Here is a 55,829-nt window from a genome sequence, read left to right on the forward strand (position 1 = left end):
CACCACCGGGAGCCCCGTCGCAGGGGCGTCGCTAGACTCCCGCCGCCGCGCGGCGCCGCAGTTTCGTCGGCGGTCTGACGGCGTAGGCCTCCGACGAGAGGTACGCGGTCACCCGGGGCGGATGGCCCTGCTGGTGGGCGAGCGCGAGGTAGGCGATGAGGCCCACTCCGTCCTTGGGCCGCCTCGTGGTGAGGGCCGGTACCGAACGGACCAAGGGGAGGGGGTCCATGCCGTGGCTCCGCAGGACGTCCACTGCCCGCTCCAGGACCTCTCTGTCGTCGCGGGCATAGTCGCGGACCGGGATGTGGAGGGTGAAGCCGCTGGGGCGGCCGGTCTCCGTCTCGGTGAAGGAGTGGCAGGACAGGCCGGGCCGCCGGTCGAGGTCGTCGGTGGCGGCGGCGGCCCGAAAGAACTCCTGGATCTCCGCCGGCCCCGGGCCGGAGCCCGTACGGGACAGGCCGCCCGCCTCGGAAGCCGACAGGTCGAGGTGCCGGGCGTAGACCTTCACCCGCGGCGTCTCCCAGTGGCCCAGGTCCAGGGCGAGGAAGGGGTGGCCGTCGGCCTTCGGCAGCGCCCTGTGCGCCTTCTTGTGCCCGAGCCTGCGCAGGGCCTTCCGCAGGGTCTTGGCGGAACGTTTCACCCCTGACGCGGCCGGGTTCAGGTACACCTTGACCTTGGGCACGCCGCCGGGCAGCAGTTCCAGTGCGATCCACAGCGCCAGCGGGCCCTTCGGCCGGGCCGGGAAGAAGAGGTCCTCGATCTCGTCGAGGGCCTCGGTGGAGAAGTCCCAGCGCCGGGCCATGGCGCGGACGACGTCCAGACCTATCCGGCCGTTCTCCGCCCGGGTGTCCGCGCCACAGCCCGGCTCCACCAGCACACGCAGCGCCGGGGGCCGGCCGGGGCTGAAGGAGAGCGAGTACTCGACGGGGGTGTGGTCGTCCGAGAGGAAGGTCCGCGTCAGGGGCGGCAGGGCCAACGACCGCTCGGCGGCCGGGCCCAACGCCTCGACCAGAAGATGCGCGTACGTCTCCGTGTCGGCGGGAGAAAGTCCCACGACGTCGCAGAGGCGTACCAACTGGGCCCGGGTGAAGGCGCCGAGAGTACCGGACCGCGGATCCGGGAGGATGTCGAGCGGCAAGCCGGTCACCGGCACCCCACCAGGAATTCGGGTACGCATGAAGATACCCGCCGACGAGGGCGGGTATCCCGGTGCGCACCGCCACGGGGCGGTGACTGTGCCATAGCGGTGTCGGTGGATATGCGGTCCACGACATCTCCTCTACCTCATACGCAACATTGGTGCCGCGTGGATCACTACCCTCGCGATCGAATGGTCATGCAGAGATAGGGAGCCTATGGAGAACGTGTGGATCAGCTGGTGAGCCAGGACAGGAACTGGCTCCAGCGGCCCTTCCGTTCCCCGTTGCCCTCCCCGCCGGACTGCGCACCGGACGCGGTGACGTCCGTGTCGGGCCGCGTGTCGCCGTGTCCTGAGGTCGGGAGGGGGGTGAACTTGGCGGGCAGCGTGGCCAGGGCCCGGTTGAAGGGGCCGGGACGCCAGATCAGGCTGTCCTCCGGTACGGCGAGTTCGACGTCCGGCAGCCGGTTGAGCAGGTGCTCGATGGCCGTGACGGTGATGTGCCGGGCCGGCTCCTTGGACGGGCAACCGTGCAGGCCCGCGCTCCACGCCAGGTGGGACCGGTTGCTGCCGGTCGTACGGGCGGCTTTCAGGGCCGGGCTCGAGTTGGCGGCGGCGAAGCTCACCAGCATCAGGTCCCCTGCCTGCACCTTCTCGCCCGCGAACTCCATGTCCCTGGCCGGGTAGTGGGGCGCGTAGTTCGACATGGGCGGGTTGTCCCACAGCGTGTCGTCGAGCGCCTCGTCGATCAGGCCGCCGCCATCGGCGTAGCGGTCGTCGCTGAGCAGCCGGTGCAGGGTGTTGCCGAGGAGGTTGCGCAGCGGTTCGGCGCCCGCGCCGAGGAGGAGGGCGAGCTGGTGGACCATCTCCTCGTCGCTCAGCTTGGCGTGGTGCTGCATCAGCCAGGACGTGACGTCGTCGCCCGGCCGGCTCCGCTTGAGCGTGACCAGTTCCTGCACGGCCCCGAACAGCACCGCGGTCGCCTTCTCGGCGTTCACCCCGTCGAACATCCCCGTGATGCCGAAGAGCACCCGGTCGCCGATGCCGGCCGGGCAGCCGAAGAGTTCGTTGAAGACGAACAGCGGGAGCTGCTTGGCGTAGTCGCCGAGCAGGTCGGCCGACCCGCGGGAGCCGAACTGGGAGATCAGGTAGTCCGAGATCCGCTCGGTGTTCCGGGCCAGCCGCTGCGTGTCGATCCGGGCCATGCTGTCCGTGATCGCCTGGCGCAGCCGCAGGTGCTCGCCGCCGTCACTGAACATGCAGTTCTGCCGGTAGGCGAGGAGGGGTACGACGGGGCTGTCGTGCGGGACCCGGCCCTCGTTGAAGTCCCGCCACAGACGCGCGTCCTTGCGGAAGGACGCGGAGTCCTGGAGCAGCTGGAGCGCGGTGGCGTAGTCGGTGACGAGGGTGGCGTCCACCCCGGGGGCGAGCTCCACGGGCGCGGTGGGCCCGTAGTGGCGCATGTACGCGTAGTACGCCTGCGGGTCCGCGGCGAACTCCGGTCCGTGCAGCGGGATCCGGGCGCCCGAGGCGTGGGCGGGGCAGCCGGGCGGGGGCACCGGGGCGGGGGTGTGGGTGTCCATGTCGGCTACTGCTCCTGTCGGGCGCGGTCCAGCAAGAAGCGGACCAGGGTGGTGAGTGCGCCGGCGGACGACTTCTCGTCGCGCGCGTCGCAGGTGACGACGGGGGTGTCGTCGAGCAGGTCCAAGGCCTCGCGCAGCGCCGCTTCGTCCCGCAGGGGCGTGCCGTCGAAGTGGTTGACGGCGATGGCGTATTCCAGCCCGTACTGCTCGATCAGGTCGATGACTCCGAAGGAGTCCGCGAGCCGCTCGGGGTCGACGAGGACCAGCGCGCCGAGGGCCCCGCGCGCGAGGTCCTCCCACATCTGCACGAACCGCTGCTGGCCGGGGGTGCCGAACAGGTACAGCACGATGCGGTCGCTGATGGTCAGTCGGCCGAAGTCCATGGCCACCGTGGTGGTGGTCTTGCTCCGGACGCCCTTGAGGTCGTCGACGTGCTCGGCGGCCTGAGTCATCCGCTCCTCGGTGGTCAACGGCTCGATCTCCGAGATCGCGCCGATGAACGTGGTCTTGCCCACCGCGAAGTGCCCGACGACGAGGATCTTCACCGGGATCTGCGAAGCGCCGTCGCGTACGTAGTCCTGCTCACCCAAACTTGGCGCGGAGACCATGCAGCACCTCCTCCAGGATCTCCCGGTCGGCGAGGGCGGCTCGGCGTACCGGGGAGCGGGTGATGAGGTAGCCGCCCTCGGCCAGGGCGGCGAGGAGGATCTTCACCACGCCGAGCGGCAGCCGGGTGTGGCCGGCGATCTCGGCGACCGACAGGTAGCCGGCGGAGCACATGTCGATCAGCCGCTGCTCCTCGGGGGAGATCCGGGTGGGCCGCTGGCCCTCCTCCGGCGCCACCGTCACCAGCGTGATCAGGGAGAGCTGCTCCTCGTCGGGCAGACCGCGTCCCTTGGTGATGACGTACGGTCGGACCAGCTCGGCGGGCTCCGGCTCCCACTCCTCGTGCCCCGTCATGAGTGCGTGCCGAGGTTCTCGCGCGGCGGCGTCATGAGCACCTTGCCGAGCTGGCCCACGAGCTGCTGCATGCGGAAGGTGATGTCTGCCATGTCGACGTCCAGGGACGCGGAGAGGCCGAGGTAGGCACCCTCACCGGCGGAGATCAGGAAGACCCAGCCGCCGTCGAACTCGACCAGGGTCTGCCGCCACCGCGCGCTCGGGTCCTCGCAGAAGAAGGCGAGCGAGCGGCTCAGCGACTGCACACCGCTCATCGCGGCCGCGACACGGTCGGCGTTGTCCTTGCCGTAGCCGTTCGACCTGGCCATCAGCAGGCCGTCGGCGGATATCAGGACCGCGTGCAGGGCACCGGGAATCTCCAGGGCGCTGTCGAGCATCCATGACAGATCGTCGTTCACGAGACCTCATGTCCTTCGCTGCTTGCACGAGATGTGCCGCTCGTGCGGTCCGGGATCTCCGGGAAGGAGGCCCGGCCGGACTCCGTGCCTCGTTGGAAGGCACCCATGATCGCCGCCGCTTCGGCGTCGGAGCGGCTCGGAGCCTGCGCGGGTGTACTGCTGGGCACGATGGTCATGGGCCGCTTGCGGCGCCGCTTCGGCAGGCCGTCGGCGGTCGAGGAGGCCGAGGAGGCCGCGAGCACGGTTTCGGGCCCGCCCGGGTTCGGCGCGCTGGGAGCGATCACGGGCGGCGCCGCGGGCTTCTGCACCGGCACGCTGGTGAGCAGCTCGTGCGGCAGCAGGACGACCGCGCGGACCCCACCGTAGGGCGAGGACGAATCCACGGACACCTCGAAGCCGAAGCGCTCGGAGAGAACGCCGATCACGGCGAAGCCGAACTGCGGCGGGTTGCCGAGTCCGGAGACGCCGGTGACGCGGTTGCTGGAGAGCAGTCGCTCGGCGCGAACCCGTTCCTCGTCGCTCATGCCGACACCCGCGTCGTCGACGACGATGCACACGCCCTTGGGCACGGTGCGGGTGTTGATCTCGACGACGGTGTCCGGGCTGGAGTAGCTGGTGGCGTTGTCGAGGAGCTCGGCGAGCGCCAGCGCCACCGGTTCGACGACTCGGCTGGTGAGGCCGAAGTCGACGCGCGAGAGGATCTCCACGCGACGGAAGTGCCGGATCCGGCCCTGGGCGCTGCGGATCACGTCGTACACGGACGCCACGTCGCGGTGGCGGCCGAGCCAGCCGTCGCACAGCACGGCGATGGACTGCGCTCGCCGGCCGAACTGCGAGTTGGTGTGGTCGATCTCGAGCAGGTCCTGGAGCATGGAGGACTCGCCGTACTTGCTCTGCAGCCGTGAGACGACCAGCTGCTGTTCGGCGGCGAGGCCCTGGAGCGTCCGCATCGCGGACTTCAGGACCGTCTTCGTCGCTTCCTCGGCCTGTTCCTGAGCCGCCTCGACGGACTGCGTGTAGTGGTTCTCCAGGTCGGAGTAATGGTTCCGAAGCCCGTCGATCTGCTGCTTCAAAGCCTTGGCCGCCTTGCGCTGGCGGACGATAACGGCGATGGCGGCAAGAACTAGGACCAACAGAGCCCACAGCATCGGGTTCTGCATGTATTCCGTCATAAGACTCTCTTCAGGCGGCCAATGGCCAGTGACTGAATTCCCGTCATTGGGGTGCCCCGGCGAACCGTCCGCGTCGGGACGCCTGCGCGGACACCCCTGAAGTAGGAGGTGTCGTTCTGCGCTCGTCCGCCCGCCCCGCTTGCGCCGAGATCGTACCACTGTGCGATTAAGTGACTGTCCGTCAATAGACAGGCTGACCAGACGAGTCGGATGGTATGGGATGGGCTCCCCGCCCATGGAACCGGGCCGGTCGGCCGGAAATCCACCAGCGGAGGCGCGTCGCCGCAGGTCACGGGCGCAGGCGGACCCTTCCGACAGCATCCCGCCATTCTCGAACGATCTGGAGGGGACCCACGGTGAACCGCGCCACTCGGCCCATGCGCACGCCGACCGGTCCGGACGTCCCGCTGAAGAGCCGGGAGAGGTGGCGAAGCCTTTCCACGAAGGATTCGGCGACCGCTCCCGACGGCCCACCGGCGCGGCTCCGGGCCGACCCAGGTGGTGGCGTAGGTGCAGTGGCAGGTGGCGTTCGAGAGCAGCAACTCGGCCGGGTCCTTGTCGGCCTTGGACCGGTGGGAGGCGGCGGTGGCGGCGATCAGGGTGTCGGGGCCGCCCGGGTCGTTCGCGTACGCCTCACGCCGGGCCGCGCTCCACGGCGTCCGCTCCCCCGGCAGGAAGCGTCATTCGAGGCGAGCGGTATTCCTGTCTGCGGGGCCGGGGCGTCGAAGGCGGTTCACATGGTCAGGTGGCCGAAGATTCCGGCGACCACGACTCCGGCGGCGAGGACGAGGAAGCTGACCGCGGTCATGAGGGCGAGCGGTCCGCGGCCGACCTTCGGTTCCATGGAGTGGTGGTCGTGGCCGCCGGCGGGGGCGGGCTGCTCGGCTGCGGTGTGCGTCTTGTGCGTCATGTGCGTCACAGGCTCCGCGACGGGACCGGCGTGAGCCGCGTGGCCGGTGGCCGGGGCGGGGTGGCCATCAGGATGCGGTGCTGTAGGCGGGCCGTCGGAGAGGGCGGCGCCGGCGAGGGCGATTCCGGCCGCGAGAGGGACGGGCTTGTCGTGGCGGACGGTGAGCATGCCGTGCTTGAGGCCTCGGTCGACCAGCCACCAGTTCATCGGGAGAGCGACGAGGAAGCCGGCGCACAGGGAGATGGACATGATGAACCAGAAGGTGGGGCCGATGGGGCTGGGGTGGGGCATGGTGTTGGTCATCCAGGGGATCATGACCGCCGTCATGCCGCCCATGACCGCGTTCATGGACAGCAGCTCGGCGAGGAACGTCTTCTTCAGCGACGTGCGGTAGCTGCCGAACATGCTCTTCATGAACAGGGCCTGGAAGACCGTCCAGCCGAAGAGGAAGCCGAGGACGTACTCGACGGTCAGCTCCGCCCACGGCTGGACGCCGAGCGTATAGGTGATCACCGCGGCGGCGAGGATGCCGATGCCGTCACCGGCCACGCAGTGCATGGTCGAGCCGACGACCTGGCGCCATTTCGCGGCCACGTACTGCTCGTGCGTACCGGGCAGCGGCTCGCGGCAGCTGAGGACGTACAGCAGGGCGCCGAAGAGTCCGCTGAAGGCGGTGACGACGACGAAGCCCCACTTCATCACCGTCGCTTCGGGGGTGCGCTGGATGTCGATGGCGACGAAGACCACCGCGATGGCGACCTGCAGGAACCACAGCAGCATCACGCCGTCGAGAAGCATGAAAACCTCCTGGTGACCGTTCTTTCACCCTGGCAGAACCACAGAAAACGGACCACTCGGCAGCGTGGATGCGCGAGGCCGTCCCGTGGCCGCGGCGTCCGGCCTGGGGGCCGGTCAGGCGACCGGGAGCAGGTGCCCGCGCCCTGTGACGAGGAAGACGGCCACGAGGGCGAGGACCATGAGGATCGCGCTGTCGAGGGTGAGCGGCGACCACACGCCGCCACTCTGTGGTGTCACGGCTTCGTCCACGCCTCCGGCCGCCAGGAAGCTCGTCGGGTCCGTCAGCGCGTGCAGGGCGATCGCGGCCCCGTTCCGCCTGTGCCCGGCGGCGTACGCGGGGGTCGTCCGGACGGAGAGAAAGCCCGTGATGCCGATCGCCCATGCCATGAATGTCCGGTTGGGTAGATTGTTCGATCAAGGGGCGAAAGGCCCTTCTTGTCTCATGGCGTCGCCGGAAGGGGGCGCCGGCCGTACCGCCTGTCCGACGAGAGAGCGAAGATGCCCCTCGACACCACCGCCCCCCGCGGTTCCGCGGGCTCCGGCGACTACACCGCCCAGACCCCGTGCGGCGGCGACTCGCCCTTGCGCGCCTTCCTGCGGACCGAGACCGGGAGTACGGCCGTCCTACTGGCCGCGGCGGTCGCCGCGCTCGTCTGGGCGAACACGGCACCAGGGTCCTACACCTCGTTCTGGGAGACGCCCTTCTCCCTCCGGGCCGGCTCGTACGGGATCTCGCTCGACCTGCGGACGTGGGTGAACAGCGGCCTGATGACGCTGTTCTTCTTCGTGGTCGGGCTGGAGGCGCGCCGGGAGTTCGACCGGGGCGAGCTGCGCGAGCGCAGACGGCTGGCGCTGCCGCTGGCCGCCGGGATCGGGGGCATGGCCGTGCCCGTCGCCCTGTTCCTGGCGCTCAACGCGGGAAACGGGACGGGCGGCGGCTGGGGGGTGGCGATGTCCACCGACACGGCCTTCGCGCTGGGGCTGCTGGCCGTGCTTGGCTCCCGCATGCCGCCCGCGCTGCGGGTGTTCCTTCTGATGATCGCGGTGGTCGACGACTTCCTCTCCCTCGCGGTCATCGCCTTCGCCTACAGTGACGACGTCTCCGCGCCCGCGCTGCTCGTCGCGGCAGGCGCCCTGCTTGTGCCGGTCCTGGTGCGCGGGGCCGGGGTGCGGCGCGGCGTCGTGGACGCGCTCCTGGGCGCTGTCGCCTGGGTGGCGATGCTCGAATCGGGGGTGGAGCCGGTCGTGGTCGGCCTCGTGCTCGGCCTGCTGACCTCCGCCGCGCCGGCCACGCGCGCCGAGCTGGAGCACGCCAGCGGGGTCTTCCACCGCTTCCGGGAGCAGCCCACCCCCGAGCTGGAGCGGACCGCCCGGGCCGGTCTCTCCTCCGCGGTCTCGCCGAACGAGCGTCTTCAGCGTGTGTACCACCCGTGGACGAGCTATGCCGTCGTCCCGCTGTTCGCGCTGGCCAACGCCGGTATCGAGCTCAGCGGCGACCGACTGACCGACGCCTTCGCCTCGCCCGTCACCCTGGGCATCCTGCTGGCCTACGCCGTCGGCAAGCCGCTCGGCATCACCGGCGGTGCCACGCTGATCACCCTCGCCTCCCGAGGCCGGATCCGTCTCCCTGTCGGCTGGGGCGCCGCGGTCGCGGGCGGCACGCTGTCCGGAGTCGCCTTCACCGTGTCCCTGCTCATCGCGTCGCTCACGTTCACCGGCGCACGGCTGGAGGAGGCCAAGATCGGCGTCCTCGCCACGCTACTCGTCTCGCTGCCGGCCTCCCTGGCCGTCACCGCCGTGATCGGCCTGCTGCCCCCGCCGCTGCGGGCGCGGGCGCTGTACGGGAAGGCCGAGACGCTCGTCGACCTCGCCGTGCCCGTCGACCCCGACCGCGACCACGTCCGGGGGCCCCGGCACGCGCCGGTGACGGTCGTCGAGTACGGCGACTACCAGTGCCCCCACTGCGGAAAGGCCGAAGACGTCGTCCGCGAACTGCTCGCCGGTGCCGGGGACGTACGGTACGTGTGGCGCCACCTTCCGCTGACCGACGTCCACGTCCACGCCCGGCTCGCCGCCGAAGCCGCAGAGGCAGCCGCCCTGCAGGGTCGTTACTGGCAGATGCACGACCTGCTCATCAGCCACCAGAACGCGCTGGACATCGAGGACCTGCGCGCCTACGCCACCCGCATCGGGCTGGACGCGGACCGCTTCGAACGTGACCTGGAGGACCGGCGCGGGGCCGCCCGGGTCGCCGGGGACGTGGAGTCCGCCGACCTCAGTGGCGTGGCCGGCACACCGACGTTCTTCGTCAACGGCCGCAGGCACCACGGCGCCTACGACATCGACGCGCTGACCGCCGCCGTCCGGGCCGCCCGCGCACGCGCGACGCCACCCACCTGAGCCAGGTCCCGGCCGAACGCCGTGCGATCGGTCGACCCGTCGCGGGCCCCGACCATGGCCTACGGGGCCGGTTCGCCGGCGGGGACTTCCTGCCGGCGGGTGCGTGCCGCCGAGTGCAACTGGCCGGTGTGGTCGCGGTCTCCGCGCGGAAGGCGCGGCTGAAGGCGGAGACCGAGCGATAGGCGACCGCTCCAGCCACCGTCCGAGCGGTAGCCGACCGCTCCGGCCGTCGTGCCGACCGGGGCGTCGCCGCGGGTGAGCAGGGCCGCGGCGATCATCATCCGCAGCCGGGTCAGGAACGTGCCCACCGGCATTCGGGTCGCCTGCCCGAAGCGGCGGATGAGGGTGGTCCACGACACTGCGGCACGATCGGCGAGCCGGGCGGTGCTCCAGCCCTCGCCGGGCTCGCGCAGCACGGCGCCCGGACGTCGGCGGGGCCGTCACGGCCGACGGCGTCGCTGCGACCGCCGGGGCGGTCAGGGCACCGGAGGTCGCCGCCAGGGCGACGGCCACGGCCTCGGTGAGGAGACGGGGCGCGGAGCGTCTGCGGTGGAGCGGGAGAGCGCCTCTCGGACGAGGAGGGGCGACTGAAGGAAGCCTTTCCCGGGAGAGTTACGGGCGTGGCGCGAAAGGGTGACACGCCACGCCCGCATGACTCACGAGGTGCCCGAGAGGTGTACGCCGGACCGGGGAACCCGGAAGTCCGTCAGGTCCGGCGGGCTCCCCCGCTCTTCCCCCGGACTCCCCCGCTCTTCCTCCTGGTCAGAAGACCAGGCCGTTCTCGTCGGTGAAGGTGTTCTCGGTCCACAGCTTCTTCCGGGACGCGAACGGGGCGCGGGCGTCGCCGGTGCCCTTGTAGAAGGAGAGGGACCAGCCCCGGTACAGCGCCTTCCCGTCGACGAGCAGGTCGGGGCGGCCGTCCCGGTCGGCGTCGCCGATGCCGACGATCTCGTCGTACTCCTGCCAGCCGCCGCCGATGCGGGTGCGGGCGGTGAAGGTGCCGTCGCCCTTGCCGAGGTAGAGCCACAGAACGCCGTCCCGGTCGCGGGCGACGAGGTCGCCGCCCCGGCCGCCGGCGACGTTCCCGGTCGCGGTGATCCGGTCGTACGTCTGCCAGCCGCCGCCGATCTTCCTGCGGGGGGCGAAGGGCTTGGTGGCACTGCCGGTGGAGGCGTACAGCCACAGCACGCCGGACCTGTCGGCGGCGACGAGGTCGGCCCGGCCGTCGCCGGTCAGGTCGCTGCCGGCGGTGAGCTTGTCGTACGTCTGCCAGCCGCCGCCGACCTGGACGCGGCGGGCGAGGCCCGTGCCGGTGCCCTGGTAGAACCAGAGGACGCCGGAGCGGTCGCGGCCGACCACGTCGGCGAAGCGGGAGCCGGCGATGTCGCCGGTGGCGACGACGCGGTCGTAGATGTTCCAGCCAGCGCCGTGGTCGGTCCGCTCCGTCGGGGAGAGGTACTGGGTGAGGATCTGCCGGAAGTCGAAGGACAGCAGCCGGCCCGCCTCGTTGCGGACCAGCAGGTCCGGGGCACCGCTGTCCGAGTAGTCGTGGGGGGCCGTGCCGCTCGCGACGGTGAGGGAGCCGGTGCGCACCAGGTCGGGGCCGATGCCGTTGCGGGGTTTGGCGGTCAGCTTCCAGGTGTAGGCGCCGTTGCGGGCGGCCGTGTAGTCGTCGAAGGCGCCGTCCCAGGACGTGGTGTAGCGGGCCTCGTCCCCGTAGGCGTAGTCCGGGCCGGACGTCCACCGCTTGCCGCTCGCCTTGTGGGTGAGCTCGACCTGCACCAGCGCGTTGCCCCGGTTGAGGTACCAGGTCATGGTCGGCCACGGCACCTCCTTGCGGAAGTCGAGGACGGCGGGGACCTCCTGGCCCGTCAGATCCAGGACGGTGGCCTGACCGTTGCTCGCGCGGAGCGTCGCGACCGGCTTGCCGTCGGCGCCGGGGGCGATCCGGTAGACGCCCTCGCCGTGCGCGACCGTGCCGCCCTGGACCTGCCCGGCGCCGAACAGGGCCTCAGTACTCTCCAGGACCGTGACGGGGGTGCCGCCCGCGACCGGGCGGGCCTTGAGCGGGAAGAAGGGGTTCGGCTCGGTCGCCGCGGCTCCGCCCGTGCGGGTGTACGTGACCCAGTCGCCCATCAGGTCGACCTGGACCCAGTCGCCCGCGCCGATCGGCGTCCGGACCGTGGCGGTCTCACCGTGGCGGGCCGACACGACGGTCAGCTGCCCGTCGGCGCTCCGCTCCGCCCAGGCCAGGTGGGTGGCCGAGGCGGCGACGTTGGCGGAGACGGCGGGGAGGGTGCGTCGGCTCGTGATCGTGCCGGTGGCCAGGTCGACGGCGGCGAGCCACTTCCCGGCCGCCCCGTCCACCGTGCCGGTGTACGCGAGCGCGAAGACACCGGGCTCGTTCAGGTCGTAGCTCACGAACCTGGCGTCGGCGGGCAGACCGGCGACCTCGCGGACGACGGCCTTGCCGTCCTGGAGGGAGAGCAGGTGCAGGGAGGCGTTGCCCGAGGCGTCCAGGGCCTGCATGACGAGGGTCTTCCCGGCGGACCTGAGCAGCTTCGTCGAGGAGCCGGGGAGCGTGACGCCGAGGAGGGTGGGCTCGGGGACGGCGGCGTCCTTGGTGCTCGTCGCCATGTCGTACAGCGAGAGGGCGCGGGGCGCGTCCTCGCGCACGACGATGTCGCTGTCGACAGCGCCCCGGTACTGGCCTTCGGGCAACTCGACGGTGACCCCGTCCGCGTACCGGGTCCAGGAGAAGCGGTCCTGCCCGGCGTCGAAGGTCAGGAAGCCGGAGGGGCCGCCGCCGCGCAGGACACCGCCGGTCGGCATGCCGACCGGCTCCTGCTGCGGCAGGTCGGCGGTCACCGCCCCCGTGACGGCGGGAGCCGCCAGGGCGGGCATGGCGAAGACGCCGCCGGCCGTCACGGCGAGGACGAGGGCCACGGTGGTGGCGAGCGGACGCGTACGGGTGGTGGGGGTCGGACGGGTGGTGCGAGGCAAGGGAAACGTTCCTTCCCAGGAGTGCGGGCGTGGCGCGACACGCCACGCACGCATGACTCACGAAACGCCCCGAGGGTTGCACGCCGGACCGAAGAATTCCGTAGTCCGTCTCGGGGGCCGGGGGTTTCCTGTACCGCCCGGTAGGTGTCTTTGAAGGCCCAGGGCCCTGCTGTCGGGTGAAGGGCTCCGTCCGCGTTTTCCACCTGCTTGGATGCGAGAGCGATCGAACCAACGAGGGGTGTGGTCGCCGCAGCCCTCGTCGGATGGCTGATGCGCCGGAAGCGGCAGCAGGGGTCGACCGCGATGGCCGCCGGGGAGCCGGCCGGGGAGCCTCGCATGCTCAAGTGGTCTGCTCAGGGCTCTCGCTGGAGGGCGGGACGCCTGCTGATGAGGCTGTCGACTGAGGAGTAACCAGCCGACGGGCCGGTTCTTCTCCGTCGAGCTGTCGGCGCGGGGGCCTTTCCGGGCCAGGCGTCGGGTCACGAGGGTGATGAAGGCCCCGTTCAGGTGGGCTTCGGAGCGCTCGGGCAGACGCTCGCAGTCCCGGCAGTCGCGGCGGGCGTTCATGATCCAGTCGATCGACCGTTCGACCGTTCGGCCTTCCAGCGGCGGGGCAGCACGACGAACCCCTCGATGCTTTGGGGGGCGGAGGACGGGCCGCAGGGTCAACCACAGGTGATCCTGCGTCCAGGCGGGCAGCAGGTCACGGACGTAGGCGACGCAGCAGGGGGCGGCGGCTCGTGCCGGTGGCGGGGTAGACCGTCAGGAGGACGGCACCGAGTGCGGTGGTGTCCGGCGAGAGCGTCCGCGCGTACCGAAGGCCCTCGCTCGCCGTCGGCTCTGTTTCCAGGCAGGCGGCCCGCACCTGTGCGACGGTCGGCCCGTCGGTCCGCACGAAGGTCCAGGCGCGTGCGGATGTGGACCACTCGGCCCCGACAGCGCCATGCCGGTGAGCGCCGAGGCCGAACCGGTCGGTGAGCGTACGAGCGAGTCGGCGAAGGCGCGTCGCGCGGTCGGAGGTCGGAGGTCAGAGGTCGTCGAACGCCGGTATGCACCGGACCCGGCGAAAGAGGGCTTCGTCGCCCATGTTCTCGTCCCAGCCGACGTGATCGCGCCCCAGCTGCTCCTCCTGCGGTTCGACGTAGCGCATCCGGCCAAGCGCGATGTGGATCATGAACCTACTCCCCATAGACGAATACTCAGGGCCCCTTGCCCTGGCGTCTGTCGGCACCTGCCAGGCGACGGGGATACCTTCAACCCCTTGGGTGCTCGTTCTCGCATGGGAGTGGCTGTTGTCGTTCCGGACTTGAGGAGTGCTGGTCGAACGGGAGTCACCTGAACTCCCGACCCGACCGGTCCTCCCCCGCCCTCGTGACCTCCACGTCCATCACATCGAGCGGCAGCATGACCGCGCGCACCGGGTGGACGTCACGTCGCCGAGGTGCCCGGCCGCACGGCGAGGCCAGAGCGCCCACAGGCACGACGCCTGGCGTACCGCCACCACCAGCGTCCTCGCAGCAGTGCGCAGCTTGCCACCTGGGCGGTGGGAGGCGAGGACGTCCGCAAGGGCCAACCGGCGGCGACTGTGAAAATCGCTGTCCGATCACCGGAGCACGGTGATAGACACCCGGCGTGGAAAAGAATCTTGAGTTCCCTGACCTGTTGCGACTCATCGATGAACGGTCGGCCGCCTTCCGCGCCGTGGTCGCCGCCGCGCCCGGTCTCGACGCGCAGGTGCCGACCTGCCCCGGGTGGACGCTGTTCGATCTGGTGAAGCATCTGGGTGGGGGAGACCGTTTCTGGGCCGCCATCGTCGGCGCGGGGTCTGCCGACGCTCCCCCGGCCGAGGCCGTCGCCGCGCGCGCCGCGCTGGAAGTGCCGCAGGAGCGTGAGGCCCTGCTGGCCTGGCTGGACGCGTCGACACAGCTTCTGCTGGGCGCCCTGCGCGCGGCGGGACCGGAGAGCGGTTGCTGGACGTGGTGGCCCGCGTCGCAGTCGCCGCAGACCGCCGGCGGCACCGCCCGGCACCGGGTCCAGGAGACCGCGGTGCACACCTACGACGCCCAGCTCGCCGGGGGCTCCCCGCAGCCGCTGCCGGTCGAACTGGCACTCGACGGTGTGGAGGAGTTCCTGTTCACCGTCTGCGCAACGCCGAGTGCCTGGCCGCACACGCCCACGGCCTTCGACTTCCACGCCGCCGAGGGCCGCTCCTGGCGCCTCGCCGTCGACGGCGACGGCGCACGCATCACCCGCATCCCCGCGCCCACCACCGCGACCGGCGAAGACTCGGACGCAGCCGGCGCCTCCGTCCACGGCACGGCCAGTGAGCTGGTCCTCTACCTGTACGACCGGATCCAGGCCGACTCCTTGCACGTTGACGGAGACGCAGGGCTGCTCGACCTGCTCCGCGCCTGGGAGCCGGAGGAGAAGTAGGACGTAGCGGGGGTGGTTGGCCGCGCCTCGATCCGGTAGGACACGACTCCTCGCCAGGTTCGTCAGTCGCGGCACCGGGCCCAAACCCGCGAGGCGGCCTCGGGGCGTCACCAAGCCGACCGTCCACCTGGATGGCAGGGCGAATTCGTCCGTCCCCGCGATCACGAGAAGCGACGCGACTGCCGTCGTCCCGGTCTCGTCGAGAAGTCGGTCGATCGGGTGACTGCGACGGCTGTCGTGCATGAGAGCAGGGCCTCTTGGCAGCTCGAAGGGTACCGAAGCCAACGTGCGCTCCAGGAGGCCCTGTTGTCGCATTTCTACGGAAACGCGGGAAGGGGTCCACTTCAGCCACTCCCGCGTGTGACTGTCTGGCTCACAGGTTCGGGAACGCCAGGGACCACGGGGCGCGCGAGCGTCGGCATCCCACCGGCAAGTCGGACGCCGAGTGGGCGGCGGTCCGGCCACTGCTGCCGGTGCCGGCTGACTGGCTGGCTGGCTGGCTGGCTGCGGGGGCGGGGGCGGGAGCGGGCAACCGGAGGCTTAGACGTCATCTCAATTGGCTCGGTAGGCTGCGGTCTGTGGTGGGGATTGTTGAGCGGCTGGTGCGGACGAGTTGTGGGAGCTGTTCCAGCGGGTGGTGCCGGAGGCTCCTTCGCGGCCTCAGGGTGGTGGCCGGCGTCGGCATGGTGACCGAGAGGCACTGGCCGCGATCGTGTTCGTGGCCACGTCGGGCTGCACGTGGCAGCAGTTGCGGTCTGCGCCGTTCGGGCCGTCGGGAGCGACGGCTCACCGGCGCTTCTCCGAGTGGACGAAGGCCCGGGTGTGGGCCAAGCTCTACCGCCTGGTCCTCGACGAACTCGGGTCCCGAGGCGAGCTGGACTGGTCCCGCTGCGCGATCGACTCGGTGAACATGCGGGCTTTGAAAAGGGGGACCTGACAGGTCCGAATCCTGTGGACCGGGGCAAGTACGGCTCGAAGATTCACTTGATCACTGAGCGGACCGGTTTGCCCATCCCTGCAGGAGTCTCGGCGGCGAACCTTCACGACAGCCAGGCTCTGATCCCGCTGGTGAAGGGCATACCCCCGATCCGGTCCCGCCGCGGGCCCCGGCGGCGCAAGCCGGGCAAGCTTCACGGCGACAAGGGCTACGACTACTCCCACCTGCGGCGATGGTTACGCCAGCGTGGCATCACCCACCGCATCGCCCGCAAAGGTGTCGAGTCCTCGCAGAGGCTGGGCTGTCATCGCTGGACCATCGAACGCACCATGGCCTGGCTCGCCGGCTGCCGACGACTCCACCGACGCCACGAACGCAAAGCCGACCACTTCCTCGCCTTCACCAGCATCGCCTGCACCCTCATCTGCTACCGCAGGCTCAAGACGACTCCAGGCGTTGTGAGAGCTGCGCCATGATGGTCCGCGTGAGCGAAGAGACTGCGCTTGAGGCCGTATCACGCCTGTACCAAGAGTTCATGGAATGGCCGTTTCCTTCCGGATTGGCCGGCGCGGACCGGGCCGGCTTCGACGTGGTGATGCTGGACTCGGACACCGCAGGCTGCGTTTTCACGTGGATCAAGAACGGCGGCGAGCTCGAAGCGCGGGGGCGAAGCATTCTGCTTCGCTGCATCGCCCGCCTAGACCAGGTCATACCTGTACTCGGCGAAGCGGACGCCCCTGAGTACTGGCACCACCTGTACGAGATGGCTCAACTTGTCGCGGGCTCCCCGCACGTAGTCACCAAATGAGATGACCTCTTATTGCCACCGCTTGCCACCGCTCGATGCCGGACGCGATCCGCTACCTGGTCGGCAACGGCACGAAGTGGCGGGCGGGACTCGGAGCTGGGCGCGGGCGTGATCGACTCGCAGTCGGTCAAAGCGGACGGGGGCGTCGGCTCTGGCAGCTGCGGCTTCGACGGCGGCAAGCTGATCAACGAGCGCAAGCGGCACGTCGTGGTCGACACCCTTGGCCTGCTGCTCGCGGTGATGGTCGCCGCAGCGGATGTGGGCGACCGCGCCGCGGCCCAGGTCCTGCTCACCCATGTCGCTGTCGCGCACCACCCGTTGTCCCTGGTCTGGGCCGACGGCGGATACCCCGGCAGCCTCGTCGGGTACTGCCTCGCGGCCCTCACCCCCGTCCTCGCCATCGTCAAACGCAGCGACGACATGCGCGGCTTCGTCGTGCTGCCCAAGCGGTGGATCGTCGAGCGGTTCTTCGCCCACCTGATGCGAAGTCGCCGTCTCGCGCGCGACTTCGAGCTTTCCCGGTACGGGGTCCAGGCCGAAGCAGGCGGCCATCTCCTGGCACGTCAAAGCTCCTTGACCGAGTCGGTTACGGTCGCTGAGGCCTGCAGGATGCGCTGGTAGTCCACCGACAGCGCCGACCAGGCCGGTCCCGCGCGCCACACCGGCACCACTGTTTCTGGAGGTGGTCGGCCTCCTCCCACAGATCGTCGACACGACGGCGAGCGGCGAGCGGCGAGCTCACGCTGTTCCAGCAGTCCCACGACCGACTGCATCCTCGACCCCCACCCAAGCGACGACACGACACGACATCGCTGCCACGAGACCGCCGCCCCTATGCCTGACCAGCGAGAACGCAGTCCTCAAGCCCGGAAACCGTCCATGACGAGACGGATATCCGCTCCCTCAGACCACCTCGGGAATCTCGATGCCCCGGATGCTCAAGTACTGCTCCATGCGTGCCCTGAGCCCCTGCCGGCGCTTGCCCTTCACCGCCATGACGTACGCCGACTTCCCGAAGGCGCCGGTCATCAGCAGGTCAAGATCACCTCGTGTGAACAGCACGTCGTAGAACGGCGCGAGCGCCTCGTCGGTGTACACGAACTGGCTCATGAGCAGCTGCAACGGCGTGCCGTAGTCCTTCGCCACGGCGTTGACATCCGCGCCGCCGTCGAGCAACCGCCGCAGCAGCGGCGCCTCAAGCTCCGGAGCGAGCCGAGCGCTGCCGAGCAGTGCGTGCAACACGTTCACGCCATCATGGGTCGTCGTCGCGTCGGCGCCGTCGTCGAGCAGGCGAGTCGCGATCGCACCGCGCGCACTCGGATCCACGTTCGTCAACGCGCCCATCAGAACGCTGCGACCCTTGACCTCGGCATTCGCCTGCGAAGGGTCGTACGCGTCGAGGAACCCGCCGAGGGAACCCGTCTGCGCGGCATACACGATGTCCATCTCACTCTCTCCATCATCAGTCCAGCAGTGCCATGTCCGTTCCACGTACCACTCCAACAGACCCCCGTATGGATGCGGTCGAGCGCACCTGCCGCTTCGTACTCCCGGGCTTGCTGCGGTGCACGAGGGCCTGTGGAACATTGTCGGCAGCAATCAACAGGACGGCGACAAGGCCGAAGGTGCCGTCGCCGTCGCCCTCGACGCCTTCCTCAGGGTGGGCAAGACCACCGCGGCGCTCGCCTTCGCCCGGGAGTTCCACCCCCGCGAGATCGCCGAGCACGGCGCGTTCACCGCGCAGGGCACGAGCGGTGGCCGGTGTGCCGGGTTGGGCCGCCCGCAACGAACGGATGCTGCCCGGTGAACGGCGTACAGCGGAGCGGACCCTGCCCCGCCGGGCCGTTCTGGTCACGGGTGAGGAGAGCGCCGCCTTCGCGGCCGGCACGGGTGTGGCCGAGGACGTGCGCGCGGCGATGACGTTGCGGCGCTTCGACGGGCACGCGGTGGTCGTCGAGCCGTAGTCGAGGAAGACGCGGCGCGCTCGTCGAGCTCGGAGCTCGGCCGCGGCCCGTACAGGTTCGTGACACGGGTCCGTCTCACCGCTTCACCGAAACCTCGGCGGTCGTGGTTCAGAACCCGGGCGAGGCCGTGTGGTGGCTCCGCTCGGACCCGGGTGGGTTCCCGTTCGCGCCGTCGGCGGGCGGCGCGAACGGGACACGGCTCAGTTGATCGGGCCGAAGATCTCGGTGCGGTCGAAGTCGGCGTCCATGCCGTCCAGCACCGCTCCCAGCTGCTTCTCCTCGTACTTGAAGTGCGTCTCCATGACCGCCTCGATCCCGTCCAGGTGGTGGTGTGCCACCTCCGGGTCGGTCGAGCCGGCCACCGCCTTCTGCAATCCGCCGATGAGGTACTCGATCATGTTGTGGTCCTGGGTCAGCTTCGCGATCACCGGCGCCAGGTCGGGTCGGGCCCGTACCAGTTCCGGGAACAGCGAACCGTCCTCGGCGCGATGGTGACCGGACAGGGCAGCGCAGAACCCGTGGCAGAACAACAGCAGGTCGGTGGCGGCGCCGGCGGGGTCGCCGCCGTCCAGTCCCGCCCGCGCCAACGCCAGCGCATTGCGCAGCTTGCCGTGCACCCGCTGTAGTTCCCTGCCCCAGGCGGTGACGCGGTCAGTCGGCAAGAACGCCCTCCCGTCGCAGCCAGGCCGCGCACGCGGTCGTCCAGGACGCGGTGTGCGGCTCGCGCGCAATACACCTATGCGGCTCGCCGCCGTATTCCACGCCGTCGGCGAGGCCGATTCCGTGGCTGCCGCCCGGGTAGACGTGCAACTCCACCGGTACCGCGGCTGCCGCCAGCGCCCGGGTCCACTCCAGGGCGTTGGGCAGGCCCGGCGGGTCCTGAGCGGTGGCCCATACGAAAGTCGGGCACACCGACGCGTCCACATGCCGGGCCGGGGACAGCTCGTCCTTGATGGGCAGCAGGTCACCGAGCAGGTTCTCGACCACCGGCGGCGGCAGCAGGTCGAGGTCGGCCAGCGCGTAGGCCAGGATCGCGAAGTCCGGTCGGGGCGGGTCGGTGACGCCTTCCTCGATGGACAGGACCTGGCCGGTCATGAGCAGGCCGGCGAGTTGGCCGCCCGCGCTTGATCCGATGACACCGACCCGGCCGACGTCGAGGCCGTGGTCGCCGTTGCGGATGTGGTCCAACCCGGCCCGGGCGTCTTCGAGCGGGGCCGGGAACCGGTCCGGCAGCAGCCGGTAGGACAGGACGAAAGCGTGGATTCCGAGACCGGACAGCCAGCGCGCGTAGCCTTCGCCCTCGTGCGGTGGAAGTTCCCGAAAGCCGCCACCGGGCAGGACGAGGACAGCGGGTCGGGGGCCGGAGAACCGGTCCTCAGCGGGGTAGAGCGTGATCTTCTGTGAAATTGAGGTGGGAATGGCCGAAGCCACCTTTCGATACGACGCCTCCATGCCTGACGATCATCCGCCACCGGCACGCGACGCTGCCTGGAACTATAACCGCGAAGGCCGGACGGGCGGTTGCGTTGCGCTGCTGCCCGGCGCGACGACCGGGGGACGCTCTGGCCGACGGGGCGGATGCGGGCCCGGCGAGTCCGGGCGAGGGGGCCGGTGTGGGTGGGCAGCTGCTCGCAGCGGATCTCGACGAGCTCGCCCTCGGCGCCGGAGTCCATGAGCGCACCGCGATGGTCATCTGGCCGGCCGCCGACGTCGGCCCCGACGTCCCGACGTCCCCGGAGTGAACCGTTCCGGCTCGGTGGGGATGATCATGCCCAGACTTGCCTCCGCCCCAAGGCCGCCCGCCCGGCCGGTGCACCGAGACCCTGCCACCCCGGACTACGTCCCGGACCAAGAGGTCCGCCGCCCCGCAGCCCCGCCGCACAGGTCAAAGACCGAGTGAGGCCGCTGAGGGCGGTCAGGGCTGGGGCCCTCTGGAGGGCCGGCCGGGGAGCACCGACACCCTCGCGGGGATCAGAAGGACGCAGTGGCAGAAGGGGTGCTCCCGTTCTGCGCTTGCTGCGCCCGGTCCGCCATCATCCGTCCGAGCGCGGTGAGCGACGGCTCCAGGTCGCCTACCGCGGTGGTGTAGCGGACGAAGACGACGACCGTTCCGACAAGAGCCCCTGCTTCGGCCTCCTCGATGGATTCGTCGTCCTCGTTGAGCATGATCTTGCCGGGGGTGAACCGGTAGGCGGTACTGGTGTCGCCCATGGGCGGGAACGACATGAGGGTCTTCTCTGATGACTCCGTCAAATCCCTACGAATCTGCTCGAACTCCCGGGCGGCGTGCGGGGCGCTGTCGTAGGTCGCAACGTAGAGCACGGCCGTCTTCTGCGGTCCCTCGCGCCCCATGGTCGTCTTGGCGGTGAACAGAAGCCCCTCGCATTCGGACTGACAGCCCCGTTCCCCTGTGGTCACCACCGGATCGCCCTGGCTCCTGAACTCGGCCGGCAGGCCGTCGCTGTCGGGAAGGACGCTCTTGACGGTGGCCAACTCGGAGAGGGGAGCCACCTTGCGCTCACCTCCGTCGTCGCCCAGCAGCCGCACCACACTGCGGAGGCCCAGGGCGACCAGCAGGGCCAGCACCACGCCGATGACAGCGAGGGTGACCACCACTCCCGTGGTCTTCTTCAGGTGCAGCGGCCCCACGTTGATGGTGGCGTGGTTGGCATTGCCACCGACGTGGACACGCTGGGTGATCGTCGGCGGGTGCGTCGCAACCGGTGGAGGCCCGGGCAGCAGCGCGGCCCGCACCTGCTCGGCGAGACCGGGATCCCCCTCCAGCTCCACGGTCAGGCGCGCCCGTACCGCCTCCGCCGCCCGCTCCGATCCGGGTTCCGCGTCCCACAGGCCGAGCGCCCCGCGCCCCTCATCGGAGCGACCGAGGCGACTGCGCACGAGCTCTGCGAGGCGGGTGAGGGCAGCGGTGCCGGCACCGGATGCCGCGCCCGAGGCGAGGGCGGCGACGATGGCACTCGCCACATCCGTAGGTGGCATGAACACGCAATCTCGGAACTGGAGCCGTTTCCGAAGGAGACGGAGTCAAGCGAGAGAGCGACGTCCGCACAGCCCCCCACCGAATTCCACGACGCTTTTCGCTTCTTCTGGTGTGCGCGGAACGCCTTCCACCAACTCTGGACCTTGCGCTCCTCGGGCCAGGCGACTGATGGCCACCGGGGGCGGGAGACGTGCCGGGCCGGCGGAGGAAGCGGGGCGACCGCAGGCGGTATCCGCAGACGGATGGCTCCTTTGATCGGAAACACGTTCACCGGACACTTCACCCTGTCGCCGGCCTGGCTGCCACGCTCCCAAGCAAGGCCGGAAAAGGCTCGACGAGTTCTTTGGACCGTTCGGCCGCTCACACTCTGCGCTTTTTGATCACGGTCGTGTCAGGAGACCGGCGTGTACGGGTCGCGTGAGCGGATCTCTGAAACGTCCCGGATGGTCAGTCCTGGCGGGAGAGAGGAGTCCGAAGCTCCACCCGGAGCCGAATCGAGGTGTCGACAGGCAGCCCCGTACCGGAGTGGCGGAGGTCCTTTGAGTAGTCCGCGATGAGGTCGAGGTCCCGCTGCTGACGCTGAAGCTCGGCGACGAGTGCCGCGTCGGGTTCGGGCAGGTCCCCGTCCTGCTCGGCGAGATGCTCCAGGTGCTGGTCGATCGCATCCACGGCCCGTCGGCTGGCCCAGACCGCGAAGTCGTCGCAGCCGAACAGATACGCATGCGCGGCATACAGCGTTGCTGCCGCAGCGTGCTCGTCCGCGTCGTCGGGACCGTCCTGGCCGTCGTTGTGGCAGTAGTCGCTGAGCATGTACTCGGCGACACCACGTTTCACCGCCGTGAAGGCGGCGGTGTCACCAAGTACGCCTTCCCACACGGAGTTCAGCAGGGGTCGCAGGCTCAACGTGAACGGCACCTGCTCCTCGGCCGGCAATGCTTCATGCCGGCCCATGAGCCGTTCCGCGACGCCGGCAGCGAACACCCTGCGTTCACCGGATGACACGACCGCCAGACGCTTCTCGACCGACGCCGAAACTTCTTGCCACGTGTCCATCCGAGCCATCCCCGAGTCGAGATTCCGGCGTGTTCACGCCCGCTTGGGAGATCATCACATCCACGGCCGACACCGCTTAAGACCGTGTCCTATGTGCCGTCCGTCTCCCAGCGGGCGAACCGCTCGTAGACGGTCCGCCCCGGCCCGTACCGCTCGGGCAAGTCGCGCCAAGGAGCCCCGGGCCGCAGCCGCCACAGCACGCCCTTGACCATCTGCCGATGATCACTCCATGGACGGCCACGCCCGTCCGCCTGCGGCAACAGGGGCTCCATCCGCTCCCCCACCACGTCCGCCACCTCACCTCGCCCTGCCACAAGACCAATGATCAGACCGGCTATAGAGTCCTGCCCGTGGCACACCATCAGGACGAGACCAGAGCGGCCTACGACGGAGTCGTCGAGCTGTACGCATCCCTGTTCGCAAACCGGCTGGAGACACAGCCGTTCGCCCGGGCCATGATCGGCACCTTCGCCGAACTCGTCCGCGCCACGGGCAACCCGCGGGCTGCGGACGTCGGGTGCGGGCCCGGACATCTGACGGCCATGCTGCACGAACTGGGCCTGGACGCCTTCGGACTCGACCTTTCCCCCGGCATGGTCGACCACGCCCGGCGGGCCCATCCGGCGCTGTGCTTCCAGGAGGCGCGGATGGAGTCCCTGCCGATCGAGGACGGCGCGCTCGGCGGCGTACTGGCCCACTACTCGATGATCCACACTCCTCCGGGGGAACTGCCGGGGCTGCTCGCCGAGCAGGTACGCGTCCTGGCGCCGGGTGGCCTGCTCCTGGTCTCCTTCTTCGGGACCGACGGACCGGAGCCGGTCCGGTTCGACCACAAGGTGGCACCTGCCTACAGCTGGCCGGCGGACCACCTCGCCGAACTGCTGGCCGATGCCGGGCTCGTTCCCTTCGCCCGGCTGCTCCACGATCCGGCCTCCGAACGGGGCTTCCTCGACGCCCATCTCTTGGCCCGCCGCTCGTAGGTCCTGCCCGACGATTACCCGCCAGGTGGTCGGCGCGCCTCCGGATTGCCGGCTCGGCCAGCGCTCGCCGATCCGACGGGAACTGTCAGACAGGCCCTACTGAGCCGACGATCCGGAGGTCTGGGCCGCAGCCGACCGGAGCATCTCGTCCCTGGCCGAACGCGCGACCTCCGCCGCCCGGTAACGAGTGACGAAGGATCAGGAGGTCGGGATACGAGGACTCTTGGGCTCCCCGCTCCCGAACAGACGTGCCACCAAAGGAATCGATGTGTGTCGTACTCGATACATGCTCCACTGGAGGCATGACCGCAATCCGGCTGACGAAGCCGACCCTCGCGGTGCTCGACATCCTGATCGCCTCGACTGACGACAACCCCCCGTGGGGGCTGAGCATCTGTCACGAGGCCGACCTTGGCCCGGGCACTGTCTACCCGATCCTCGACCGACTCAAGACCCTCGGCTGGGTCACCACCCGCGTCGAGGAAGAGCCCCACCCGGGCCGCCCCCCGCGCATGTACTACACCCTCACCGGCGCGGGCCGCGCCGAAGCCGGCGCGTCCATCGCGGCCCGCAGTGCCCGCCGACGTGGCGCCCTCCGGTTCACTGGAGGGATGGCGTGACGTTCTGGAATCGGGTCCTGGTAAAGCTTCGTCCGTTCATCGTCGGCGGGAGGAAGGAGGAACGGTTCTCGATCCCCGCGGTCACGGCGCTCCTGGCCACGATAGTCACGGCATTCGTCGCCCTCCTGCACAGGGAGCTCCTGGCAGGCCTCGCCCTCACGGTGAGCGGGATGATTCTCACCCTTGCCATGGGTGCGTCGATCTCCACGGGTCCCGTTCCGACGGAGGAGCATCAGCTTCTGATGCGCCGAGTCGCGGCCCTGTCGGCGATGAGGCGTGTCCTGGCGGCCCAGATCGCGGCACTGGCCGACGCGGCCCCCGGCACCAGCCGGTCCGCAGTGCTGAACCGCGCGGACCTCGGTTCGGAAGTACGAGCCGAGCTGCAAGAGCTGTACGAGCGGGATGCCGAGGTCCACCAGCAGCTGCGTGCCGCGTTGGACGCCCTGACGGCCTACAGGATCACCCACTCCACGTCCACGCCACCGCCCCCCACGCTCAGGGCCCGCACGCGGAAGTGGGGGAGGGTTCTGGCCCCGCTCAAGCTGAGCTCCGGTCTCACTTCGCTGGCTGTCTCCCTCGCGGGTCGGCGCCGTGAAGAGTCGCGACTCCAGTGGCGTGACCAGCTCGAAGGGGCACCCGAGGACGGCATCGTCGTCTCGCCGGCTCTGCGCGTGCGCTACTCGATCGGCTTCGTCATCGCGGCGCTCCACTACCGCCTCAGCGACGTGGCGGCGCCCGGATGGCGGGTGATCGACTGGCTCCTGGCCAGACACTCCCGCACGAACTCCCTCGTCGCGTCGGCTGTCGGGGCCCAGGCGATCTACATCACCTGGGCACACGACCTCGACACCCTGCTCACCGAAGGTTCCGCCTGGCTGCTCGCCACTGGCGGGGGCATCGTGGGTGTGGCCGTGTGGCTGCGGAAGAACCGTGGCATCGAGCCCACGGACGCTCGAGAGCCCGCCAAGTAGCCGACAGGCGCTTCTCGCACCTCACCGTGTGGGAAGCGCCTCCGTCTTCCGAGAGGACGGTACGTGAGCTGATGTCCGTTTCGGTGTCGCCTGTTCGTGTGGCTGTTCGTCTGGCTGTCGGAGCTCGTGGCAGGCCAACGGGTCTGTCCGTGTTGCAGTGGCAGGGCGAGCGAACGCAGGCTCCAGAACAGCGACTTGCCCGCTGAGCACGGGGAACTGATCGAGCCGCTCCTGCCGAGGGGGAGCGACGGGCTCGTCGTCCGGGGCGGAAGCGGCATCCGGACCGGCTGGTGTTCCAGGGCATCCTGTTCGTGCTGCACACCGGGATCGCCCGGGAACACCTCCCGCGGGAACTGGGCTTCGGATCGGACACGACCTGCCGGCACCGGCTGACGAAGTGAACCGAAGCCGGCGACGTCTGGCTGCGACTGCGCGAGACTCTCCTTGCGCGTCTCCGCGAAGCAGACGCTCCGGACTTCTCCCCCGCCGTCTCACACCCGGGATCTCAACACGTCGACCTCGCAACCTGGCGCGAACGGGTCGAAGCCGTGCTCGATCAGCCAGCGAACTGCCAGCAGGCTCCGCAGCGACCACCACGCGTGGATCACGTCGAGGTCGACGTCGGCGCCATAGCCCGCGAGGACGTCGCCGAGGTGCTCCTCGTGTCCGAGCGTGAAGGTGGCGAGGTCGTACAGAGCATCGCCCTGGCCCGCCTCGGACCAGTCGATGATGCCCGTCACCTCGTCGCCGTCGACGAAGACGTGCGCGATCTGCAGGTCGCCGTGCGTGAACGCAGGAGTCCACGGCCGGAGCGCGGCCTCGGCGACTCGGCGGTTACGGGTGACCAGGTCAGCGGGCAGGAGGCCGTTCGCCACGAGCAACGCGCACTCGTCGTCGAGTTCCGCCGCCAGAGCGGTGATGCTCCGGCCGGCCCGGCCCGGCCGGGGCGGCAGCGGCGCGTCGTGCAGCTTCCGGATGGCGGCGCCCGCCGCGGCCCACGCCGCCGACGAACCGGTCGACGGCCCGCCGAGGCGCCCAAGCGTCGTCCCCCGGAGCGCGGCGAGCGCGAGCACGGGCGGCTTGCGCCACAGGACCTCCGGGGTCGGGACCGGTGCGAGGGACATCGCCTCGACCTCGGCGTCGATGCGCGCCTGGTCGGCGTCCACCTTCAGGAACACGTCGCCGACGCGCAGGGTCGCGCGCTCGGAATGGGCGGCGACGACTTCGACCTCATCCATGGGCGACCAGTATCCCGAAGGTGATCGCCGACGTCACCCGACTTGTCGCATGCGCTGACACAGTCGACCGCGCCCCGCTACCCGCTACCCGCTACCCGGCAGCCTCGTGCACGACACTGACCCTCCCAGGACCTGCTGTTGATGCCGACGAGTTCGATCCTGCCGTCCTTCTCGCGCAGCAGCGGGCCGGCGGGGCGATGTCCGGCAGGCGTCCGTCGGGTTCGTCGGCGGCAAGGTGCGCGGGCCGGGGGCCGCGGTGATGGCTTGGCGGGGGCAGCCGTCGCGGGCTGGTGTGGTCATTCCTCCGGGGGAACGCAGAGTACGGGGACGGTGGACATGTGCAGGAGTTTGTGGGGGGTCGAGCCGAGGAGGGCGCCGCGTATCGGGCTCTCGCCCCAACTGCCGACCACGATGACGCGTGCGGTGTGGCGGTGGGCCGCTTCGATCAGAGCCTGGGCGGGCTTCTCGTCGATCACCTCCACGACGGTCGGTACGCCTGCCCGGTCGGCCTCGGCGACCGCGTGCTCCAGGCCGGCGCGGCCGGCCTGGCGGATGGCCTCCTGGTGGGACCGGTACTCCTCGCCCGTCGGGCCGGGTACCGCGGCTCCGTAGACCAGGACGAGTCGCTCGCCGAAGGCGGCGGCCACCTCCACCGCGATGCGCAGCGCCCGGGCGGCTCCGGGGGATTCGTCGTAGCCCAGGACGACCGACATCTCAGGACTCCTTGCCGCGGCCGCGGCCGTGGACGAGGTCGGGGTCGACCACGCTCGGGCGCTCGCGCCAGAACGTGGGGGACCGCAGGCGCCATACGAGCATGATGAGCACGCCGGCGAGGGCGATGCCCATGCCGATGACGAGCGGTGGGCCGAGCCCGAACCACGACGTGCCGCTGTAGGAATTCTCCGGGTCGGCCATGTCGGAGACCGACCGCACCAGGAGCCAGGCCAGCAGTCCGGCACCGATCAGGGGTCCGAGCCCGATCAGCAGGAAGTTGTGGGCGCTCTCGAGGAGGTGGCGACGGTAGTAGACCGCGCAGGCCAGGCCGGTGAGCGCGTAGTAGAAGGAGATCAGCAGGGACAGTGCGGTGAGTGAGTCGAGGAGGGCGTTCTCGCTGATCTGGCTGACGGCGATGTACCAGGTGATGGCGATGCCGGCGACCCACCACGTGCTGATGTCGGGGGTGCGGAAGCGCGGGCTGATGTGGCTGTAGTGCGCGGGGAGTGCCCGGCGGCGTGCCATGGACAGCGCGGTGCGCGAGGCCGGGATGATGGTGGTCTGGGTGGAGGCGAGGGCGGAGGTGGAGACGGCGAGCAGCAGGATCCAGTCCCAGCCGCCCAGGACGTCCCCGGCGAGCTGGGCGAAGAGGAACTCCTCCTCGCCGGCGTTCTCCGACAGGAACGCCGGGCCGGCGTAGGCCACGACCGCGAATCCGACGGACACGTAGGTCACGAGGAGGACGACGGTGGACCAGAGCCCCGCCTTGCCGGGTGCGCTCGCGGAGTCCTTGACCTCTTCGGTGAGGTTGACGGCCGATTCCCAGCCCCAGTAGATGAAGACGCCGAGGAGCAGTCCACCGGTGAGTGCTGTACTGCCTGCGCCGAACGGGTTGAGCCAGCTGAGTTCGGGTTCGGCCGCCGGGTATTTGCTCGTGCCGTCGTAGACGGCGTAGAGCGCGACGGCCACGAAGATCAGCAGGCAGGCGACCTGCGCCAGGATGAGGACGTTCTGGACCTTGGCCGACAGTTCGGTGCCGATGACGCACACGGCCGTCATCACCACGATGAGCAGCACGGTGAGCAGTTGGCGTACGAAGGTGTTGTCCACCCAGCTGTCGAGGCCGAAGGCGAGCAGGGCGAAGCTCACCGCCACGTCGGCGAGCGAGCCGACGACCAGGACTCCGGTCATCGCGATGGCCCATCCGCCCAGCCAGCCGGCCCAGGGGCCCATGGCACGGGTGACCCAGGAGAAGGTCGTGCCGCAGTCCTGGTCGACCTTGTTGAGGTAGTAGAACGCCGAGGCGATCAGCAGCATCGGTACGAAGGACGCGACCATCACGCCCGGCGCGTAGATGCCGACCAGGGCGACGATCGGGCCGATGACGGCGGCGAGCGAGTAGGCGGGTGAGGTGGAGTTGAGCCCGATGACGAGCGCATCGACGAAACCGATCGCGTCGGACTTGAGGCCCACGGGGCGCCCAGGGGGCGCGGCGTCCTCGGCAGCCATGTTCCCTCGCTCTCTACGAGCCAGACAGAACAGCGAGACCTCTGCCTTCATCGTAGGGAGGCTCGACCTGGCGTGCATGTGCAGACGGTCGCCGGGGTCGGTGTTCGAGTATCCGCCGTGGCGCCTGGTGGGTCCGTCCCCACAGGCCCGGGGAACAGCACGACCGGCGGAACGGGGACGTCGGGCAGGCCGGCCTGCCTGTCGCCGTCCAGGGGCGCGCCCTCCGGCCCTGGCACGGTCTGCTCACCCGGAACACCACCGGCGGCCTGGGGCGAAACGACGGTACCCGCCGCGCCGGAGCGCCGTTCACGCCGCGGCACCCGTAGCTGGGCCATGACCTCGGGAGACGCGGGCGCGTCACCGGCCTGCCCGGGCGTGAGGACGAACGCCGGCGGTCGGCGGCGGCTGTCCGCGGCGAGGTGGATCTTCGTGGTCAGACCGCCGCGGGAGCGTCCGAGGGCATGGTCGTCCGGCTCGCCGGCCGGGGCCCTTCTGACGGGCCCGGCGGCGTGCTGATGGGCCCGGACGACACCGGCATCAGCCGGGGGCGTCTCAGCCGAGGAAGTCCTTCCAGAACGGCACGGACGCCTGCGGAGCCCAGGGCGCGTCCTCGTCGACCTCGCCGAACTCGCGGTCGATGTAGTCGGCCAGGTCGTGGCCGTAGGAGATGATGTCGGTTCCCCACACCGACAAGACCGGGTGTCCCGGAGTGTCGAGACCTGCGGGTACGAAGCGGTGCGCGTAGACGGGAACCAGTCGCGGCGCTCGCGCGAGTACCGCTTGGGCCACCTCCACGGCCTCTTCATCGGAGGTGGGACGTGCTCCCAGGGCCGGATGCCAGCTGCCATGAGCGACGTCGCCCAGCACTTCTCGTACGGGCCACTCCAGCCGATAGCGCAGGTCGTCTTCGTCAGCGTGACGCCAGTCGGGCCAGGGCTGCTGCCACGTCGCGCCTTCCTCGGGAGGCGAGGCGACCGGCAGCCCAGCCGCCAGGAAAGCACGATGCTCCAGGGAGAACTCGAACCCGTAGGTCGCCTCGATCAGGCTGAACTCCTCCTCCGTGAGCCCTGGAGCTATCTCACAGCAGTCCGCCTCCGCCAACCGCCGCGCGGCCTCCGCACCCGACCAGACGCCATCCGTGTCGATCACTCCGGCACCGTACACACACACTGCCCGCACGGCATCACAACTTTTCGAGCCCTGGCGTGGGCCTCCAGGCCCTTGCGGGACAGCCCTTACCCAGCCCCCGAGGATCTCGGCCCCGGGTCGCTCAGCGCTCCCGTGGCACGCGATCCCGTCGAATGGAGCCGGACCTTCTCTGCACTACCGGCTTGGCCCGTGCGACAGATGAATGCGGAGGATCAGAAGTGCGTGGCGATCCCGAACGCTTCGCGGAGCCGGGCCATATCGTGGCGGTCCCGGTCGGCGGGCTCGTAACCCTGATGGAAGTAGACCTGCTGGTCGGCGGACAGGCAGGGAACGGTGCGGTGGTGGATCGTGCCGGTGACGAAGCACGCTGCCGGGTAGACGAACGGGCGTCCTGGTTCCAACGAGGCCTGGGTGGCACTTCCCTCGGGTGCGAAGACCAGGGGGTGCAGGTCGATCTCGCGTCCCGTCGTATCCGCGACGACGAAACGCGCGGGGCGCCAGTCGAGCGATTCGGAGAAGCCGACTCGGGCAAGGGCCGCAACGACAGCCGGCTCCTGTTCATGGCGGTGCATGAGGTCCAGATCCCGGTGATGGCGGGTCTGCCTCCCCAGCAGGGCATCGATGCCCCAGCCCCCACCGATCCAGACGTCCGTGCCGGCCTTTCGGAGCGCGTCCAAGATCTCCAGCACATCATCGCCAGTCACGGTCGGCATTCCCTTCGCTCTCCCGAAGCGGAAATCCTACGGAGCCGTCTCCGTCCCGTGCATGGTCTTTTCGGCGGTGCCCCCCGAGCCCTTCTCGGTAACGTCTCGTGACGGTTCGTGATCTTCGGTCAGGTGGTGCGGCCGTGCTCCAGCCGGAGCAGGACGTGGCAGTCGTAGCCTCGATCGGCAAACAGACGTCGGCCTCGGTCCGGTCCCGCCGGCGCCGCCAACACGTCACCCCGCTGCATCCGATCGTCTCGGTCGGCGCGGCGGCCCAGGTCACGCCCGTACGCAGGACGTAGATGGCCCGCGCGGAGCCGCACGGTCGTCCGCCGGCAGCCGACCCGGATACCGCCGACGCCCTCGCTCCCTGAAGCCCACGACCTTCTGCCGACCGCGACCGCCGAGGAGGGTCTGCGCTGATGCGTCACCGTCACCGTCGCCGTTCCAGGGCATCGGCATCGGCATCGGCATCGGCATCGGCATCGACCGCAAGTCCCCCGTCTTCTGGACCCTCCACGAACGCCGTCGTTCCTTCCGCTTCGGGGGAAGGCTCGGCTCGGTCACCAGCCAAGAGCGCCATGTCGTTGGCGGACAGCGGATGTTCAGGCGCGCGAGCTCAAGGGTGGTGGTCCGAGTACCCGCTGGATCGTCTCGCGTACCGAGTCGTCTCCCTCGATCGTCAGATGATCGCCGAGGGCCTGCCGTAGCGGTGTGCTCAGCCGTCTCCCCTGCGGGGTGGGCGTTGTCATGAGGAGGGCCGCGAGGGAGCGGACGTCGGGGGTCGGGTCTGCGAGCGCTGTGGGCAGGAGGGCGCGGCCTTGGTCTCCCTGGGCGGCGAGGGCACGAAGAATCGTTTCCCTCACAGCTGGGAGCGGTTCCGTCGCCAGCGCCTGCATCAGGATTTCGGGGAGCGATGCGCTCGGAGTCGGGTACGTGATGAAGGTGTACGCGGCTGCGCGACGTCGTGTCGCGCGAGCGTCGTTCACGAGCGTGGACACCAGCTCCGCCTCGTCGCCGGCCATCTGGTCCGCGAACCAGTTCAGATCACAATGTCCGGCCAGCACGAAGTCCAGCCATCGCTCGTACCAGGAGAGGAAGTCCGAGTCGGCATGGAAGCGAGGGGGGAAGAAGCCCTCGAAGTTGACCTCGACCAGACGCCCGCGGCCTGGTCCTGTCACGACGAGCAGGGTGAGGTCGCTGCAGCCCCGCTCGACGACCGTGAGGGTGCCGGGGAAGACATGCGCGAGGGAGCCCCGCCTGTCCGGCCGTACGGCGATCTCCAGGTCGGGAACGATCGGAAACGGTTCGGAAGGCTTCCCGCCCTTGGCCTCCGCGGCCCCTGACACCCACCGCTCCATCGGCAACAGGCCGTAGGCAGGACCGTATCCACCATGGCCGACACGGGTGAGGAAATCGCGGAACTCTCGGGGCAGTCGTATGCCATGGGCATCCTCGAACGCCGAGACCTGCGGTTCGGTGAGCACGGGGCCGAGAGAGGCCTTCTCCGTTGCCGGTAGAGCGGCGAGCTTGGCGTGGATCCGGGCGATCCTGTCGTCCACCGGTTCTTCTTTTCACGTCAGGGGGTGTTCGAGCCGCGAGCATAGCCCAGGGCCGGACGCACCGGCCGCTGTCACCCCTGGCCGAACCGCGTCAGGCGTGCGCGAAGTCCCACGTCCCCTCTGGGACGGCCTCCCCTGTCTTACGAACTCGCGCGGCCATCTACCCGGTGACCTTGACGTCACGCGGTCGGGGCCGCACCGGGACCTGCGGAAGATCCGCCAGGGCTTCAGGCGCGCGACACCGCGTTCGACGGGCGCTCGTGCTGCGGCCGGCGCCCGGTCGAGGGTCTTCTCGGTGGGAGTGGGTTCCTGGAGTGGCGTGCGTTCGATGCCGGTCGTCAGCCACGGTCCTGCGTCTTGGCAGGCGGGATCGGCCGGGACGGAAACGCCCTGGCGCTCGCGGATCCGGATGATCCGGTGGGTGCGGGCGGCGGTCAGCCTCGTCTGTCGAGCCAGCGCCTCCAAGCCGTGACGCTGCCGGAAGCCACGCGACCCGGTCTGTTCGGCCGCGTACCGACCGTCATCGCATCGGCTCGACACCGAATCGACATCGGATGCACAGCCCGCCCTTCTAGCGTCGGCATCACCCGGCCCGCACACCGGGAACGTGTCTCTACCCAGGGGGAGCCAGCAGTGCAGGTCCACACCCGTTCCAGTACCGAGCACCATCTCTCGCAGGCCGACGCCCGGACCATGGGGGACCTGGCCGTACGAGCCGCCGCTCGTCGGGCCGAGAACACGTCGGGGCTCGGCATGAGCGATCTTCTCCTCGACATCCCGGCCTCTTTACGTACGCGGTTCAACGAGTTCGCCGCGGGAACCTCCCGTGAAGGCTTCCTGCTCGTCCGGGGACTGCCTCTCGGGGACCTTCCGGCGACGCCGACCGCGCACCGGCCCGGTGAGCTCACCGACCACGGCACCGCCGGCCTCCTCGCCCTCGTCGCCGACCTCCTCGGCACGCTCGTCGGCTACGAGGACGAGAAGAACGGGACTCTCATCCACGAGGTCCACCCCGTGCCCGGGGAGGAGGAGCGCATCGAGAACAGTGGTTCGGTCTCCTTCGACTTCCACACCGAGAACGTCCACCATCCGCTCCGGCCCGATTTCCTCGGTCTGCTCTGCCTTCGCCAGGACCACGAGGGCGTTGCGGCGACCCGAGTCGCCTCCGTGCGGGAGGCCGCGGGCCTGCTGACCGAAGCGCAGCGCGCGGTCCTGCGGCGTCCGGTGTTCCGCAGCGCCTACCCCACGTCCTTCGCCCGGAACATCGACGGGCCGCGGCCGTTCTCCGGACTGCATCCCGTCCTCTTCGGCCGCGAGCCCGACCTGTTCATGCGGTTCAACTCGCACACCACCACCAGCGAGGATCCCGCCGCGACGGCTGCTCTGCGCGCTCTTGCCGAGGCCCTGGAAGAGGCGTGCCACGAGGTGGTGCTGGCGCCCGGGGACCTGGTCGTCGTCGACAACCACATCTCGGCGCATGGCCGAAGTGGCTTCACTCCCCGTTTCGACGGCACCGACCGGTGGCTGCGGCGCTGCTACTCCCTGAGGTCCGTGCCCCGCTGGGCCGAGCGCATGATGCCGCGGCCGCGGGTGATCCCGGCGCTCACCGACATCACCGGGGTGCTGTAGTCCATGTGCGGCGCCCTGTGTACGACCTGTCCGGCAGGTGGGCCGGGTGTGGTGAAAGGACCGGAATGGACCTTGAGATAGTCGTGGTTCTGCTGGTGGCCGCGACCGCCGCGGGCTGGGTGGATGCCGTGGTCGGCGGTGGCGGGCTCATCCTGATCCCCGCCCTGCTGACGGCGTTCCCCGGTCTGCCGCCCGCCACCGCCCTCGGGACGAACAAGCTCACGGCCATCACTGGCACCACCGTGGCCGCGGTCACCTATGCGCGGCGCACCAGACTGGATCGGTCGCTCGCCCTGCCCGCGGCCGGGCTCGCGGTGCCTGCCGCGGGGTTCGGGGCACTTTCCGCCTCCAGTCTTCCCGCCGACTGGTTCCGGCCGATCATCATGTCGCTGCTGATCGGGGTGGCGGTCTTCGTCACGCTCCGGCCAAGTTTCGGATCGGGCATCCAGGATGCCGAAGGTGTCACCCGTCGTCGGCAGCTGCTGGCCATCGCGGTCGCCGGCTGCGGCATCGGCTTCTACGACGGCGTATTCGGTCCCGGCACCGGCACTTTCCTCATCATGACCTTCTCGGGACTGTTGTCCATGGAGTTCCTCCAGAGCTCCGCTCTTGCCAAGGTCGTCAACGTCGGCACGAACCTCGGAGCCCTGACGGTGTTCGCGCTCCAGGGTGACGTCCTTTGGGCCCTCGGGCTCGGAATGGCCGTGTGCAACATCGCCGGCGCCGCTGTCGGCGCCCGAACCGCTCTGAAGCGGGGCTCGGGCTTCGTCCGGTGGGTCCTCCTCGTGGTCGTCACCGCGCTGGTCGTCAAGCTCGCGTTCGACCAGTTCGGGTGAGTGGGGGCCGGTGAACAGAACCCCGTACTTTCAGGGTCTTCGGGGGCGCGCTCTGCCCAACTCCGTGGCCCTGGGCTCTGCCGGCAGCGTCGAACGGCTCCGTGCCGAGCTCGACGAACTCCGTCGGGCGGGCGCGCCGTTGGCGCCCGCCGCGGGCCAGCGTGTGCTGCGCCTGCACACCCCGGGGGGCAACCAGGGTTACACCGGCCCCGACGGTCCCGGCTTGGTCGGCTCCACCGCCACTCCCTGGTTGGACCGGCTGCCTGTTCTGGCCGGTGTGCTGCGGGCGCTGCCGGCTCCTGTGCGCTCCGCCCGGCTGGTCGCCCTGTCGCCGGGTGTGAGCTTCACCGGGCTCCAGAGTCCGAAGAACGGGCCTCCCTGGGGACTGTGTCGGCTGCACCTTCCGCTCGTGAGCGGGCCCGGGGCCCGAACCGTCTTCGTCGAGGACAACCACCACTGGGAGCCCGGGGTGCTGTGGTTCTCCGCGTCCTGGCGTCAGCACGCTCTCGTCAACGACAGGAAGGAGGAACTCGTCCACGCGGTGATCGACCTGTACCACTCCGCGGAGTTGGCAGATCTCTTTCCGCGGGAACTCCACTGGGGACTGCGCGGTCCCGCCGCCCTGGAGCACAGGCCCGTCGTTCCCTTCGGGGTCACCGGCCCGGAACGGTTCGCCTGCCGGTTCCCGCTTCCGGAATCGTTCGCGAACTGGGAGCAGCCAGGAATTTTCCTTCCCCGTAACGCGCTGCGTGGAGTCGTCACCGCCGAGATAGCGCTTCGCGGCGACGCCTTGTGTCTGTTGTTGGACGGTAGACCCTTCTGCGCTCTGGACCACTTGGGCGAGGGCGAGTTCCGGATGCGGGGCTGGAGCGAGGAACGCACGCTCCAGGTGTCACTGGCCGCGGACGCCCCGAATGTGGTGGTGGCTCGCGCCCGGGAAGGAAGCAACACCTATATGGCCCGGTTGCCGGCCGTCGCGAGCGGGTGAGCCGCTTTCGAGCCGGGCGCGATGGCCGCGCCCGCTCCGTGCGTCATCGCGGTGACGAACCGTTCCAGCCGGGAGACCGCTCCGATGCGACGGCACAGTTCCGTGCCTTCGGCCAGCAGCGCTGCCTCTTCCTCCAGGCGGCCCTGGGCCTGATGGGCGGCGGCCAGACTCAACAGCGCGTCCAGTTCCAGAAGTGGATCCTGAATGTCGCGCGAGATCGCCTGGGCGTCCTGCAGGCGCTCCTGGCCCGCCGCTGCCCGTCCTTGGCGGACGTCCAGTGTTCCCCACCCGACCAAGGCCGCGCATCGGCCGCTCAGGTCGCCGAGTCGGGTCGCTGCCTCCAGTGCCGCCGCGTAGGACTTCCTTGCGGCCGTCTGCTGTCCGCCGGCGGCGGCAAGGTCGGCCCGCGCAAGCCGGACCTGCCCGGCGCTGCGGCCCTGGAACCGTTCGGTCAGCCGCTCTGCCGCGGCCAGCGGTTCTTCCGCCTCGTCGATCGCCCCAAGGTCCAGCAGGGTTTGCGCCGTCCAGCGCAGCACCTGGGTCTGTGCCTCGAGGTCGCCCGCTTCGGCGAGGGCCGGCAGGCACTCCTGCCATCGTGCCAGCGCAAGCTCCGTACGGTCCTGGATGCGATCGGCGGCTGCCACCTTGCGCAGCGCCAGCGCGTGCCCGTACTCGTCCCCGACTCCCGCGAAGAGCCGCCGCGACCGCTCCAGCAGGGGCACCGCGACGTCGTACGACCGTCGCGTGAGGTGCATGTCGCCCAGGCCGAGCAGCAGCGCGGCCTCACCGCGCTGGTTGCCCTGGCGGCGCACCGCGGCAAGCGCGACTTCGTGCGTGCGCTGCCATTCGTCGAAATGAAAGCGAACGCTGAACAGGCACCTCGACGTCGCGGCCAGGTCCCATGCCAGCTCGTCTTCGTCGTGTTCGGCTGCTTGCGCGCACAGCGCCGTCACCGTCGTGCGTTCCCGTTCGTACCAGTCCAGCGGAGAATCGGAGGCCCGCCGGATGACGTCCTCCGAAACCGCGGGCCGGACCTCCAGCCCGTGCACCACGGTGTAATCTCCGCCGCATACCTTCCGGTGTGCCAGATCGGTGAGCGCCAGCGCTGTCGCCGTGGCACGTTTGAGGGCGGCCGCCCGTTCGCAGCCGGGCTCGCTCTGATCGAGGTACTCGGCGGCGAACAGTCGTACCAGGTCGTGCAGTCGATAGCGGGTCTCGGTGCTGCCGGCCGGGCTGACCACGTCCACCAGTCGGGCGTCCAGCAGTTCTTCCAGGGTGTCTTCGGCGTCCGGCAGCGGTTCGTCCAGCAGCGGAGCGCACACCCACTCGGCGAAGTCCGCCGTTCCCAGGAGCGCCAGTCTTCGGAACAGTCGTCTCGCGTGAGCGCTCAGCCCTTCGTGGGAGAGCTCCAGGGTGCTGCGTACTTCCAGACCTTCATGCGCCAGCTCGTCGAGCCGGCGCCGTTCGTCCGCGAGCCGGTCGGCTGCCTTGCTCAGCGACCAGTGCGGCCGCGAGGCCAGTTTGGCCCCGATGATGCGCACGGCGAGCGGCAGGCGGCCGCAGTAGTCGACGATCGTGCGCGCCACTTCCGGATCGGCCTCCACGCGCTCGACTCCGGCCAGGCGTGCGAACAAGTCGTCCGCCTGGGCGCGCCCGAGTACGCCCAGTTCCCATATGCGGGCGTTGGGCAGAGTCGTCAGTCGGACGCGGCTGGTGACCAACACGCCGCAGGTGCTTGCGCCGGGCAGCAGCGGTCTCACCTGCCGTGCGTCGCCCGCGTTGTCCAGGACCAGCAGGATTCGGCGGCCGGCGAGGCGGCTGCGCAGCAGGGCGGCCCTTTCGTCCTGGGATTCGGGTACGGCCGGGCCGATCAGGCCCAGCTCGCGCAGGAATCGCCCCAAGGCTTCGTGTGCCGAGATTGCTCCGTTTCCCGATCCGCCGAGGTTGACGTACAACTGCCCGTCAGGGAAAGCGTCGCTCAGTTGGTGGGCCGTGTGCACGGCGAGTGTGGTTTTCCCGGTACCTCCAGGGCCGACGATCACGGCTACCGGAACGGTCGCCCCTCCGGGGGTGAGGGTGGAGAGGAGGTCGGCTATCTCCGCGTCCCGCCCCACGAACTCGGCGATGTCTCCGGGCAGCTGGCATGGCGCCTCGGGAGAGGTGGTGCCTTGGCGCTCGTTTCCGGTGGGTGCCTCCTTGTCAGGCACGGCCCGGGAGGAGACGGTGGCTTCGGATGCGTCGGCGGCAACCTCGGAAGCGCGAGAGCGTACCTGGGTACTTGAGGAGAATCGAGGGGTGCGAGATCGGGCATTACCTGACAAAACGCGCTGTAGCATCTCGCGGAGTTCGCTGCCGGGGAGGACTCCCAGTTCCCGGTCGAGCAACTGCTCGGTGTCCCGGTACAGCTGCAGGGCGTCGGCTTGCCGACCCGTCTCCGCCAGTGCCTCCATCAGTTGAGCCCGCGGCCGTTCCAGCAGGGGGTACTCCTCGACGAACGGGGACAGTTCGGTGACGACCTCCTCATGCATGCCAAGGGCGATCTGAAGGTCGGAGCACTGCTCCCGCGATGCGAAGCGCTCCTCTTCCAGCCGCCGGATCTCAGGATTCCACGCCCGGGATGCCATTCCAGAGAGCACAGGCCCTCGCCACATCCCCAGAGCCGACTTGAACAGGGCCAGCGCCTGCCTCCGCTCTCCTCGGGCAAGGCCGGTTCGAGCGTGCTCCTGAAGCGCCCGGAATTCTGCGGCGTCTACCCGGATCTCCGCTCCGGCCTGCAGTTCGTATCCCGGACGCCGGGTCGCGATGAGATCCCCCCGAATACCGGCCTGTCGAAAAGTGCGCCGCAGCACAGAAACGCAAGCCGCTATTTGATTGCCCGGATCGGAAGGAAGGTCTCCTTCCCAGACGCTTTCGGCGATATAATCGACCCCTACCCGTTCGCCGAAATTCAACGCCAACGCCCCCAGCACCGACCTTGGCCGGGGAGGCAATAGATCATAAATTTCACGGTCGACACGCATCTCGAGCGAGCCGAGAATACGAATCTCTAGAACACTGCCTTTCGACAGAACCCCGGACGACATTTTCCCCCCGTTACTGCGACCGATACCAGTCCGCATCATTGGTATCACGCAGACCATCAGGCCGGCCGCACCTTACGATCGCCGCCATCTCGGGCTTTGGGGTCGAACCGGGCAATCAAGGCCGGGGGTTCGAGACCGATACGCACGATGCTCGCCGCGCGTCTCTCTCACGGTGCTAGGCGCCACCCCGGCAACGCAATGGCCTCGCCGATGACGCGCCTCGATTTTCATGTGGCTGAAACTCAACCATCACCTTGGCCTCATCATCCGCGATTTCCTGCGCACCAAGTCTGTCAAGTTCCCCTGGTCCCGCTTTCGGGGCGGGTCGGAGACGACTGCTGGAGCCGAGCCCGCCCTTGGCGCCTACGCTGTCCTGCCTCCACCTGCAGGAGAGGCTCGACGTCGACGTCGGGAACGACAGCTGGATCCTCACCTACCGGGGCATGTCACGCGAGCCGGACGGGACGTGGCGGTCGGCTGGCGGATCCCGGACTCCGCGAAGGCACAGCTCGTCGAGGTGGGCATCCCGGTAGCTCCGCGCCTCATCGAACGAGTCGTGATGCAGAGCGAGGATGAGCCGGCCCTGCTCACGTCCCGGGGCCCGCTCTACCGCCTCACCGAGCAGACGGACCCCGATGATCAGGCCGAGGGGTCCTCGTTCGGTATCGAGCCGGAGACCGGGGCGGTCTACTTCGTCATGCCGGATGGGGAGGCGTGGTTCGCCGACTCGGGTGTCGGCGTGTGGCTCGACGTCCTCCACTGTTACGGCAGTCGCGTCACCACCTCAAGGCTTCTCAGTGAGCCGGACGGTCCCGAGGAGTACTTCTCCGAGAAGGAGGAAGAACGGGCTTTCGCCGAGCTGAACCGGCTGGCCGAGGAGCTGAAGGAGATCGACCCGGCGGCCTTCAACGGCTACGCGGGGTTTCTCTGGCCAGGGCTCCTGGACCGCTGGATCTACTGACCTCGGCCGACGGATCCAGGGCCCGTAGGTCTGGGCCGTGCAGGGATGCCAGGCCCCTGACCGAGATGATCGTCATGTGGGGGCTGTGATCACGGCGTCGGAGCCGTCATGGATGGCGCCCTCCTCTGGGACGAGTCCGAAGCAGTTCGGAAACTGATCACCATGGTGCGGCGCGGAGGCCCACCCCTTGTTCGCGGGGGTCGTCCGCTTACGCCCCCGCCCCGTGGACACGGGCAGAAGCGGAAAGCACCGCGACAGGAAGCCACCCCCGGCATCGCTGTCGTGTACTGCCAGGCAGCACGGTCACCTCTCGGCGCTCGCGGGACCTGCCTCCGTGCCACCCGCATCGGTCCAGCCGTCGACGAGATCGAGAATGGTTGCCAGGGTGCGGCTGTGGAAGTACTCGCGCCCCCGGAGGGGTTTCTCCCCGGCGTCCCGCAGGGCGGCCATGCAGGCGTTTTCCAGCTTGCGCGCCTCGGGATTGCCCTCGATCAGGCGAACGATCCGGTCAAGCCCGTCACGTTCGTGGTGTGACAGGCGTGTACGCGGGTTGCCGGACGTGATGCCGAACTTCACGACCTCGTTGACGTCATCGGTGACGACGTAGAAGACGTCCCAGGTCTTCCCTGCGCAGATACGGCATATGCCACACCCCGCCCGCACGTTACTCGGGGTGGGCGTTCCCGTGTGCCCCTTGGCGCACCGCACCTGATGCGGCGCGTCCTTGCCGAGCCACCTGGACTCAAGGACCGTTCCTCCGAGCTCGGCGACCCTTGCCCGGAAGGCGGCTTCGGCCGTCTTCGGGTCCTTCCCGGCGCAGACACGGCAGATACCCTGCCCCTGCTGGACGCCGGACGGCCAGGGAGCGCTGACGTGCCCCTGGGCGCACCGGACTCGATGCGGCGTGGTCGCGCCAAGCCACTGCGGCTCGAGGACGACGCCTCCCAGTTCCGCCACTCGGGCCCTGAACCTCGCTTCGACGATCTTCGGGTCCCTCCCGGTGCAGGTTTGGCACATGGCTGCGCCGCGTCGCACCAGGGCGGGTCTGGGGCGGCATTCATGGCCGTTGGGGCAGCGAACCCGGTGTGGTTCGTTTGCGCCGAGGTACACCGGTTCCAGGAGGGTCGCGCCCATCGTCGCGAGCGCGTCCCTGAAGGCGCCTTCGGCTACGTCCTTGTTGTTTCCGGCGCACGTGGAGCAGATCCCTTCTCCCTGCTGTACGTGGGCCGGCCGCGGCGCGCATTCGTGCCCGTTGGCGCAACGGGCACGGTGAGGCTCGTGGTTGCCGAGCCAGCTTTCCTCCAGCACGATCCCGCCCCGTTCCGCCACCCGAGCCCGGAATGCCGCCTCGGCCTCCAGGGAACGCGCCCGGTGAGCGCAGATGCGGCAGATGCCCTTCCCGGCCAGGACGTTGGTCGGATAGGTCGAGCTCTCGTGTCCCGCCCCGCACCTCACCCGGTGAGGCTTGCGGGTGCCGAACCACTCGGTTTCGAGTACCTCGCCGCCCAGACCGGCCACACGCGCTCGGAACAGCGCGTCGGCTCGCATGGAGCTCGCCCTAGACGCGCTCACGATCCACTCACCCCGCGCGAAGGCGGAAGGTCGCCCACGCCCGAAGGCGGAGTCGCCGCCTGACCGTCGGCAGGGTGGTGCCGGCCCGCCGGAGCGACTGCGGGCGTCACGCCGCTGGTCATGTCTTCCCCCGTACATCTCCCCATGGCGGGAGATCATCGCAGGGGCCACTGACAACCGGGTTTCAGGCCGCGCTCTCGGCCGCCCCGTTCACGAGCCGGCGGAGAAGCAGGGTGGTGGTGTCGTCTGTCGTGCGGATCACCGTACGGACCATGTCAGGCTCGGCGATAGCCGTGCCGATGTGGATGCCGCAGCACGGCCGGAGGACATCAAGCGCCTCGGCGAGAAGAACGACCCCGGCGTGCAGTACCGCGACGTCGCCGCCGGTCGGCAACAGGCGTTGTGGTCGGTGTCGGATCACCGGCAGGTGGTCGACGGGATTCCGCACCGGGTGCCGACCGGTGTTCGGCGGCGTGATCTGCCGGAACGGTTCGGACGTGGGAAGACGGTCCACGAACGGCACCGGCTGGGGTCGGCCGACGGGACGTGGGAGCGTCTGCTCCAACAGGTTCACGCCGCGGCCGACGCCGCAGGCGAGACCGACTGGGACGTCGCGGTCGACTCCACCATCAGTCAGCCTCCCCGGAGGCCGGTCTCAGGGCAATCGCGGTGAGCAGCTTCGGGAGCGGAAGGAACGGGACAATCCCCCGCGGGCGCGGAGACGTGAGCCGGAGCACGACAGGTGTCACCTACGACATCGGGTGACCTGCGGCTTCGACCGGGCGCAGCACGACGGTTGTCACCGGGGCGGCGCGCTGTCTGCCGTCGGCAGCGCGCAACGCAAGGGTGGTGTCACCGGCTCCGACGCTCCGCCCGTTGCCTGAGCTCCCCAGCAGCCCCGGTGGACAGAGGAGGCTGTGCGCGGACCTGTGCGCCAGGCCATGACGGACGCTTCAACCGGTCACAGACCGGCGACGTCCCTGGCCTTCTTGAGCGCGGAGTCGAGCGCGTCCACCACGGCGTTGCGCTGCCTCGCGCGTGCCGCCTGATCTGCCGGCACCAGCCGCGCGGCGGTCTGCACGGCGTAGGCGTCCGGGTCGCCGAAGGCGGTCCGCGGGTGCTCCCCCGAATCCGCGCAGTGGGCCGTGACATCCTTGACCGCCTGGAGCACGACTGCCCGGTCCACGCCCGGCTGCATGGCCAGCCGCACCTGGAAACGCGCCATCCACTTTTCGCGGTCCTTCTCCCTCGCCGCGTCGGCCCTCTGATCCTTCTTCGTCACGTGTCTCTCCCGGATGATCGGCAACCGTCCTGCACAGAACTGGACGCTGGATCGTCGAAGTGGGTTGCGAGAACGGGCATCCCCACGTGACTGCCGAGGAGCCGCACTACGGGACAGCGCTTTACCGGCCGGCCCACTGCTGCAGAACGTCACAGATCACGGGTTCGGGCACAGCTTCCAGTCTCACGTGCCCTGTCGGAAATCCTGGTGACAACACTCTGCTTCGGTGACAGTCATCGCGCTTCGGCTCGGAACCAGGTCCTAGTACTGCAACGGTGTTTGCCATGACTGGTGGCCAGGTCGTTCGTTGGTGTGTTCATGGGTGGGGAACTTGCTGATGCCCGGTCGTGGGCGGGTGAACTGACGGCTCTGCACGAGCGGTTCGTGCACCGTTTTGCCAGGTCGGAGCCGCGTGAGTCGGCGCTTGCGTATATGCGGGGACTGATCGCTCCGCTGGAGCGGAAGAACGGCTGGACGCTTGCCGAGGAGGCCGGGCATGCGGGCCCGGACCGGCTCCACCGGCTCCTGAACCGGATCGACTGGGACGCGGACGAGGTGCTGGACGACGTGCGCGAGTACGTCGTCCAGCACCTCGGAGACCCAGGTGCGGTGCTGATCGTGGACGACACCGGCTTCCTGAAGAAAGGGGTCCGGTCGGCCGGGGTTCAGCGGCAGTACTCCGGCACGGCCGGCCGGACGGAGAACTGCCAGGTCGGCGTGTTCCTCGCCTATGCCACCGATCGCGGCCGCACCCTGATCGACCGGCGCCTTTACCTGCCGGCGTCCTGGACCGACGACCGTGAACGGTGCCGGCGGGCCGGTATCGACGACACGGTCGTCTTCGAGACCAAGGTCGCGATGGCCAGGGCGATGGTCCGCCGGGCGATCGAGGAGAAGATCCCGTTCGGGTGGGTGACCGCGGACGCCGGCTACGGCTACTCGAAAAGCTGGCGGTCCGAGCTGGAGCGGGCCGATGTCTTCCATGTCATGGCCACCACCCGTCACGACACCGTCGTGACCCGCTGGGCCATGGACCATCCGGTTCACGACCTGTTCCACGATCTGTCGAGGCAGAAGTGGAAACGTCGTTCCTGCGGCAACGGGGCCCACGGACCGCGCGTCTTCGACTGGGCCAGGGTCGAGGTCCGGCCCTGGCACCGGGAGGACCGGCGGCACTGGGTGATCGCCCGCCGCAGCGTCCGCAGACCCGACGAGATCTCCTACTACATCGCTTACTGCCCCGCCGACACCACACTTGACCAGCTGATCTGTGTCGCCGGGGCTCGCTGGGCGGTCGAGGAGTGCTTCCAGAGCGCGAAGCAGGAGTGCGGCCTGGACGACTACCAGGTCCGCCGCTACCCCGGCTGGCACCGCCACATGACCCTGGCCATGGCCGCCCACGCCTGCCTGACCGTCCTGCGGGCCCGCGAACTCGACACCGGCAAAGCAGAAACGGATCCTCCGGCCTCGTCCCCCTCAGTCTCCCCGAGCTCAGACGCCTGATCCACCGCCTCACCCACCGCCGGCCGGTCTCGGTCGACCACGTCCTGCACTGGTCGACCTGGCGACGCCGACGACAACACCAAGCCCGCATCAGCCACTACAAACAACGCGGCCACACACCACCCGAACCTGCCCAACCATCAGACCAAACACCGTTGCAGTACTAGGCCGTGGCACTCGGTAGGCGGTAGGCGGTACAAGTGCGGGTCACCGGCCGCTGACGTGTGCGGACCCATGGGCGTGTGGTCGCGACGCGGGGGCTGCATAGCCTGAGGGCACAGCCCCAGGACGCGTGGCGGAGCCGGTGCCCCGGGTTCGGTGAGACGGTGCGGTCACGTTCGAGCCTGGTCACGCTGTCTGTCCCCTTGAGGCGGCGGTGGGATCTCACGGCGTGCACTTCCGCCAGATCCACCCCGGCGACGGCGGCCGGATCCTCTACCGCAAGGTGGGCGAGGTCGACGGCCAAGAGCTCATCGAAGACGCGATCGGCCGGGCGTACGAGATCAGCGAGGACCGCCTCGTCCCGGTCACCGGCGCCGGCCTCGACCTCGACCTCGACCTCGACCTCGACCAGATGCGGCTCCCCCGCCGCCTGCCGCCGGAAGGCCGCCTGGACCCGTCTCTCGGCAGCGGCCACCGGACGGCCGCCGGCGCCGCGTCACCAGCCCGGTCGATCCGCTCCGCCTCCGTCGGCACCGCGAGCGCGGGCCGGTGGTCGCGGAACGACGGGCGGGCTGGATTCTCCCGCCCGCCCCTACCTCTGCGCGCGGGCCCTCACCGGGAAGGAGTGGGCCTGGTGACCGCCGCTCGCGAGCATGCGGACGTCTCCGCGCTCGCTGATCTCCGCGCGCACGATGCCCGTATCGTCCTCGTAGACCGGGCAGCCACCCGGCCCGGCACTCTGCGTGCGGCGGACCACGACCACGTCGTCGACCACCGCCGACTCCTGGAAGACGAGCTCGTAGCTCTCTGGATACTCCATCGATGCCACCACCCTCTTCCATCGTGCCCCGCGCACCGGCCGCGCGCCTCTTCGCCGAGGTGAGCGGGTCAGATGCCGAACTGCGCCGCCGACAGGCCGAGCGCGGCACACGCCTCGCGGATGATCTGCTCCTCGGCAGGCGCGATGAAGCCGTCCGCACCCGCGACCACGATGCCGATCTGGATGACGGCCCGCGCCTCGGCGGGCTTCTTCGCCACCTTGGCGACCTCCTGGAGCACCGCCGCCTTGCCCAGGACGAAACCGGCCGAAAGCTGGTCGACGTGCTTGTTGAAACGCTGTCGGAGCTGGTCGGCGGGGAAGTTCTGAAGGACGTCGTTGGTGAGGATGAGCGATTCGACGTGCTGGCGCTCGGCCGGCTCGACCCGTCCGTCGGCGGCGGCCACCAAGGCGCACATGGCCATGCTGGCGTCCCGGAAACCGCCGCTCTTCAGCTCCGTCTTCAACGACGTGAGCTGCAACTTCAACGCGCTCACGAGCTCGGCCCTGGAACCACCGCCGGACCGCGCGCCGGACGGCCCATGGCCGCCGGAGCCGCCGCGCGCCCCTTGGGCCTGCTGCAGACCCCTGGTCGCCTGATCCTTGATCCGATCCCACATCGCCACTCGTGCCACCTCGGCTTCTGCCATGTCGTTCGTCGTCGCACACGCGTCATCGCGCACCACCCTGCCAACGCCTTCCGCACGCCATGAAGTTCCGCCACCGCAACGGACACGACGCCCTCAGCGCGCATATCCACCCCACGCAGGCACAGGCACAGGCGCAGGCGCAGGCACAGGCACAGGCACAGGCACAGGCACAGGCCGGAGCAACGGCGGCCGGACCGTCCGCCCCGGCCAACTCCCGGACCCGCCCGCGCGCTTCGGCTCGCGTCGTGCGGATCGCGGTGAGCTCCTTCGGCCGGACAGCCCCCGTCCCGAGCCGACGTGAGCGCGATATCCGGCAGGACCCTGCCCGGGTCGTGCACCGTCCGCGGCTTGTGCCACGGCGCCGGCGCCGCCGGCAGGGGCTCCAGCCGCTATCCGGTCTGGTCGGTTATCCGGTCGGGTCGGTCCCGTCCTGCTGCCGCCGCTCGTGGCCGGCGGTCCGGAGGCTCTGGGCACCTTCCGGGCGACCGGCGCGCTACGTCGTCCGCCGCGCGGCCCGTCCGGACACGTCGTGCTCCTGAGTCCCGGCAAGGTCGGCGCGCGGGTCCCGCTTCGGCTGCGGGAGTACGACATCCCGGTCGTCCGCGTCGGGCAGGACCCCGGCGCCTGCGGTGTCCCCCTTGCCCGCGACCTCGGCGTGCCCGTGATGCCCGGCGACATCACCGAGGGCGGCGTCCTCGAAGCGGCCCGCGTACACCGGACCGACGCCCTGCCCGCCTTCACCAGCTCCGACACCGCCAGGTCCTCGGCATCGCCCTCCCTCACCTGCTGCCTCCCTGACACCCCGTTGGCCAAGCATGTCGGCAATCGTTCACATCGGCCGCTGCCGTCATGGTGCGGCGTCCCGGTGACGTCCCGGGACGCCGAACTGACGCCCTTTCGGCTCTCTAGAACAGGGTGGCGTTCCCGGATGCACTAGTTCAAGTGGCAGCTGTACGGACGCCCGCTGACGGTGGGCCATGTCGCCGCGTGTGAAGAGCTGACAGCGGGTCGGTTCGCGCGACGCACGGAAGGAAGCCATCAATGCGCTCTGCCCGCATTCTCTTCGCCACCACCGCCACCGCAGCCGCCCTGGCCCTCACCACTCCCGGCGCGTACGCGCTCACCGCCGGCGACTGGGACAAGGACGACTCCGCCCACAGCCAGAAGCGTGACCACGACAAGCCGCACGGCGGCGTGCACGCCGGCTCCGGCGCTCTGTCCGTGGCCGGCGGCGACGACTGGTCCAAGGACGAGCACGGCAAGAAGGAACACCCCAAGGGCGAGAAGGAGTGGAGCAAGCCGCATGGCGGCGTGCACACCGGCGGCGGTGCGCTCACGGCGGTAAGCGGTGACGACTGGTCCAAGGAGCACGGCAAGGGCGAGAAGGAGTGGGGCAAGCCGAAGGGCGGCGTGCACACGGGCGGCGGTGCCCTCACGGCGGTGAGCGCCGACGACTGGTCCAAGGAGCACGACAAGGGCGAGAAGCGCGAGAAGGAGTGGGACAAGCCCAAGGGCGGCGTGCACACCGGCGGCGGTGCCCTCACGGCGGTGAACGCGGACGACTGGTCCAAGCCCGAGTCCACTTCCAAGCCCGAGTCCCCTTCCAAGCCCGCGCAGAACGACCGCGAGAAGAACTGGGGCAAGGAGCACGACAAGCCCAAGGGCGGCATCCACACCGGCGGAGGCGGTCTCGCCGACACGGGCACGAACGTGACCGGCGCCGTACTGCTGGCCGCCGGAGCGGCCGCGTTCCTCCTCCACCGCCGCAAGAAGGCCGCGGGCGCGTAAGGGGCACCGGCCGGGATGCGTGAGCCTCCGTCCGAGGAGCACGCGCATCCCGGCCCCCGCTCCGTCTCTGTTCTGGCTCGTGCGTTCGAAAGGTGCTCTTGCGGTGAAGACCCGGCCAAACCCCACCCGTGCACAAGCATCCCGGCGTGCCGTGCGGTGGGTCGTGCCCACGGTGTTCTGGACGCTGGTGGTGGGCGTGCTCCTGGCCTTCTTCGGCCCAGGACTGTTCGCGCAGGACGCGACCGCGCCGCCCCGCCCCGCGGCGTCGTCCGCCCCGGCCGAGAACCTTCCGGCTGCCGCACCGGAACCCGGCTCCACCGCCACTCCCCCGGCTTCGCCGAGCACGCCGCCGGCAACCGGTCCCGCCATGCCGAGGTCCGCACCCGTACGTCTGACGATTCCCGACATCGGAGTGAACGCACCGTTCACCGAGCTGCGGATCGGCTCTTCCGGCGCCCTGGACCCGCCGCCGGCCGACGACACCAACCTGGTCGGGTGGCACGCCGCCGGTGTCTCGCCCGGCGAACGGGGGACCGCCCTCATCGCCGGCCACCTCGACACCGCCACCGCCCCGGCCGTCTTCGCCCGCCTCGGCGAGCTCGACCCCGGAGACACCTTCGACGTCGCACGCGCCGACGGCACCACCGCCGTCTTCCTCGTCGATTCCGTCGAGAGCTTCCGCAAGAACGACTTCCCCGACCAGCGCGTCTACGCCGACACCCCCGAGACGCTCGTACGTCTGATCACCTGCGCAGGCCCCTACGACCGCGCGGCGAAGGACTACACCGAGAACCTCGTCGTCTTCGCCCACCTTCACGCCATCCGCTGATCGGCGGCACTGACCGGTCTACCGGCAGGACCGGTCTACCGGCAGCCGACCGGGCGATCCATGCTGTCCCCCGCTCCCGAACGGCACCGTCACCACCGTCGCGGTTGGCTGCGGCGCGGGCCAGGACGTCGGCCGGCAGGAGACCACCCGGTCGTCGAAGGTGCCCATTTCGCCGGCGCGTCTTCGGGCAATGCGGTGCCGAAGAGTCCTCGGACATGGTGGGGGCCGACCCGGGCACGGGGACCGGCGTGGTCTTCCCGGTACAGGTGGCGGCCGGACACGCGGCCCTTGATCCGGGGGCCGACCGTGATCGCTGACGCCGCACGTTCCGACCTCCGCTTCCGAGACCGGCGCGTCGTCGCTCTCGAAGCCCGCCTCACCGACCCGGGATCAGCGACCTGGCCCCGTCCGATCGCGACCCGCAGATGTCAGTGGCGCGGGCCATACTCGTGCCGCGGTGCCGCCCGGGCACCGCGGCACGAGGGGAGCGACATGGCCGAGGTGCTGGTTTTCCACCACGGGCACGGACTGACCGCCGGCGTCCGTGCGTTCGCCGAGCAACTGCGAGGGGCCGGACACACCGTCCACGTCCCGGACCTGTTCGAGGGGCAGGTGTTCGACAGTCTCGAGGAGGGCGTGGTGTACGCCCAGGACACCGGGTTCGGCACGGTCATCGCGCGCGGAATGGCCGCCGCCGAGGGGCTGCCCGCGGAACTCGTCTACCTCGGGTTCTCCCTCGGTGTCCTGCCGGCGCAGAAGCTGGCCCAGACCCGCCCCGGCGCGAAGGGCGCGCTGCTGCTGGAGGCGTGTGTCCCGGTCGCGGAGTTCGGCGGTGTCTGGCCCCACGACGTCCCGGTCCAGGTCCACGGGATGGACGCGGATCCGTTCTTCGCCGGGGAGGGCGATGTGGACGCGGCCCGGGCGCTCGTCGGGACAGCGGCGGATGCCGAACTGTTCCTCTACTCCGGCGACAGGCACTTGTTCACCGACAGCAGCCTGCCGTCGTACGACGAACACGCCGCGCCGCAGGCCACCAATCGCGTGCTGGACTTCCTTGACCGCATCGCATAGCCCGGCCTTCCAGCGCGGGATCGCCCCTGCTCCCGCGTCCTACACTCGCCGCTCCAGGGCGGCAACCTCGGCAGGGCGCGCGCCAGGCCGGAGCGCCGGGTGGGACGCGGGAGCACGGTGGCGCAACCAACTGGTGACCCGCTCCCATGCCTCGGCGACCGGACGCTCACCGCCTTCCTCTCCGGCACCGGCAGCAGCAGGCCGCTCGGCGGGGTTCTCGGACGCCTCCGCAGCCCCAGGTCCGTGATCCCCGTACGGCCGGGTGCCCGGCTCACGTGTCGCGGACGTGCCGCTCGGCGGCGCCGGAGAGGCGCCGGAGAACAGTGCCTTCGGCCGGGTGTGTCACCCTCGCGAACGGCCCGTACCTGGCTCCGGTTCGCATCGAAGCGGTGACTCTTCCACACGTCCGGGGAAGCGACGCCGCACACGTCCACCACGTACCCGGGGAAGGGGCGGCCGGCCCCTTGACGGCTTGTGTCGAGGCCCGCTGGACTGTCCGGGGGCGGACCCACACCAGGCAGGGGGCGGTGGCCATGCAGGAGGCGCGGCAGGCACGACAGTTCGGGTACGAGGTCTCGCCGCATCCCGCCTACGCGAGCAGCGCCGCGCAGGAGTACGTGGGCCGCGTCAACGAGGCCGTCACCAAGGTGGCGGAGCGTTTGGACCTGGCAAAGGGCGTCCTGGGGTTCGTGATGTTCGCCGTCCTGTTCTTGATACTGGGGTGGGGGGCGATGGGCGAGGGGCTGCAGATAGCGGTGGTCCTCGTGGGTTCGTGGGTCGTACCGATCGCGGTCGGGCTCCGTATCGGGTTCGGCACCTCGTTGGCCAAAGGAAGAAAGGTGGCCGACGAGCAGGAGAGGGTGCTGCGCGACCATCCGTGGCAGGTGTGGCCCTGCCGGGTCGAGAACCTCCTCGCGGAGGAGGCGGCCGCGGCGTCGAAGGACGCGGGATACCTGGGCCGGCCGCAGCCCCACCCGCCGGGCGGCAGGATCGTGTCCTGCAGGGTCCACCTGCTCGCGCCGGATGGTTCGACGGCGCGTAGTTACCTGTGCCTGTTACCAGGGGACGTCTGGGACTCGATGACCGACGGGCTGGGCGCGCTGTGGATCTGCGGCGACCTGCGCGAACAGGTCGTCGTCGCGGTGCCGGGCGCGGCGGTGTGCTGGCAGGGCCGCCCGGTGAGGACACCCGCGGCCGACGGCGCCGGACGTACGGACTCGTCCGTCGTCGAGGACATCGCCCGCCAGGCCGGGATCGCCGCCATCCAGGACTGGCTCGGCTGAACACGCACCCGTCCCGGTAGCTCGCGGGCCCGGCTGACGAGCTCGTCGGACGGGCTGTGGTGCGGACGGTCGCGTCGCCCAAGGCGCGCAGCTCGTGGCCGAGCGCGGCGAGGACCGCGGCGCCGACGGTACGGGGGTGTTGGTGGCGGAGTGGTAGGGCAGGGGCTATGTCATCGGGGCTTCTCGGTGCGTGACCGCAGGCCGTGGCCGGGCGGTGGGGGTCAGCTCGGGGCCGAGGGCGGGGTGACGTCCCGTACGAACACGGGCTTGAGGTGCTTCTCCGGCAGTGCGTCGGGCAGTTGCTCCCAGTCGAGGACATGGGAGACGACGCGGGCGGGATCGACGGTGCCGGAGGCGGCGAGGGCGAGGGCGTCGGGGATGTGGGCGCGGACGTTGTCGCGGGCGACGCGCAGGGTGACGCCGGTGAGGTACATGTCGAGCAGGGGGAGCTCGCCGGGCCGGAAGTGGTTGCCGGCGGACTCGCAGATGCCTTCGGGGGCGAGGGAGCCGAGGGCGAGGGCGAGTTGGTCGACGCGGCCGGTGGCCTCGACGGCGATGTCGAATCCGTGCCGGATCGGCTCGGTCGTCTCGGCGGTGCGGGCGCCGAAGCCCTCGGCGAGCTTGCGGTGCTCGGCGTCGGGGTCGACGTACAGGACGTCGGAGGCGCCGAGGGCGCGGGCGATGTCGCAGACGTACAGGCCGATGCTGCCCCGGGCGACGACCAGGACCCGGGCTCCGGGGTGGGCCTGGAGATGGGGCGCGACGAGCCGCCAGGACAGGGACCAGTTGTCGCTCGCCGAGGCCATGGCGACCGGGTCGAGGCCGGTGGGCAGCGGGACGAGCATGGCGTCGGCGTACGGGACGCGGACCAGGTCGGAGAAGAGCCCTCCCCAGCTGCCGCCGATCGGCGCGCCGTACATCGCCGTGTGCGGGACCGAGGCGCAGTGGGCGGTGAGCCCGCCGCGGCAGGGGGCGCAGGTGCCGCAGCTGATGGACCAGGGGACGACGACCAGGTCGCCGGGGGCCACGGTGGTGACCTGGTCGCCGATGTCGGTGACGCGGGCGACGCATTCGTGGCCGAGGGCGAACGGCGGGTCGATGAAGCCGTGCCCGGCGAGGAGGGAGGAGTCGACGTCGCAGGAGGTGGCGGCGACGGGGGCGACGATCGCCTCCGGGCCGGACCGGATCTCGGGGTCGGGCACCTCGCGCCATTCGACCGTACGGCGGGCGATGTAGGTCAGTTCACGCATCGGCCCGCTGCCCCTTCGCCAGCGCGACCAGGTCGGCGTGGCGGACGACGGAGCCGCCCGCGCCCCAGGTGCCCTCGGGCTGTTCGTGCACCAGCACCCACACCCGCAGCGCCTGGTCCGGGGTCAGGCCGGCGGCCGCGAGCACGGTGGCGGTGGCCTCCTCGACCAGGCCCGCCTTGCGCCGCTCCGACAGGGCCCCCTGGGGAACCGTCACCTCCACCAGGAAGCGGGGCGCGTCGTCCTCGGCCGTCTTCTGCGCGCCCTCGGGCAGCTCGGTGAGGTAGCTCCACGCCTGGGCCCGGAAGAAGGCGGTGTCGGGCGCGCCCTCCCAGCGCAGCAGTACAGCGGCGAGGTCCCGCTGGATCGTCGCGCGGCCCTGATCGGTCAGGGCGCCGGTCGGGACGGTCAACCGGATCATCGGCATGGCAGCTCCTCGGTGCTTCGACAGCCTCTCGTTATGACAGTCGTCATAACGAGAGGTCACGCTAGACTATGACGGTCGTTATAGCCAGAGGAGATGTGCAGGTGGCCAAGAGCAGCAGCGGTACGCCGTCCCGCGAGCGGATCGTGGCCGGCGCCGCCGACATGATCAGCCGGCGCGGGCTGAACGCCACGAGCATCCGGGAGATGGCCAAGCACGCCCAGGCACCGCTCGGCTCGACGTACCACTACTTCCCCGAGGGCAAGCAGCAGCTGGCCACAGAGGCGGTCCGCTACACAGGGGAATGGGTCGCCCGCCGCCTGCGCAAGGAACTCGAAGCCGGCCCCGCCGCCGGCCTGCGCGCCTTCCTGGCCCTGTGGCGGGCGATCGTCGTCGACACCGACTTCCACGCCGGCTGCCCCGTCCTGGCCGTGGCCATCGAGGAACCCCCCGCCGACGAGGTGCCGCCCGCCCTGGCGGCCGCGGCCGAGGTCTTCGACCAGTGGGAGGGCCTGCTCGCCGACTCCCTGCGCGCACACGGCGCCGACGCCGAGCAGGCCGCGCAGGTCGCCACGCTCGTCGTCGCGGCCGTCGAAGGCACCGTGGCGCTCTGCCGCGCCAAGCGCAGCACCGAACCCCTGGACCGCACCGCGGCTCAGCTCCAGGCCCTCATCGACGCCACGATCACGCCCTGAGGGCCCCGCCGGGGCTTTCAGGGGCGCGGCCTGGGGCCCTCAGGACCGTGTCGTACCTCTGTGGTACTCATCTGCCATGAGCCAGTTCCGCGACTTCAACCTCAAGCTGCTCGTCATCGAGGAGCTCATGTACGGCCCCGAGCCGCTCCTCCCGGTCTACGACCTGTCCGCGCGGCTGACCGATCAGGGGATCGGCGACCCCGCGTCCTACGTCCTGGAGAACGGCCTCCACGCGGAGGTACTGCCGGAGTCCCGGGCTCATTTCGAGTCCTTGGAGATCCCGGCCGAGCTGCTCGCCCGCGTCGAGGAGCTGTGCTTCGACGCGGGGGCGGACGTCTTCCGGCACTGTGCCCCCGCCTGGGACGGCGAGGACGACCTGTTCGACGTCCGCTCGCTCGAGGACCTCGCCCTGCTGCCCAACCTGCGCGAGGTCACCTTCGTGGAGGACGGCGTCCTGGCGGTGCCCGACGCGGCGGAAGTCTTCGCCGCGCGCGGCATCGATACCGACTGAGCCCCGGCACGCATGCGTTGCCCACCGCCCGACCGACGCGCCCTCAGGGACCCGGTCGGGGAAGGCCGCGCACCACCGTCACCGGGACGCTTCCAGCACCCCGGCCGTTCCGGCGGCGATGCCGCGTGAGCCACCGTCGGCCCCCGCGTCAGCAGGCAGGATGGACCGGACCAGAGGGCGTGGGGAGTACCAGGGGCCACTCGACCCTCGTGTCGGCGGGGGCGGACCGATCGCGTCGCGCGGCGACCAGGACGTCGTGGACCGTCCCCCGAACCAGTGGCTCCGGCCGCTTGCTGCTCATGCTGTGTCGCCGGCTCCGGCGCCCCCGGCACGCACACCGGGTGCACCGGCGCGTTCCCGCGCCGCGAGCCGCTACGCCCTTCGGTGGGGCACCCGAACGGCACACGACGCTCAGCCGGCCCCGGCCCCCGCCCCGGCCGCGGCTCGCCGGCACGTCCAGCAGGTCGCCCAGGGGGCGGTGCGCGGCCTCCTGGGCTGCGAGTCCGCGGTCGTACGCCCGTTCGTGAATCGGCAGCATCACTCCTGCATGGGGTCCTGTTGCCGGGAGATGTTCTGCTCCGTCCAGATGGTCTTGCCGGAGTCGCTGTAGCGGCTGCCCCATCGTGACGTGACCTGAGCGACGAGGAACAGGCCTCGGCCGCCCTCGTCGGTGCTGACGGCCCTGCGCAGCCGTGGGTGGCTGTTGCTCGTGTCGGTGACTTCGCATACCAGTACCTGGTCGCGGATCAGCCGTAGGCTGACGGGCCCTTCGGTGTATCGCATCGCGTTGGTGACCAGTTCGCTGACCACGAGTTCTGTCGTGAAGACCAGATCGTCCAGGCCCCAGTGGGCCAGTTGTGTGCCGACCAGTCGCCGTGCCCGGGCGACTGCCTCCAGATCCTGTGGGAACTGCCACTCGGCCACGTCGGCCGGGGCGACGGCCCGTGTCCGGGCCAGGAGCACCGTGGTGTCGTCGGCGTGGCGGCGTGTGGGGGAAGCCGAGGCCATGAGGTCCATGCCCGCGTCTTCCAGTGGTCGTCCCGGCACGCGTGCGGAGCGCAGGAGATCGGTCACGTCCGCGCGGGAGCTCCTGTCGGCGTCGGCGCCCGCGGCGGTGAGGAGCCCGTCGCTGTACAGAGCGATCACGCTGCCGGGTGCGAGTTCGATCTCGACCACGTCGAACGGCGTTCCGCCGACTCCGAGGAACGGACCGGGCGGAACGTCCACGAGGCTCACGCTGCCGTCTGGAGCGATCACGGCTGGTGGTGGATGTCCCGCGCTGGCGAAGCGACACCTCCGCGACACCGGGTCGTAGTCCGCGTAGAGGCAGGACGCGCCGACGGCGTCGGGGTGTTCCGCCTCGGCGGCCATCCGGTGGACCAGGTCGTCCAGGCGAGTCAGCAGTTCGTCGGGGGCGAGGTCGAGATCGGCGAGCGTATGGATCGCCGTCCTCAGTCGTGCCATCGTCGCCGTCGCGGGCAGCCCGTGGCCGATGACGTCTCCGACCACCAGCGCGGTCCGCAACGACGACAACGCGAGCGCGTCGAACCAGTCCCCGCCGACACCGGTGTCTCCGGCGGCTGCCCGGAAGAAGCCGGCCGTGTCCACGGCGGCGGTGCTGCCCGAGACGGGGGGCCGCAGACTGCTGCGCAGCGCCGCCGCCGTGCGGCGCTCGTGGGTGTAGCGGCGGGCGTTGTCGATGGCGAGGGCCGCGAGGTTCACGATCTCCTTCATCAGCTTCGCGTCCTGCCCGTCGAAGGGGTACGGCCGCCGGGTACGGAAGACCTGGGCGTATCCCAGGACGCGCCCGCCCGCCACCAGCGCGGCTCCCATGGACGCATGGGTGCCTGCGGGAACCATCCGTCCCACGTCCGGTCCCTTGCCGAGGAATTCCAGGTAGTCGCCAGGCCCGTTGCCGACCAGCACGTCTCCCCGTTCGAGGTTGCGGAAGCCAGGGTGGTCGGAGACCTGGGGAAGCAGCTCGCCCACCGCCACTTGGTCGCCGGGCCAGGGCCCGTGCGCGTGTTTCGCAGCGGCCCGCCGGAAGTCGGCGTTCAGGCCCTCCACGCGGCGGGGTGGCTCCGCGCCCGAGCCGAGCCCGTCGAAGAACTCCACCGCCGCGAGGTCTCCCAGGGCAGGTACGAGGAAGTCCACCAGGTCCTCGGCGATGCGTTCGGCCACCAGACTGCGGCTGATGCTGCGAGAGGCCCGGTAGACGAGGTCCAGCCGGTCGGACGACCGGAAGCGCTCGGTGACGTCGACGAGCGAGGAGAACACCCCGTCGATCCGCCCCCGCAGATCGTGCACCGGGGCGGCGGTCAGCGAGTAGACGCGGCCCCGGCCGTCCTGCGAAGCGCCGCGCAGGAGGCCGGACTCGTCCACCACGGACACGCCCGTCTCCATGACCTCGCGCAGCACGTCGCGCGCAGAACCCCTCCTGCCGAACCTCGGCATCTCGCACAACAGGTCCTCGCCGGCCCGCAGCCGCCCCGAACG

At 70.1% G+C, this 55,829-nt stretch carries 53 protein-coding genes and 7 pseudogenes (1 of these 60 running past the window's edge); 26 read left to right on the forward strand and 34 right to left on the reverse strand.

All coding sequences use genetic code 11. From position 1 onward, the window contains the following. Positions 1-31 precede the first annotated feature (31 nt). The 8 genes from ACFQ8C_RS10075 to ACFQ8C_RS10110 all read right to left on the reverse strand — a co-directional run bounded on the left by ACFQ8C_RS10075 (position 32) and on the right by ACFQ8C_RS10110 (position 7,346). Positions 32-1,147: a tryptophan dimethylallyltransferase family protein gene (locus ACFQ8C_RS10075; protein ID WP_383454289.1), complete on the reverse strand. Its 1,116-nt coding sequence runs from the start codon at positions 1,145-1,147 to the stop codon at positions 32-34. Positions 1,148-1,371: 224 nt separating this feature from the next. After that, entirely contained in the window at positions 1,372-2,721 is a 1,350-nt protein-coding gene (locus ACFQ8C_RS10080) for a cytochrome P450 (RefSeq protein WP_383454292.1), read from the reverse strand. Between the two features lie 5 nt (positions 2,722-2,726). After that, positions 2,727-3,329, reverse strand: a complete 603-nt coding sequence (locus tag ACFQ8C_RS10085) for an ATP/GTP-binding protein (protein ID WP_383454295.1) — start codon at positions 3,327-3,329, stop codon at positions 2,727-2,729. Continuing rightward, positions 3,304-3,681 (reverse strand): DUF742 domain-containing protein, encoded by a 378-nt coding sequence (locus ACFQ8C_RS10090; protein ID WP_383454297.1) that lies wholly within the window; start codon positions 3,679-3,681, stop codon positions 3,304-3,306. The genes ACFQ8C_RS10085 and ACFQ8C_RS10090 overlap by 26 nt, the downstream gene beginning before the upstream one ends. Beyond that, the gene (locus ACFQ8C_RS10095) at positions 3,678-4,079 is read right to left on the reverse strand and encodes a roadblock/LC7 domain-containing protein (RefSeq protein ID WP_383454300.1); all 402 of its coding nucleotides are present in this window, start codon (positions 4,077-4,079) and stop codon (positions 3,678-3,680) included. The genes ACFQ8C_RS10090 and ACFQ8C_RS10095 overlap by 4 nt, the downstream gene beginning before the upstream one ends. Further along, the gene (locus ACFQ8C_RS10100) at positions 4,076-5,251 is read right to left on the reverse strand and encodes a sensor histidine kinase (RefSeq protein ID WP_383454303.1); all 1,176 of its coding nucleotides are present in this window, start codon (positions 5,249-5,251) and stop codon (positions 4,076-4,078) included. The genes ACFQ8C_RS10095 and ACFQ8C_RS10100 overlap by 4 nt, the downstream gene beginning before the upstream one ends. Positions 5,252-5,984: 733 nt before the next feature. Beyond that, complete coding sequence (locus ACFQ8C_RS10105) at positions 5,985-6,959, reverse strand: DUF4396 domain-containing protein (RefSeq protein ID WP_383454305.1); 975 nt, start codon at positions 6,957-6,959, stop codon at positions 5,985-5,987. A 114-nt stretch (positions 6,960-7,073) separates the two neighbouring features. Then, a complete protein-coding gene (locus ACFQ8C_RS10110; protein ID WP_383454308.1) occupies positions 7,074-7,346 on the reverse strand; it encodes a hypothetical protein in 273 nt (90 codons plus the stop codon). Positions 7,347-7,457: 111 nt separating this feature from the next. Between ACFQ8C_RS10110 and nhaA the strand changes: the two genes are divergently transcribed. Next, entirely contained in the window at positions 7,458-9,359 is a 1,902-nt protein-coding gene (gene nhaA, locus ACFQ8C_RS10115; RefSeq protein ID WP_383454311.1) for a Na+/H+ antiporter NhaA, read from the forward strand. A gap of 59 nt (positions 9,360-9,418) precedes the next feature. On the opposite strand, the gene ACFQ8C_RS10120 is transcribed toward nhaA, so the two are convergent. The 3 genes from ACFQ8C_RS10120 to ACFQ8C_RS10130 form a co-directional block, all read right to left on the reverse strand. After that, positions 9,419-9,775 carry a helix-turn-helix domain-containing protein gene (locus tag ACFQ8C_RS10120; protein ID WP_383454314.1) on the reverse strand — a complete coding sequence of 119 codons (357 nt, stop codon included), beginning with the start codon at positions 9,773-9,775 and terminating at the stop codon, positions 9,419-9,421. A gap of 346 nt (positions 9,776-10,121) precedes the next feature. Beyond that, positions 10,122-12,362 carry an FG-GAP repeat domain-containing protein gene (locus ACFQ8C_RS10125; protein WP_383454317.1) on the reverse strand — a complete coding sequence of 747 codons (2,241 nt, stop codon included), beginning with the start codon at positions 12,360-12,362 and terminating at the stop codon, positions 10,122-10,124. 1,027 nt (positions 12,363-13,389) lie between these two features. Further along, positions 13,390-13,536, reverse strand: a complete 147-nt coding sequence (locus ACFQ8C_RS10130) for a hypothetical protein (protein ID WP_383454320.1) — start codon at positions 13,534-13,536, stop codon at positions 13,390-13,392. Between the two features lie 458 nt (positions 13,537-13,994). Here ACFQ8C_RS10130 and ACFQ8C_RS10135 point away from each other — a divergent pair, with 458 nt between their 5' ends. From ACFQ8C_RS10135 to ACFQ8C_RS10150, 4 genes are all read left to right on the forward strand, one after another. Then, a complete protein-coding gene (locus tag ACFQ8C_RS10135; protein ID WP_383454323.1) occupies positions 13,995-14,795 on the forward strand; it encodes a maleylpyruvate isomerase family mycothiol-dependent enzyme in 801 nt (266 codons plus the stop codon). A gap of 613 nt (positions 14,796-15,408) precedes the next feature. Beyond that, a protein-coding gene (locus ACFQ8C_RS10140) for an IS5 family transposase (protein ID WP_383454326.1) occupies positions 15,409-16,208 on the forward strand; the annotation gives its coding sequence in 2 pieces (ribosomal slippage) (positions 15,409-15,721 and positions 15,721-16,208; 801 coding nt in all). A gap of 8 nt (positions 16,209-16,216) precedes the next feature. Further along, a complete protein-coding gene (locus ACFQ8C_RS10145) occupies positions 16,217-16,540 on the forward strand; it encodes a hypothetical protein (protein WP_383454329.1) in 324 nt (107 codons plus the stop codon). A gap of 108 nt (positions 16,541-16,648) precedes the next feature. Then, a complete protein-coding gene (locus tag ACFQ8C_RS10150; RefSeq protein ID WP_383454331.1) occupies positions 16,649-17,161 on the forward strand; it encodes a transposase in 513 nt (170 codons plus the stop codon). A 282-nt stretch (positions 17,162-17,443) separates the two neighbouring features. Here the strand turns inward: ACFQ8C_RS10150 and ACFQ8C_RS10155 are convergent, their stop codons facing one another. Next, positions 17,444-17,986 (reverse strand): hypothetical protein, encoded by a 543-nt coding sequence (locus ACFQ8C_RS10155; protein ID WP_383454334.1) that lies wholly within the window; start codon positions 17,984-17,986, stop codon positions 17,444-17,446. Positions 17,987-18,104: 118 nt separating this feature from the next. Here ACFQ8C_RS10155 and ACFQ8C_RS10160 point away from each other — a divergent pair, with 118 nt between their 5' ends. Together ACFQ8C_RS10160 and ACFQ8C_RS10165 are read left to right on the forward strand one after the other, a co-directional pair. Continuing rightward, entirely contained in the window at positions 18,105-18,347 is a 243-nt protein-coding gene (locus ACFQ8C_RS10160; protein WP_383454336.1) for a hypothetical protein, read from the forward strand. Further along, positions 18,334-18,504 (forward strand): hypothetical protein, encoded by a 171-nt coding sequence (locus ACFQ8C_RS10165; RefSeq protein ID WP_383454339.1) that lies wholly within the window; start codon positions 18,334-18,336, stop codon positions 18,502-18,504. Before ACFQ8C_RS10160 ends, ACFQ8C_RS10165 begins: the two co-directional genes overlap by 14 nt. Before the next feature lie 200 nt (positions 18,505-18,704). On the opposite strand, the gene ACFQ8C_RS10170 is transcribed toward ACFQ8C_RS10165, so the two are convergent. Next, positions 18,705-19,166, reverse strand: coding sequence for a hemerythrin domain-containing protein (locus ACFQ8C_RS10170; protein WP_383454341.1), 462 nt, complete (start codon positions 19,164-19,166; stop codon positions 18,705-18,707). Then, positions 19,156-19,956, reverse strand: coding sequence for an alpha/beta hydrolase (locus ACFQ8C_RS10175; protein ID WP_383454344.1), 801 nt, complete (start codon positions 19,954-19,956; stop codon positions 19,156-19,158). Before ACFQ8C_RS10175 ends, ACFQ8C_RS10170 begins: the two co-directional genes overlap by 11 nt. 161 nt (positions 19,957-20,117) lie before the next feature. Here ACFQ8C_RS10175 and ACFQ8C_RS10180 point away from each other — a divergent pair, with 161 nt between their 5' ends. Continuing rightward, the gene (locus tag ACFQ8C_RS10180; RefSeq protein WP_383454347.1) at positions 20,118-20,246 is read left to right on the forward strand and encodes a hypothetical protein; all 129 of its coding nucleotides are present in this window, start codon (positions 20,118-20,120) and stop codon (positions 20,244-20,246) included. Between the two features lie 229 nt (positions 20,247-20,475). Here ACFQ8C_RS10180 and ACFQ8C_RS10185 read toward each other — a convergent pair whose 3' ends face one another. The 3 genes and pseudogenes from ACFQ8C_RS10185 to ACFQ8C_RS10195 all read right to left on the reverse strand — a co-directional run. Continuing rightward, complete coding sequence (locus ACFQ8C_RS10185; RefSeq protein WP_383454350.1) at positions 20,476-21,486, reverse strand: hypothetical protein; 1,011 nt, start codon at positions 21,484-21,486, stop codon at positions 20,476-20,478. A gap of 463 nt (positions 21,487-21,949) precedes the next feature. Next, positions 21,950-22,555 (reverse strand): hypothetical protein, encoded by a 606-nt coding sequence (locus ACFQ8C_RS10190; protein WP_383454352.1) that lies wholly within the window; start codon positions 22,553-22,555, stop codon positions 21,950-21,952. Between the two features lie 92 nt (positions 22,556-22,647). After that, positions 22,648-22,869 (reverse strand): annotated as a pseudogene (locus tag ACFQ8C_RS10195) (transposase); the annotation flags it as partial. 36 nt (positions 22,870-22,905) lie between these two features. Between ACFQ8C_RS10195 and ACFQ8C_RS10200 the strand changes: the two are divergent. The 4 genes and pseudogenes from ACFQ8C_RS10200 to ACFQ8C_RS10215 form a co-directional block, all read left to right on the forward strand. Then, positions 22,906-23,535, forward strand: a complete 630-nt coding sequence (locus tag ACFQ8C_RS10200) for a class I SAM-dependent methyltransferase (RefSeq protein WP_383454355.1) — start codon at positions 22,906-22,908, stop codon at positions 23,533-23,535. Positions 23,536-23,837: 302 nt separating this feature from the next. After that, entirely contained in the window at positions 23,838-24,155 is a 318-nt protein-coding gene (locus ACFQ8C_RS10205) for a PadR family transcriptional regulator (protein WP_383454358.1), read from the forward strand. Then, positions 24,152-25,126, forward strand: a complete 975-nt coding sequence (locus tag ACFQ8C_RS10210; RefSeq protein ID WP_383454361.1) for a hypothetical protein — start codon at positions 24,152-24,154, stop codon at positions 25,124-25,126. The genes ACFQ8C_RS10205 and ACFQ8C_RS10210 overlap by 4 nt, the downstream gene beginning before the upstream one ends. Before the next feature lie 257 nt (positions 25,127-25,383). Continuing rightward, a pseudogene (locus ACFQ8C_RS10215) lies at positions 25,384-25,527 on the forward strand (transposase); the annotation flags it as partial. Positions 25,528-25,617: 90 nt separating this feature from the next. On the opposite strand, the gene ACFQ8C_RS10220 reads toward ACFQ8C_RS10215, so the two are convergent. The 9 genes and pseudogenes from ACFQ8C_RS10220 to ACFQ8C_RS10260 all read right to left on the reverse strand — a co-directional run. Next, positions 25,618-26,364 (reverse strand): phosphotransferase family protein, encoded by a 747-nt coding sequence (locus tag ACFQ8C_RS10220; protein ID WP_383454364.1) that lies wholly within the window; start codon positions 26,362-26,364, stop codon positions 25,618-25,620. 296 nt (positions 26,365-26,660) lie between these two features. Beyond that, on the reverse strand, positions 26,661-27,077 hold the full coding sequence (locus ACFQ8C_RS10225; RefSeq protein WP_383454366.1) for a universal stress protein: 417 nt from the start codon (positions 27,075-27,077) through the stop codon (positions 26,661-26,663). A gap of 1 nt (position 27,078) precedes the next feature. Then, positions 27,079-28,587 (reverse strand): APC family permease, encoded by a 1,509-nt coding sequence (locus ACFQ8C_RS10230; RefSeq protein ID WP_383454369.1) that lies wholly within the window; start codon positions 28,585-28,587, stop codon positions 27,079-27,081. Positions 28,588-28,937: 350 nt separating this feature from the next. Beyond that, positions 28,938-29,126: pseudogene (locus ACFQ8C_RS10235) on the reverse strand (IS5/IS1182 family transposase); the annotation flags it as partial. 13 nt (positions 29,127-29,139) lie between these two features. Beyond that, positions 29,140-29,736, reverse strand: coding sequence for a hypothetical protein (locus ACFQ8C_RS10240; protein ID WP_383454371.1), 597 nt, complete (start codon positions 29,734-29,736; stop codon positions 29,140-29,142). A gap of 212 nt (positions 29,737-29,948) precedes the next feature. Beyond that, positions 29,949-30,440, reverse strand: coding sequence for a nucleotidyltransferase domain-containing protein (locus ACFQ8C_RS10245; protein WP_383454374.1), 492 nt, complete (start codon positions 30,438-30,440; stop codon positions 29,949-29,951). Between the two features lie 193 nt (positions 30,441-30,633). Continuing rightward, positions 30,634-30,800 (reverse strand): annotated as a pseudogene (locus ACFQ8C_RS10250) (IS5/IS1182 family transposase); the annotation flags it as partial. A gap of 245 nt (positions 30,801-31,045) precedes the next feature. After that, a complete protein-coding gene (locus ACFQ8C_RS10255) occupies positions 31,046-32,002 on the reverse strand; it encodes a hypothetical protein (protein WP_383454376.1) in 957 nt (318 codons plus the stop codon). Between the two features lie 174 nt (positions 32,003-32,176). Next, positions 32,177-32,440 (reverse strand): annotated as a pseudogene (locus ACFQ8C_RS10260) (IS5/IS1182 family transposase); the annotation flags it as partial. 195 nt (positions 32,441-32,635) lie between these two features. Between ACFQ8C_RS10260 and ACFQ8C_RS10265 the strand changes: the two are divergent. The 3 genes from ACFQ8C_RS10265 (at position 32,636) to ACFQ8C_RS10275 (ending at position 35,455) form a co-directional block, all read left to right on the forward strand. Next, positions 32,636-33,631 (forward strand): TauD/TfdA family dioxygenase, encoded by a 996-nt coding sequence (locus ACFQ8C_RS10265; protein WP_383454379.1) that lies wholly within the window; start codon positions 32,636-32,638, stop codon positions 33,629-33,631. A 65-nt stretch (positions 33,632-33,696) separates the two neighbouring features. Beyond that, positions 33,697-34,467, forward strand: a complete 771-nt coding sequence (locus ACFQ8C_RS10270) for a TSUP family transporter (RefSeq protein WP_383454382.1) — start codon at positions 33,697-33,699, stop codon at positions 34,465-34,467. Between the two features lie 64 nt (positions 34,468-34,531). Further along, on the forward strand, positions 34,532-35,455 hold the full coding sequence (locus ACFQ8C_RS10275; protein WP_383454385.1) for an aspartyl/asparaginyl beta-hydroxylase domain-containing protein: 924 nt from the start codon (positions 34,532-34,534) through the stop codon (positions 35,453-35,455). Here ACFQ8C_RS10275 and ACFQ8C_RS10280 read toward each other — a convergent pair. Beyond that, a complete protein-coding gene (locus tag ACFQ8C_RS10280; protein ID WP_383454388.1) occupies positions 35,419-38,538 on the reverse strand; it encodes a BTAD domain-containing putative transcriptional regulator in 3,120 nt (1,039 codons plus the stop codon). The two genes, ACFQ8C_RS10275 and ACFQ8C_RS10280, sit on opposite strands and share 37 nt — an antisense overlap. 229 nt (positions 38,539-38,767) lie before the next feature. Between ACFQ8C_RS10280 and ACFQ8C_RS10285 the strand changes: the two genes are divergently transcribed. After that, positions 38,768-39,499 (forward strand): SUKH-4 family immunity protein, encoded by a 732-nt coding sequence (locus tag ACFQ8C_RS10285; protein WP_383454389.1) that lies wholly within the window; start codon positions 38,768-38,770, stop codon positions 39,497-39,499. 76 nt (positions 39,500-39,575) lie between these two features. After that, positions 39,576-39,718: pseudogene (locus ACFQ8C_RS10290) on the forward strand (IS5/IS1182 family transposase); the annotation flags it as partial. Positions 39,719-39,802: 84 nt separating this feature from the next. Here the strand turns inward: ACFQ8C_RS10290 and ACFQ8C_RS10295 are convergent. Next, entirely contained in the window at positions 39,803-41,047 is a 1,245-nt protein-coding gene (locus ACFQ8C_RS10295) for a hypothetical protein (RefSeq protein ID WP_383454469.1), read from the reverse strand. Between the two features lie 436 nt (positions 41,048-41,483). On the opposite strand from ACFQ8C_RS10295, the pseudogene ACFQ8C_RS10300 reads away from it, so the two are divergent. Next, a pseudogene (locus ACFQ8C_RS10300) lies at positions 41,484-41,706 on the forward strand (transposase); the annotation flags it as partial. Positions 41,707-42,032: 326 nt separating this feature from the next. Here the strand turns inward: ACFQ8C_RS10300 and ACFQ8C_RS10305 are convergent. Continuing rightward, positions 42,033-42,353, reverse strand: a complete 321-nt coding sequence (locus ACFQ8C_RS10305; protein WP_383454392.1) for a hypothetical protein — start codon at positions 42,351-42,353, stop codon at positions 42,033-42,035. A gap of 318 nt (positions 42,354-42,671) precedes the next feature. Between ACFQ8C_RS10305 and ACFQ8C_RS10310 the strand changes: the two genes are divergently transcribed. Continuing rightward, positions 42,672-43,856 carry an IS701 family transposase gene (locus ACFQ8C_RS10310; protein ID WP_383454395.1) on the forward strand — a complete coding sequence of 395 codons (1,185 nt, stop codon included), beginning with the start codon at positions 42,672-42,674 and terminating at the stop codon, positions 43,854-43,856. A gap of 754 nt (positions 43,857-44,610) precedes the next feature. Here ACFQ8C_RS10310 and ACFQ8C_RS10315 read toward each other — a convergent pair. Further along, positions 44,611-44,838 (reverse strand): DUF6296 family protein, encoded by a 228-nt coding sequence (locus tag ACFQ8C_RS10315; protein ID WP_383454398.1) that lies wholly within the window; start codon positions 44,836-44,838, stop codon positions 44,611-44,613. 68 nt (positions 44,839-44,906) lie between these two features. Continuing rightward, a complete protein-coding gene (locus ACFQ8C_RS10320) occupies positions 44,907-45,461 on the reverse strand; it encodes a tellurite resistance TerB family protein (RefSeq protein WP_383454466.1) in 555 nt (184 codons plus the stop codon). Between the two features lie 553 nt (positions 45,462-46,014). Between ACFQ8C_RS10320 and ACFQ8C_RS10325 the strand changes: the two genes are divergently transcribed. From ACFQ8C_RS10325 to ACFQ8C_RS10345, 5 genes are all read left to right on the forward strand, one after another. Further along, a complete protein-coding gene (locus tag ACFQ8C_RS10325) occupies positions 46,015-46,422 on the forward strand; it encodes an NAD-binding protein (RefSeq protein WP_383454401.1) in 408 nt (135 codons plus the stop codon). A gap of 104 nt (positions 46,423-46,526) precedes the next feature. Continuing rightward, a complete protein-coding gene (locus tag ACFQ8C_RS10330) occupies positions 46,527-47,273 on the forward strand; it encodes a hypothetical protein (RefSeq protein ID WP_383454403.1) in 747 nt (248 codons plus the stop codon). A 163-nt stretch (positions 47,274-47,436) separates the two neighbouring features. Next, the gene (locus tag ACFQ8C_RS10335) at positions 47,437-48,102 is read left to right on the forward strand and encodes a class F sortase (RefSeq protein WP_383454406.1); all 666 of its coding nucleotides are present in this window, start codon (positions 47,437-47,439) and stop codon (positions 48,100-48,102) included. Between the two features lie 492 nt (positions 48,103-48,594). After that, positions 48,595-49,173 (forward strand): dienelactone hydrolase family protein, encoded by a 579-nt coding sequence (locus ACFQ8C_RS10340; RefSeq protein ID WP_383454409.1) that lies wholly within the window; start codon positions 48,595-48,597, stop codon positions 49,171-49,173. Positions 49,174-49,700: 527 nt separating this feature from the next. After that, positions 49,701-50,456 (forward strand): hypothetical protein, encoded by a 756-nt coding sequence (locus ACFQ8C_RS10345; RefSeq protein WP_383454412.1) that lies wholly within the window; start codon positions 49,701-49,703, stop codon positions 50,454-50,456. Positions 50,457-50,677: 221 nt separating this feature from the next. On the opposite strand, the gene ACFQ8C_RS10350 is transcribed toward ACFQ8C_RS10345, so the two are convergent. Together ACFQ8C_RS10350 and ACFQ8C_RS10355 are read right to left on the reverse strand one after the other, a co-directional pair. Continuing rightward, the gene (locus ACFQ8C_RS10350; protein ID WP_383454414.1) at positions 50,678-51,706 is read right to left on the reverse strand and encodes a zinc-binding dehydrogenase; all 1,029 of its coding nucleotides are present in this window, start codon (positions 51,704-51,706) and stop codon (positions 50,678-50,680) included. After that, a complete protein-coding gene (locus tag ACFQ8C_RS10355) occupies positions 51,699-52,130 on the reverse strand; it encodes a 4-oxalocrotonate tautomerase family protein (RefSeq protein WP_383454416.1) in 432 nt (143 codons plus the stop codon). The genes ACFQ8C_RS10350 and ACFQ8C_RS10355 overlap by 8 nt, the downstream gene beginning before the upstream one ends. A gap of 101 nt (positions 52,131-52,231) precedes the next feature. Between ACFQ8C_RS10355 and ACFQ8C_RS10360 the strand changes: the two genes are divergently transcribed. Beyond that, entirely contained in the window at positions 52,232-52,822 is a 591-nt protein-coding gene (locus ACFQ8C_RS10360; RefSeq protein WP_383454419.1) for a TetR/AcrR family transcriptional regulator, read from the forward strand. Positions 52,823-52,898: 76 nt separating this feature from the next. Further along, positions 52,899-53,333 carry a DUF6892 domain-containing protein gene (locus ACFQ8C_RS10365; protein ID WP_383454421.1) on the forward strand — a complete coding sequence of 145 codons (435 nt, stop codon included), beginning with the start codon at positions 52,899-52,901 and terminating at the stop codon, positions 53,331-53,333. Positions 53,334-53,870: 537 nt separating this feature from the next. Here the strand turns inward: ACFQ8C_RS10365 and ACFQ8C_RS10370 are convergent. Further along, on the reverse strand, positions 53,871-55,829 hold the 3' portion of the coding sequence (locus tag ACFQ8C_RS10370; protein ID WP_383454424.1) for a SpoIIE family protein phosphatase. The gene runs 180 nt beyond the window's last position; the window shows 1,959 of its 2,139 coding nt (coding positions 181-2,139); its start codon lies off the right edge, out of view — the gene reads right to left on this strand; it ends in the stop codon at positions 53,871-53,873.

The sequence above is a fragment of the Streptomyces sp. NPDC056503 genome (assembly GCF_042794995.1).
GTDB lineage: Bacteria > Actinomycetota > Actinomycetes > Streptomycetales > Streptomycetaceae > Streptomyces.

What these genes read in the sequence shown, in the direction of transcription:
- ACFQ8C_RS10080 (WP_383454292.1), bottom strand. Translation starts at nt 2,721, where the DNA reads ATGGACACCCACACCCCCGCCCCGGTGCCCCCGCCCGGCTGCCCCGCC.
- ACFQ8C_RS10085 (WP_383454295.1), bottom strand. Translation starts at nt 3,329, where the DNA reads ATGGTCTCCGCGCCAAGTTTGGGTGAGCAGGACTACGTACGCGACGGC.
- ACFQ8C_RS10090 (WP_383454297.1), bottom strand. Translation starts at nt 3,681, where the DNA reads ATGACGGGGCACGAGGAGTGGGAGCCGGAGCCCGCCGAGCTGGTCCGA.
- ACFQ8C_RS10100 (WP_383454303.1), bottom strand. Translation starts at nt 5,251, where the DNA reads ATGACGGAATACATGCAGAACCCGATGCTGTGGGCTCTGTTGGTCCTA.
- ACFQ8C_RS10105 (WP_383454305.1), bottom strand. Translation starts at nt 6,959, where the DNA reads ATGCTTCTCGACGGCGTGATGCTGCTGTGGTTCCTGCAGGTCGCCATC.
- ACFQ8C_RS10110 (WP_383454308.1), bottom strand. Translation starts at nt 7,346, where the DNA reads ATGGCATGGGCGATCGGCATCACGGGCTTTCTCTCCGTCCGGACGACC.
- nhaA (WP_383454311.1), top strand. Translation starts at nt 7,458, where the DNA reads ATGCCCCTCGACACCACCGCCCCCCGCGGTTCCGCGGGCTCCGGCGAC.
- ACFQ8C_RS10130 (WP_383454320.1), bottom strand. Translation starts at nt 13,536, where the DNA reads ATGATCCACATCGCGCTTGGCCGGATGCGCTACGTCGAACCGCAGGAG.
- ACFQ8C_RS10155 (WP_383454334.1), bottom strand. Translation starts at nt 17,986, where the DNA reads ATGGACATCGTGTATGCCGCGCAGACGGGTTCCCTCGGCGGGTTCCTC.
- ACFQ8C_RS10165 (WP_383454339.1), top strand. Translation starts at nt 18,334, where the DNA reads ATGCTGCCCGGTGAACGGCGTACAGCGGAGCGGACCCTGCCCCGCCGG.
- ACFQ8C_RS10175 (WP_383454344.1), bottom strand. Translation starts at nt 19,956, where the DNA reads ATGGAGGCGTCGTATCGAAAGGTGGCTTCGGCCATTCCCACCTCAATT.
- ACFQ8C_RS10190 (WP_383454352.1), bottom strand. Translation starts at nt 22,555, where the DNA reads ATGGACACGTGGCAAGAAGTTTCGGCGTCGGTCGAGAAGCGTCTGGCG.
- ACFQ8C_RS10205 (WP_383454358.1), top strand. Translation starts at nt 23,838, where the DNA reads ATGACCGCAATCCGGCTGACGAAGCCGACCCTCGCGGTGCTCGACATC.
- ACFQ8C_RS10220 (WP_383454364.1), bottom strand. Translation starts at nt 26,364, where the DNA reads ATGGATGAGGTCGAAGTCGTCGCCGCCCATTCCGAGCGCGCGACCCTG.
- ACFQ8C_RS10225 (WP_383454366.1), bottom strand. Translation starts at nt 27,077, where the DNA reads ATGTCGGTCGTCCTGGGCTACGACGAATCCCCCGGAGCCGCCCGGGCG.
- ACFQ8C_RS10230 (WP_383454369.1), bottom strand. Translation starts at nt 28,587, where the DNA reads ATGGCTGCCGAGGACGCCGCGCCCCCTGGGCGCCCCGTGGGCCTCAAG.
- ACFQ8C_RS10270 (WP_383454382.1), top strand. Translation starts at nt 33,697, where the DNA reads ATGGACCTTGAGATAGTCGTGGTTCTGCTGGTGGCCGCGACCGCCGCG.
- ACFQ8C_RS10280 (WP_383454388.1), bottom strand. Translation starts at nt 38,538, where the DNA reads ATGTCGTCCGGGGTTCTGTCGAAAGGCAGTGTTCTAGAGATTCGTATT.
- ACFQ8C_RS10285 (WP_383454389.1), top strand. Translation starts at nt 38,768, where the DNA reads ATGTGGCTGAAACTCAACCATCACCTTGGCCTCATCATCCGCGATTTC.
- ACFQ8C_RS10295 (WP_383454469.1), bottom strand. Translation starts at nt 41,047, where the DNA reads ATGCGAGCCGACGCGCTGTTCCGAGCGCGTGTGGCCGGTCTGGGCGGC.
- ACFQ8C_RS10310 (WP_383454395.1), top strand. Translation starts at nt 42,672, where the DNA reads ATGGGTGGGGAACTTGCTGATGCCCGGTCGTGGGCGGGTGAACTGACG.
- ACFQ8C_RS10315 (WP_383454398.1), bottom strand. Translation starts at nt 44,838, where the DNA reads ATGGAGTATCCAGAGAGCTACGAGCTCGTCTTCCAGGAGTCGGCGGTG.
- ACFQ8C_RS10330 (WP_383454403.1), top strand. Translation starts at nt 46,527, where the DNA reads ATGCGCTCTGCCCGCATTCTCTTCGCCACCACCGCCACCGCAGCCGCC.
- ACFQ8C_RS10340 (WP_383454409.1), top strand. Translation starts at nt 48,595, where the DNA reads ATGGCCGAGGTGCTGGTTTTCCACCACGGGCACGGACTGACCGCCGGC.
- ACFQ8C_RS10350 (WP_383454414.1), bottom strand. Translation starts at nt 51,706, where the DNA reads ATGCGTGAACTGACCTACATCGCCCGCCGTACGGTCGAATGGCGCGAG.
- ACFQ8C_RS10355 (WP_383454416.1), bottom strand. Translation starts at nt 52,130, where the DNA reads ATGCCGATGATCCGGTTGACCGTCCCGACCGGCGCCCTGACCGATCAG.
- ACFQ8C_RS10365 (WP_383454421.1), top strand. Translation starts at nt 52,899, where the DNA reads ATGAGCCAGTTCCGCGACTTCAACCTCAAGCTGCTCGTCATCGAGGAG.